General features: G+C 42.5%; 52 protein-coding genes and 3 riboswitches (2 of these 55 running past the window's edge). Of the genes, 20 read left to right on the top strand and 32 right to left on the bottom strand.

Annotated elements, in window-relative coordinates; all coding sequences use genetic code 11:
• From ppaX to hprK, 4 genes are all read right to left on the bottom strand, one after another.
• A protein-coding gene (gene ppaX / locus PBF_RS08505) for a pyrophosphatase PpaX (RefSeq protein ID WP_035329273.1) crosses the window boundary here: on the bottom strand, positions 1-328 show its 5' portion. 320 nt of this gene lie to the left of the window's left edge; 328 of the gene's 648 nt are visible here — the first part of the coding sequence; the start codon lies at positions 326-328; its stop codon lies off the left edge, out of view.
• Entirely contained in the window at positions 318-1,265 is a 948-nt protein-coding gene (locus PBF_RS08500) for a nucleoside recognition domain-containing protein (protein ID WP_035329272.1), read from the bottom strand. The genes ppaX and PBF_RS08500 overlap by 11 nt, the downstream gene beginning before the upstream one ends.
• Positions 1,266-1,284: 19 nt before the next feature.
• Positions 1,285-2,109, bottom strand: a complete 825-nt coding sequence (gene lgt / locus PBF_RS08495; protein WP_035329271.1) for a prolipoprotein diacylglyceryl transferase — start codon at positions 2,107-2,109, stop codon at positions 1,285-1,287.
• Between the two features lie 122 nt (positions 2,110-2,231).
• The gene (gene hprK / locus PBF_RS08490; protein WP_035329270.1) at positions 2,232-3,167 is read right to left on the bottom strand and encodes an HPr(Ser) kinase/phosphatase; all 936 of its coding nucleotides are present in this window, start codon (positions 3,165-3,167) and stop codon (positions 2,232-2,234) included.
• A 492-nt stretch (positions 3,168-3,659) separates the two neighbouring features.
• Between hprK and PBF_RS08485 the strand changes: the two genes are divergently transcribed.
• The 7 genes from PBF_RS08485 (at position 3,660) to PBF_RS08455 (ending at position 10,835) form a co-directional block, all read left to right on the top strand.
• Complete coding sequence (locus PBF_RS08485) at positions 3,660-5,039, top strand: PTS transporter subunit EIIC (RefSeq protein WP_035329269.1); 1,380 nt, start codon at positions 3,660-3,662, stop codon at positions 5,037-5,039.
• A 173-nt stretch (positions 5,040-5,212) separates the two neighbouring features.
• A complete protein-coding gene (locus PBF_RS08480; protein WP_035329382.1) occupies positions 5,213-6,283 on the top strand; it encodes a DUF871 domain-containing protein in 1,071 nt (356 codons plus the stop codon).
• On the top strand, positions 6,283-7,188 hold the full coding sequence (gene murQ, locus PBF_RS08475; RefSeq protein WP_035329268.1) for an N-acetylmuramic acid 6-phosphate etherase: 906 nt from the start codon (positions 6,283-6,285) through the stop codon (positions 7,186-7,188). Before PBF_RS08480 ends, murQ begins: the two co-directional genes overlap by 1 nt.
• A 188-nt stretch (positions 7,189-7,376) precedes the next feature.
• The gene (gene nagA, locus PBF_RS08470; protein ID WP_035329267.1) at positions 7,377-8,567 is read left to right on the top strand and encodes an N-acetylglucosamine-6-phosphate deacetylase; all 1,191 of its coding nucleotides are present in this window, start codon (positions 7,377-7,379) and stop codon (positions 8,565-8,567) included.
• Positions 8,564-9,298 carry a glucosamine-6-phosphate deaminase gene (nagB, locus tag PBF_RS08465; protein ID WP_035329266.1) on the top strand — a complete coding sequence of 245 codons (735 nt, stop codon included), beginning with the start codon at positions 8,564-8,566 and terminating at the stop codon, positions 9,296-9,298. Before nagA ends, nagB begins: the two co-directional genes overlap by 4 nt.
• 32 nt (positions 9,299-9,330) lie before the next feature.
• Positions 9,331-10,062: a GntR family transcriptional regulator gene (locus PBF_RS08460; RefSeq protein ID WP_035329265.1), complete on the top strand. Its 732-nt coding sequence runs from the start codon at positions 9,331-9,333 to the stop codon at positions 10,060-10,062.
• Positions 10,063-10,169: 107 nt separating this feature from the next.
• A complete protein-coding gene (locus tag PBF_RS08455) occupies positions 10,170-10,835 on the top strand; it encodes an N-acetylmuramoyl-L-alanine amidase (protein WP_035329264.1) in 666 nt (221 codons plus the stop codon).
• Between the two features lie 39 nt (positions 10,836-10,874).
• Here PBF_RS08455 and PBF_RS08450 read toward each other — a convergent pair whose 3' ends face one another.
• The 6 genes from PBF_RS08450 to PBF_RS08425 form a co-directional block, all read right to left on the bottom strand.
• Positions 10,875-11,234, bottom strand: coding sequence for a phage holin family protein (locus tag PBF_RS08450; RefSeq protein ID WP_035329263.1), 360 nt, complete (start codon positions 11,232-11,234; stop codon positions 10,875-10,877).
• A gap of 3 nt (positions 11,235-11,237) precedes the next feature.
• Positions 11,238-11,432 (bottom strand): PspC domain-containing protein, encoded by a 195-nt coding sequence (locus tag PBF_RS08445; RefSeq protein WP_035329262.1) that lies wholly within the window; start codon positions 11,430-11,432, stop codon positions 11,238-11,240.
• A gap of 146 nt (positions 11,433-11,578) precedes the next feature.
• Entirely contained in the window at positions 11,579-12,688 is a 1,110-nt protein-coding gene (locus tag PBF_RS08440; protein WP_035329261.1) for a DUF4097 family beta strand repeat-containing protein, read from the bottom strand.
• Positions 12,689-12,705: 17 nt separating this feature from the next.
• Positions 12,706-13,026 carry a DUF4870 domain-containing protein gene (locus tag PBF_RS08435; protein ID WP_035329381.1) on the bottom strand — a complete coding sequence of 107 codons (321 nt, stop codon included), beginning with the start codon at positions 13,024-13,026 and terminating at the stop codon, positions 12,706-12,708.
• A 545-nt stretch (positions 13,027-13,571) separates the two neighbouring features.
• A complete protein-coding gene (locus tag PBF_RS08430; protein WP_035329260.1) occupies positions 13,572-13,916 on the bottom strand; it encodes a hypothetical protein in 345 nt (114 codons plus the stop codon).
• Between the two features lie 135 nt (positions 13,917-14,051).
• Positions 14,052-14,765, bottom strand: coding sequence for a GDSL-type esterase/lipase family protein (locus PBF_RS08425; RefSeq protein WP_235192223.1), 714 nt, complete (start codon positions 14,763-14,765; stop codon positions 14,052-14,054).
• Between the two features lie 433 nt (positions 14,766-15,198).
• Between PBF_RS08425 and PBF_RS08420 the strand changes: the two genes are divergently transcribed.
• The gene (locus PBF_RS08420; protein WP_035329258.1) at positions 15,199-15,696 is read left to right on the top strand and encodes a hypothetical protein; all 498 of its coding nucleotides are present in this window, start codon (positions 15,199-15,201) and stop codon (positions 15,694-15,696) included.
• A gap of 51 nt (positions 15,697-15,747) precedes the next feature.
• On the opposite strand, the gene uvrA is transcribed toward PBF_RS08420, so the two are convergent.
• The 3 genes from uvrA to PBF_RS08405 all read right to left on the bottom strand — a co-directional run bounded on the left by uvrA (position 15,748) and on the right by PBF_RS08405 (position 21,241).
• Positions 15,748-18,624 (bottom strand): excinuclease ABC subunit UvrA, encoded by a 2,877-nt coding sequence (gene uvrA, locus PBF_RS08415; RefSeq protein WP_035329257.1) that lies wholly within the window; start codon positions 18,622-18,624, stop codon positions 15,748-15,750.
• A 7-nt stretch (positions 18,625-18,631) separates the two neighbouring features.
• On the bottom strand, positions 18,632-20,611 hold the full coding sequence (gene uvrB, locus PBF_RS08410) for an excinuclease ABC subunit UvrB (protein ID WP_035329256.1): 1,980 nt from the start codon (positions 20,609-20,611) through the stop codon (positions 18,632-18,634).
• Positions 20,612-21,004: 393 nt separating this feature from the next.
• Positions 21,005-21,241, bottom strand: coding sequence for a DUF2198 family protein (locus PBF_RS08405; RefSeq protein WP_035329255.1), 237 nt, complete (start codon positions 21,239-21,241; stop codon positions 21,005-21,007).
• A 149-nt stretch (positions 21,242-21,390) separates the two neighbouring features.
• On the opposite strand from PBF_RS08405, the gene PBF_RS08400 reads away from it, so the two are divergent.
• Positions 21,391-21,663 (top strand): alpha/beta-type small acid-soluble spore protein, encoded by a 273-nt coding sequence (locus PBF_RS08400; RefSeq protein ID WP_035329254.1) that lies wholly within the window; start codon positions 21,391-21,393, stop codon positions 21,661-21,663.
• Between the two features lie 114 nt (positions 21,664-21,777).
• Here the strand turns inward: PBF_RS08400 and PBF_RS08395 are convergent, their stop codons facing one another.
• Genes PBF_RS08395 through PBF_RS08380 form a run of 4 tightly spaced genes read right to left on the bottom strand, consistent with a single transcriptional unit; the run spans position 21,778 to position 25,531 of the window.
• A complete protein-coding gene (locus PBF_RS08395) occupies positions 21,778-22,986 on the bottom strand; it encodes a M20 family metallopeptidase (protein WP_035329253.1) in 1,209 nt (402 codons plus the stop codon).
• A 27-nt stretch (positions 22,987-23,013) separates the two neighbouring features.
• Positions 23,014-23,841: a MetQ/NlpA family ABC transporter substrate-binding protein gene (locus PBF_RS08390; RefSeq protein WP_035329252.1), complete on the bottom strand. Its 828-nt coding sequence runs from the start codon at positions 23,839-23,841 to the stop codon at positions 23,014-23,016.
• Between the two features lie 18 nt (positions 23,842-23,859).
• Entirely contained in the window at positions 23,860-24,510 is a 651-nt protein-coding gene (locus PBF_RS08385) for a methionine ABC transporter permease (protein WP_035329251.1), read from the bottom strand.
• Complete coding sequence (locus PBF_RS08380; protein ID WP_035329250.1) at positions 24,500-25,531, bottom strand: methionine ABC transporter ATP-binding protein; 1,032 nt, start codon at positions 25,529-25,531, stop codon at positions 24,500-24,502. The genes PBF_RS08385 and PBF_RS08380 overlap by 11 nt, the downstream gene beginning before the upstream one ends.
• 158 nt (positions 25,532-25,689) lie before the next feature.
• A riboswitch (SAM riboswitch) is annotated at positions 25,690-25,791 on the bottom strand.
• Positions 25,792-25,891: 100 nt separating this feature from the next.
• Positions 25,892-25,991: riboswitch (SAM riboswitch) on the bottom strand.
• A gap of 193 nt (positions 25,992-26,184) precedes the next feature.
• Between PBF_RS08380 and PBF_RS08375 the strand changes: the two genes are divergently transcribed.
• Entirely contained in the window at positions 26,185-27,600 is a 1,416-nt protein-coding gene (locus tag PBF_RS08375; protein ID WP_035329249.1) for a PAS domain-containing sensor histidine kinase, read from the top strand.
• A gap of 31 nt (positions 27,601-27,631) precedes the next feature.
• Here PBF_RS08375 and PBF_RS08370 read toward each other — a convergent pair whose 3' ends face one another.
• Positions 27,632-28,387, bottom strand: a complete 756-nt coding sequence (locus PBF_RS08370) for an NRDE family protein (RefSeq protein ID WP_035329380.1) — start codon at positions 28,385-28,387, stop codon at positions 27,632-27,634.
• A 100-nt stretch (positions 28,388-28,487) separates the two neighbouring features.
• Positions 28,488-29,591, bottom strand: a complete 1,104-nt coding sequence (locus PBF_RS08365) for an AI-2E family transporter (protein WP_035329379.1) — start codon at positions 29,589-29,591, stop codon at positions 28,488-28,490.
• A 197-nt stretch (positions 29,592-29,788) separates the two neighbouring features.
• Positions 29,789-29,879, top strand: a riboswitch (cyclic di-GMP riboswitch).
• Between the two features lie 101 nt (positions 29,880-29,980).
• On the opposite strand from PBF_RS08365, the gene PBF_RS08360 reads away from it, so the two are divergent.
• From PBF_RS08360 to PBF_RS08340, 5 genes are all read left to right on the top strand, one after another.
• On the top strand, positions 29,981-30,292 hold the full coding sequence (locus PBF_RS08360) for an STAS domain-containing protein (RefSeq protein ID WP_035329248.1): 312 nt from the start codon (positions 29,981-29,983) through the stop codon (positions 30,290-30,292).
• Positions 30,289-31,071, top strand: coding sequence for a PP2C family protein-serine/threonine phosphatase (locus PBF_RS08355; RefSeq protein WP_051488840.1), 783 nt, complete (start codon positions 30,289-30,291; stop codon positions 31,069-31,071). Before PBF_RS08360 ends, PBF_RS08355 begins: the two co-directional genes overlap by 4 nt.
• Positions 31,072-31,274: 203 nt before the next feature.
• Positions 31,275-31,805: a DUF5317 domain-containing protein gene (locus tag PBF_RS24915; protein WP_051488839.1), complete on the top strand. Its 531-nt coding sequence runs from the start codon at positions 31,275-31,277 to the stop codon at positions 31,803-31,805.
• Entirely contained in the window at positions 31,802-33,853 is a 2,052-nt protein-coding gene (locus PBF_RS08345; protein ID WP_035329247.1) for an HD domain-containing phosphohydrolase, read from the top strand. Before PBF_RS24915 ends, PBF_RS08345 begins: the two co-directional genes overlap by 4 nt.
• Positions 33,854-34,080: 227 nt before the next feature.
• Complete coding sequence (locus tag PBF_RS08340; protein WP_035329245.1) at positions 34,081-34,548, top strand: STAS domain-containing protein; 468 nt, start codon at positions 34,081-34,083, stop codon at positions 34,546-34,548.
• A gap of 47 nt (positions 34,549-34,595) precedes the next feature.
• On the opposite strand, the gene PBF_RS08335 is transcribed toward PBF_RS08340, so the two are convergent.
• Entirely contained in the window at positions 34,596-35,783 is a 1,188-nt protein-coding gene (locus tag PBF_RS08335; protein WP_035329244.1) for a sensor domain-containing diguanylate cyclase, read from the bottom strand.
• Between the two features lie 248 nt (positions 35,784-36,031).
• Between PBF_RS08335 and PBF_RS08330 the strand changes: the two genes are divergently transcribed.
• Entirely contained in the window at positions 36,032-38,560 is a 2,529-nt protein-coding gene (locus PBF_RS08330) for an EAL domain-containing protein (protein ID WP_035329243.1), read from the top strand.
• Between the two features lie 20 nt (positions 38,561-38,580).
• Entirely contained in the window at positions 38,581-38,949 is a 369-nt protein-coding gene (locus PBF_RS08325; RefSeq protein WP_035329241.1) for a PilZ domain-containing protein, read from the top strand.
• An 85-nt stretch (positions 38,950-39,034) separates the two neighbouring features.
• Here the strand turns inward: PBF_RS08325 and PBF_RS08320 are convergent, their stop codons facing one another.
• The 8 genes from PBF_RS08320 to PBF_RS24910 form a co-directional block, all read right to left on the bottom strand.
• A complete protein-coding gene (locus PBF_RS08320; RefSeq protein ID WP_035329239.1) occupies positions 39,035-39,757 on the bottom strand; it encodes a DUF4230 domain-containing protein in 723 nt (240 codons plus the stop codon).
• A gap of 226 nt (positions 39,758-39,983) precedes the next feature.
• On the bottom strand, positions 39,984-40,172 hold the full coding sequence (locus PBF_RS08315) for a hypothetical protein (protein WP_035329238.1): 189 nt from the start codon (positions 40,170-40,172) through the stop codon (positions 39,984-39,986).
• 126 nt (positions 40,173-40,298) lie between these two features.
• Complete coding sequence (locus PBF_RS08310; RefSeq protein ID WP_035329236.1) at positions 40,299-41,039, bottom strand: LytR/AlgR family response regulator transcription factor; 741 nt, start codon at positions 41,037-41,039, stop codon at positions 40,299-40,301.
• 165 nt (positions 41,040-41,204) lie between these two features.
• Positions 41,205-41,522: an STAS domain-containing protein gene (locus PBF_RS08305; protein ID WP_035329235.1), complete on the bottom strand. Its 318-nt coding sequence runs from the start codon at positions 41,520-41,522 to the stop codon at positions 41,205-41,207.
• A 21-nt stretch (positions 41,523-41,543) separates the two neighbouring features.
• Positions 41,544-43,622 carry a flagellar assembly protein A gene (locus PBF_RS08300; RefSeq protein WP_035329234.1) on the bottom strand — a complete coding sequence of 693 codons (2,079 nt, stop codon included), beginning with the start codon at positions 43,620-43,622 and terminating at the stop codon, positions 41,544-41,546.
• A gap of 71 nt (positions 43,623-43,693) precedes the next feature.
• Positions 43,694-44,323 carry an ATP-binding protein gene (locus tag PBF_RS08295; RefSeq protein WP_035329232.1) on the bottom strand — a complete coding sequence of 210 codons (630 nt, stop codon included), beginning with the start codon at positions 44,321-44,323 and terminating at the stop codon, positions 43,694-43,696.
• Positions 44,324-44,351: 28 nt separating this feature from the next.
• Positions 44,352-45,125, bottom strand: a complete 774-nt coding sequence (locus PBF_RS08290; protein WP_064503406.1) for an EAL domain-containing protein — start codon at positions 45,123-45,125, stop codon at positions 44,352-44,354.
• 244 nt (positions 45,126-45,369) lie between these two features.
• A complete protein-coding gene (locus PBF_RS24910; RefSeq protein WP_051488837.1) occupies positions 45,370-48,792 on the bottom strand; it encodes a PAS domain S-box protein in 3,423 nt (1,140 codons plus the stop codon).
• A gap of 210 nt (positions 48,793-49,002) precedes the next feature.
• Here PBF_RS24910 and PBF_RS25365 point away from each other — a divergent pair, with 210 nt between their 5' ends.
• Entirely contained in the window at positions 49,003-49,161 is a 159-nt protein-coding gene (locus PBF_RS25365; protein WP_081757246.1) for an aspartyl-phosphate phosphatase Spo0E family protein, read from the top strand.
• Between the two features lie 138 nt (positions 49,162-49,299).
• Here PBF_RS25365 and PBF_RS08280 read toward each other — a convergent pair whose 3' ends face one another.
• Both PBF_RS08280 and PBF_RS24905 read right to left on the bottom strand, forming a co-directional pair.
• A complete protein-coding gene (locus tag PBF_RS08280; RefSeq protein WP_035329230.1) occupies positions 49,300-50,037 on the bottom strand; it encodes a LytR/AlgR family response regulator transcription factor in 738 nt (245 codons plus the stop codon).
• Positions 50,038-50,051: 14 nt separating this feature from the next.
• Entirely contained in the window at positions 50,052-52,067 is a 2,016-nt protein-coding gene (locus PBF_RS24905) for an ATP-binding protein (protein ID WP_051488836.1), read from the bottom strand.
• Between the two features lie 307 nt (positions 52,068-52,374).
• Here PBF_RS24905 and PBF_RS08270 point away from each other — a divergent pair, with 307 nt between their 5' ends.
• Together PBF_RS08270 and PBF_RS26100 are read left to right on the top strand one after the other, a co-directional pair.
• The gene (locus tag PBF_RS08270) at positions 52,375-54,918 is read left to right on the top strand and encodes a sensor domain-containing protein (protein WP_035329228.1); all 2,544 of its coding nucleotides are present in this window, start codon (positions 52,375-52,377) and stop codon (positions 54,916-54,918) included.
• A 177-nt stretch (positions 54,919-55,095) separates the two neighbouring features.
• The gene (locus tag PBF_RS26100; protein WP_160169249.1) at positions 55,096-55,257 is read left to right on the top strand and encodes a hypothetical protein; all 162 of its coding nucleotides are present in this window, start codon (positions 55,096-55,098) and stop codon (positions 55,255-55,257) included.
• A gap of 65 nt (positions 55,258-55,322) precedes the next feature.
• Here PBF_RS26100 and PBF_RS24900 read toward each other — a convergent pair whose 3' ends face one another.
• Positions 55,323-56,435, bottom strand: a complete 1,113-nt coding sequence (locus tag PBF_RS24900) for a SpoIIE family protein phosphatase (protein WP_051488835.1) — start codon at positions 56,433-56,435, stop codon at positions 55,323-55,325.
• Between the two features lie 146 nt (positions 56,436-56,581).
• Positions 56,582-57,671, bottom strand: the 3' portion of a protein-coding gene (locus tag PBF_RS08260; RefSeq protein ID WP_035329227.1) for a PDZ domain-containing protein. 104 nt of this gene lie beyond the right edge of the window; 1,090 of the gene's 1,194 nt are visible here — the last part of the coding sequence; its start codon lies beyond the right edge, outside the window — the gene reads right to left on this strand; it ends in the stop codon at positions 56,582-56,584.

The following is a 57,671-nucleotide window of genomic DNA, read 5'->3' as shown; positions in this document are numbered from 1 at the left end:
TGGAAACTTTCGTGGTAACAATGCCCAGTTTGTATCCTGATTCTTTTAAAGTCCGAACCGTTTCAAATACGCCGGCAAATTCCTTCACAAGCACGTCGTGGTTCTTAATATTGTACTCCCGATAAACCGAGATCATCTCCTCCACTTTTTCCGGGTTGATGGACTCAAATGTTTCATGCAGGGTTGGCCCCATGAACGGGAGAACATCTTCCCGCTGATAGCGGTCGGGATAATATTTTCCAAGCGTATGCAAAAACGAGGAAATAATCAATTCGTTTGTGTCAATTAGTGTTCCATCTAGATCAAACAATAGTGTGTTAATGCTCATATGTTGCTTCCTTTCTTTTTGCCAGATCAGCACGGTTCCAAATCATCGCCACCGCCAGTGTCAGGATGATTGCCACACCCAGGCGGATCAGCAGAAGCGGCAGCACCGGAATGCCAAGCGGCACGAAAATCAGTGTATCTTCAACAACTGCGTGGCAGGCTACAAGGAAAATAAATGCGATCGTTACATCTTTTTTGCTGACGCCATCTTCCTCTACAGCCTGGATCATGACACCCGCCCCATAGGCTAGGCCAATCAGCAATCCGGCTGCAAGGGTTGTAGACGTATTTTCTTTCATTCCAAGCGCCCTGGTCACAGGCGCCATCCATCTTGAAAAGACAGCAAGCCATTGCTTATCTTTTAAGATCTGAATAATGATCATCAGCGGGATGACGATGATGGCAAGCTGGAGAATACCAAGCAAAGCAGTCTGCAGTCCATCCAGCAGGATGGGCAATGCCCCGGATACCTGCTCTTCTTTTGCCGGAATAAATCCGTACTTAGCCGTTTCGGATCCGCCCTGCCAAACAAGGTTGATAACAATAGCGCTTATCAGTGCCAATCCGAAACGGACGGTAAGAACGACCCAAAGCTTAACGCCAACCTTCAAAGCGACTCCTGTTTCAATCAGCATATTATGTGAAAACGACAGCATGACGGCAATAATAAATACTTCTTTTACCGTTAGATCGAGCGTTAAGATCGCTCCGATTCCGGCATACAAATTCAAGAAGTTCCCCAAAACAAGCGGTATGGCTGCATCTCCTGACAGCCCGATCAGATTCATAAGGGGCGTGATCAGCTTGATAACCCATGGAAGCACCGGTGTATGCTGCAGCAGTGCCACAATCAAAGTGACCGGGAATATGACTTTCCCTAGTGTCCATGTTGTCTTTAAGCCGGCCATCAGCCCCCTTTTTGATGATTCAACCAGCATTTCTACTCTCCCCTATTCTTTATTTCCCCTCGGCCTTATCCAAATAACGAGCTTTGGCAAGACCCTCTGCTCTTCTATAAAAAATCAGGACCAGTGCAGCAATAATAAGAACGATAGATATTGTCTGAGCAATCCTTAAATTTTCAGTAAGCATCAGGCTGTCGGTACGGAGGCCTTCTACGAAGAAACGGCCGATTGAATACCAGATGACATAGGTGAGGAAAAGCTCTCCGCGCCTTAAGTTTGCTCTTCTTAATAATATAAGAATGATAAATCCAATGATATTCCAGATGGATTCATATAAAAACGTCGGATGATAATAAGTTCCGTTAATATACATCTGGTTAATGATAAATTCAGGCAGATGCATATTCTCAAGGAATGCCCGGCTGACTTCCCGCCCGTGCGCCTCCTGATTCATGAAGTTTCCCCAGCGGCCGATGGCCTGCCCCAAAATGATGCTTGGCGCTGCAATATCAGCAAGCTTCCAGAACGAGATTTTCTTTTTCTTTGCAAAAACATAAGCAGTGATGACAGAACCAATCAAGGCTCCATGAATGGCAATTCCGCCATTCCATATTTTGATGATTTCACCCGGGTTCTGCGAGTAAAAATCCCATTGAAATATAACATAATAGATCCTGGCGGAGATAATCGCAATGGGAATGGCCCACAGCATTAAATCTGCAAAGATGTCTTTAGGGAGTCCCCTTCTTTCCCCTTCCCTCATCGCGATAATGAGAGCCAGTGCAATGCCGAGGCCGATAATCAGGCCATACCAGTGGACCTGAATCGGCCCAAGGGAAATGGCAATCGGATCTAACGGCTGAATATTGTTTTCCATGATCACTTCTCCTTTTGAAAAGCGCGGCGGCGCCCTTTATCTATTCTTTTTTGAAGCCTGATGAGGATTAACAGCTTTCAATCAAACGTTTGATTGAAAAATGGTTGACCTGTTTTCACCGATTAACGATCATCATGGTCTCCGTCTTCAATCACATCTGAGAGGCGGTTCGTGAACTGTTCCGCTGCATTCATTCCCATTCTCTTTAAGCGGAAGTTCATGGCAGCCACCTCAATGATGACAGCGAGATTTCGTCCGGGTCTAACCGGAATGGTCAGTTTCGTAATCTCCGTATCGATGATTTTCATTTTTTCTTCATCAAGGCCGAGGCGATCGTACTGTTTTTTCGGGTCCCACAGCTCCAAATTCATAACAACAGAGATTTTTTTATAGCTGCGGACAGCTCCAGCACCGAACAGCGTCATTACATTGATGATGCCGAGGCCGCGGATTTCAAGCAGATGTTCGATCAACTCCGGTGAATTTCCCACCAGATAATCTTCATCCTCCTGCCTGATCTCCACACAGTCATCCGCAACAAGGCGGTGTCCGCGTTTAACTAACTCGAGTGCCGTCTCGCTTTTACCTACTCCGCTCTTACCTGTTATCAGTACCCCTACCCCATAAATATCAACAAGGACGCCGTGAACAGCTGTCGTTGGAGCAAGCTTGCTCTCCAGAAAATTTGTCAGCAAGCTGGAGAAACGGGTCGTTTTTTGCTTGGATCGAAGCAGCGGAACCGATTCTCTCTCAGCTGCTTCAATCAGTTCTTCAGGTATATCAAGCCCTCTCGTCACGATTATGCCAGGTGTAATATCTGTACAGAGCCGTTCAAGCCGGATCTCCCGCTCAGAATTAGTCAGCGTTTCAACGAAAGACAGTTCCGTTTTTCCAATCAATTGAATGCGTTCAGCCGGATAATAATCAAAATAACCTGCCATCTCCAGGCCCGGACGCGAAATATCACTCGTTGTAATCGGCCGGTTAATGCCTTCCTCTCCGGCAATCAATTCAAGCCCAAATTTTTCTATAATATCTTTCGTGCGCACTTTTACCAAAATAGTTCCTCCTTTAATGCTGGCACTGCCGGATGATCTCTTTATATGTAACTCTTTAATTCATTAAGTTCATGAAGTTTCACTCTATCGCTGGTTAACGGACAGTAAAATTTCCTTAACAAATAATTAAAAAATACAGAAATACCTCTAAGTAAATTAACTGTCCGTAAAAGCCCGATTGGTTCAACTAACCGTCAGCCAAAAACAGGCTGCCGGAAGTTTCTCTTTATTTTAGCACTTTTTAACCCAGAACCAAATTTCTGAAATCGATTTTTTCAAAATTAACACTAGGCCCATATGCTTAATCCTGTTTAAAAAGGACAATTTTCAGGATTGTTATGCGTATAAATATGATGACATGCCCATATAAAATATATAAATGGTATAGACAACTAGACTTAACCTTGTTAATATGGGTATGTAAGCGAATTCATTTATTATTTTAGCTCTAATTACGTTTATTCCATTTAAAAAAAAGAGGGGGAAAAGCTCATGCGTAAAGAAGAACGCTTGGCGAAAGAGATTACGGAGCAGTTGGGCGGCACCGGCAATATTGCGGAACTGGCCTCCTGCATGACCCGTCTTCGTGTGAAGCCGGTCGATGAAAGCAAAGTCAATCTGAATGGCATCAAGGATATTGACGGCGTTATGGGTGTTGTGGAAGCAGAAACACTCCAAATCATACTGGGACCAGGAATCGTCACCAAAGTAGCTGACGAAGTTTCCAGAATGACAGGCAAAAATGTTTCTTCCGTTGATGATGAAGAAGAGATTGACACTTCATTGGAAGGACTGGCAGCCCGGACAAAAGCCGGACTAAATGAGAAAAATGCAACTCCATTCAAGTTATTTTTACGAAAAATAGCAAGTATCTTCATCCCGCTTATTCCGGCTATTGTTGCTTCCGGTTTGATTGCTGGGATCAATAATGTCATTATCAAATCAGGCGGAGATCCGGAATCCACGCTTGTGCAGATGCTTGACCTGATTGGCTGGGGGTTATTCGGTTACCTGGGCGTGTTTGTTGGTATTAACACGGCGAAGGAATTTGGTGGATCTCCTGCTCTTGGCGGTGCGGCCGGTATTCTATTAATCAACCCTGGCCTTGCCAATATCACTCTTTTTGGTGAAGCACTGGTCCCTGGCCGCGGAGGACTTATTGGAGTCATGCTCGCTGCTGCATTGGTGGCCTTTTTGGAGAAAAGAATCCGCAGAGTCGTTCCTTCTGCTATTGATATAATCGTAACACCTACACTTGCATTATTAATTACAGGTTTTGCAACTTTCTTCATCCTTCAGCCTGTTGGCGGATTCCTATCAGATATCATAACTAAAGGACTGCTTGGCATACTTGATGTCGGCGGCATCCTGGCGGGATTAGTACTTGCCGGAACATTCCTTCCTTTAGTTGTAACTGGTTTGCATCAAGGATTAACACCAGTTCACATGGAATTAATTAACTCAATCGGAGATGACCCGCTGCTGCCAATTCTTGCAATGGGCGGTGCCGGCCAGGTAGGTGCCGCATTCGCCATTTATTTCAAAACAAAGAATGCCCGTCTGAAAAGAGTCATTAAAGGCGGACTTCCGGTGGGAATGCTCGGAATCGGCGAACCGCTTATTTTCGGGGTTACCCTGCCGCTGGGACGTCCATTCCTGACAGCGTGTCTGGGTGCTGCTGTCGGCGGTGCTTTCCAGGCGTTCTTCAAAATTGCCACAGTAGCCATCGGGGTTTCCGGCATACCGCTTGCCTTCCTCGTTCACACCAATCAAATCATACTGTATCTGATTGGCCTATTAATTGCCTATGCATTCGGCTTCCTGTTCACATGGCTGTTCGGATTCAAAGAGGAAATGGCGAAAAATATATAAAAGCGGAAACGCCTTGTTCACCCCCGACACCTCGAGGTGGTAGGCTGCTTGCGCTAGACAGTTATCTATATTCAAGATTTTATATTATCTAATTTAGAGAAGGAGGAGCATTCCTCCTTCTTTACTTATGAGTGATTGTTTTTACAAAATTCAGATTTATAGAGGTGACCAGAATGCTTGGAATATCAGTTTACTTATCAGAAGAGCGCCAGCTTCAAACCGCGGAATGGATAGAAAAGGCAGCTTCTCACGGCCTCACATCCATTTTCACATCCCTCCATATTCCCGAAGATGACCACAGCACTTATAAACATTTGCTTCAGAAGCTTGGTGCCTTGGCAAAGCAGCATCATATGGAACTCCTCGCAGATGTTTCCCCCCTATCATTGGGCCATTTAGGATTGGGCTGGGATTCGATTGATACACTTCTCGAATGGGGGCTCACCGGAATTCGGGCTGATTACGGCTTCACCTCTGAACAGATTGTTGAACTCTCAAGAAAAATGAAACTTGGAATCAATGCCAGTACAATCTCGTCCGAAGAATTGCATGAGTGGATGGAACTGGGATTAAAAACCAATAATATTGAAGCCTGGCATAACTTTTATCCTCGGCCAGAAACCGGTTTAGATAAAGACTTTTTTATAGAGCGAAATAAGCTCCTAAAAGGAATGGGAATAACTACCATGGCGTTTGTGCCTGGTGACGGGGAGCTTCGCGGACCCATTTTTGCCGGTCTGCCTACTCTTGAAAAACACCGGGGCGCGTCAACTGCTGCCGCAGCGGCTGAACTGATGAACAGCTGCTGGACAGACAAGGTATTGATTGGTGACCATTCTGTAAAAGACGGGACTCTTGAACAGCTGGCGAAAATCGCGGAAGGAGCTGTTCCTCTCCGAATCGAGCTGACCGGCGGACAAATCTATGAGGATCTTTTTAACAAACTTCATACAAACCGGATGGATCCTGCCCGGGATGTTATCAGGTCGGTTGAATCAAGATCCTATGCCGGGCAGGGATCTAATAAATGGGAACCTGTGAACCAGCTGGAACGTAAAAAAGGCAGTGTCACAGTTGATAATATTCTATATGGCCGCTACGCAGGAGAGATGCAAATTACGTTAGCAGATCTCCAACGGGATGAACGCGTGAATGTAATCGCCAGAGTAATAGAAGAAGATATGCCCCTGCTGGATCAGATTAAGGCAGGAACTAAATTCCAATTAATAGTGAGGGATAAATAATGAATATTACAAAGCTGAATACAGAGCAGCGAAACCCAAAAACACTGGAAATCGATTTAATGACAACAGAAGAAATTATTACAATCATAAATCAGGAAGATACAATTGTTCCTAATGCCATCGCAAGAGAAATCCCCCACATTGTAAAAGTGGTGGATGAAATTACAGAGAGCTTTAAAAAAGGAGGCCGCTTAATTTACGTTGGAGCCGGCACCTCAGGACGCCTTGGCATTATCGATGCTTCAGAATGTCCGCCGACATATGGAACAGACCCTGAAATGGTTGTCGGCATTATCGCCGGGGGCAGGGAAGCAATGACCGAGGCGGTTGAAGGCGCAGAGGATGACAGTGAACAGGGACGGCAGGATGTCGCCGATATTCAATTATCGGACAAGGATGTGCTTGTCGGCATTGCGGCGAGCGGCCGTACGCCATACACGATCGGAGCTCTTCAATACGGAAATGAAGTCGGTGCTGTCACTGTTGCTGTTGCCTGCACCAAAGACTCCGAAATGGGAAAAATCTCTAAATATACGATAGCACCCATCACAGGCCCTGAGGTGGTTACAGGCTCTACAAGAATGAAAGCAGGCACTGCACAAAAGCTCGTCCTGAACATGTTAACAACAGCATCCATGATCAAACTCGGAAAAGTATACGGCAATCTGATGGTGGATGTGCAGATGACTAATGAGAAACTGTTTAAACGTGCAGAAAATATCGTCAAAATGGCTACAGGTGCATCTGATGAAGAAGCCCGGGCCGCTCTCAAAGAACAAAACCATAATACAAAGGCTGCCATTCTTCAAATTTTAACAGGATTAAAAGGTGAAGCAGCGTCCAGGCTTCTGAAAAAGCATAATGGCTATTTACGGGAAGCCATTGCGGAAGATTATACTAAATAATCATAGATATTGTATGAAATCCCCTTAAAATTCAAATGAATAGGATAGAAAGCGCCCGTCCGCCTTCTATCTCATTTTAGTTGTATAGACCAAAACAACAACAAGAGCTAATTATTTCAACTGGTATAGACATCTAAACACAAACCTTTTATAATAATAGTATCATTCAAACGGAGATGAACTAAAAAATGAGCCGTCTATTACTTAAAAACGCTAGAATTATTCTGGAAAACCGCATGATTGATCAAGGGTTTATTCTAATAGAAAATGACCGAATCTTAAAAACTGGAACTTTGGAGGAGCTTCCTGCCATCGGCCAGGATGCAGAAATCATAGAACTTTCCCCTGATCATATTATCAGTCCGGGGTTTATTGATGTTCACATTCACGGCGCTGGCGGTGCCGATACAATGGATGCAACATTTGAAGCACTTAACACGATGGCCAGTGTGCTGCCAGAAGAAGGGACCACCAGCTTCCTGGCCACAACCATCACACAGGAAAAAGAAAAAATAGAAGCTGCACTGATCAATGCGGCTCACTATCAAAAAGAACAAAATACTCCCGGCAAGGCGGAAGTAATCGGAATCCATCTGGAGGGCCCGTTTATAAACGAAGCAAGAGGCGGAGCCCAGCCGAAGGATCATATCCTTGAGCCTGATATTGACCTTTTTAAGCAATGGCAGGAAGCAGCAAATGGATCCATCAAGCTGATTACACTTGCACCTGAGAAAGCAAATGGCTACGAATTTATCCGCTATCTAAATGAAAATGGCGTTGTTCCTTCAATCGGCCATAGTGATGCCATTTTTACAGAAATGGAGAAAGCTGTTCAGGCTGGAGCCAAGCAGGTGACCCACCTTTTCAACGGAATGAGAGGCATGCATCACCGTGAACCTGGTGTTGCCGGTGCTGCGCTTTTATTTAAGGAATTGATCGTTGAAATGATCGCTGACGGAATCCATGTCCGCCCAGAGATGATCAAGCTTGCTCTGAACGCCAAAGGCGCGGATGGAATGATCCTGATAACGGATTCTATGAGAGCCAAATGCCTGAAAAATGGCCATTATGATCTTGGCGGACAGGATGTAAAGGTTGAAAATGGCCAGGCACTGCTTGCTGACGGCACATTGGCTGGAAGCATTTTAAAAATGAAAGACTCCATAAGAAATATGATTGACTTTACAGATATACAGCTGCATGAAGCTGTCCGGCTTGCGAGCAGCAACCCTGCCAGACAGCTCAATATTTTCGACCGGAAAGGCAGCATTTCAGAAGGCAAGGATGCAGACCTGGTTGTGCTCGATGAGAACCTTGAGGTTGCCATGACCTTCTGCAGAGGAGTCAAAGCCTTTGAACGCGAGGTGAAAGGGAATTGAAGATCATTCGAACAGCCGATTATTACGATATGAGCCGAAAAGCTGCCAGGCTGATGATTGATAAGGTCTGCCGGCAGCCTGATTTGACATTAGGGCTTGCAACCGGCAGTACACCAAAAGGAGTTTATGCCGAACTGATTAAGGATCATCAGGAAAATGGCACTTCTTATGAAAAAGTCACGACGATTAATTTGGATGAATATATCGGCCTGGCCCCAACTGATCCTAATAGCTACAGGCATTTCATGAATAGCGAACTATTTGATCATCTGGACATCCAGCTCGAAAACACGCATCTTCCCAACGGAGCCGCCGAAGATATGTCCAGGGAATGCGAACGGTATGAACAGCTGATCAAGGATCTGGTGGATATCGATCTGCAGGTGCTGGGAATCGGCCGCAACGGACATATCGGATTCAATGAACCTGGCACTGGCTTTAATAGCCGTACGCATGTCGTGGACCTTGCGGAAAGCACGCGCAAGGCTAACGCAAGATTTTTCAATTCTAGAGAAGACGTTCCAGCCCAAGCCATTACAATGGGGATCGCTTCGATTCTTGATAGCAGGGAAATCATCCTGCTCGCATCAGGACCAGCCAAGGCAGAAGCCATCAGACAATTGGTTAACGGAGAGCCTGATGAACAGTTTCCCGCGTCAGCCTTGAAGCTTCATCCAAATGTGACCATCATCGCCGATGAAGAAGCACTTAGCCTTGTCAGTCAGGATTGATGATCAGTACTAATAGTGATAGGAGAATTTCCATGATCGATAAGCAATCACCCATCCCGATATATCACCAATTGGAAGAGTATATTAAACAATTAATAGAAAACGGCAAGTTAAAGCCTGATGAAGCCATTCCTTCTGAGCGCGAGTATTCGGAGCAATATCAGATTAGCCGAATGACAGTCAGACAGGCATTAAATAACCTTGTCAACGATGGCTATCTATACAGGCAAAAAGGACGCGGAACTTTTGTCAACAAGCAGAAGGTCGAACAAAAGCTTCAGGGATTAACCAGTTTTACTGAAGATATGAAAGAGCGTGGCATGATGCCGAGCAGCCGCCTAATATCCTTTGAAATCATTCCTGCCGAGCCTCAGCTGGCGAGAAAGCTTGATATAAAAGAAAATACACCCGTATACGAAATCAAACGGGTGCGGATGGCAGACAACCTGCCAATGGCGCTGGAAACCACCTACTTGCCTGCTAATCTCGTTAAAGGACTTACGGAAGAAATCATCAACAAGTCACTTTATCAGCATATTGAAGAAAAACTATCCCTTACCATCAGGGAAGCCACCCAGCAGATTGAAGCCTCAATCGCGAAGGAAACGGAGGTAAATCACCTGCAGGTAGACTCTGGATCTCCTGTACTCCTTATTGTCCGCACTTCCTTTTTAGAGGATGGCACGCCTTTTGAGCTTGTAAAATCAGCATATCGCGCAGACCGCTACAAATTCGTTCATACGATGCAGCGCGCTGCAAAATAGGAGAAAGCCCCATAGGGTTTTCTCCTATTTTCATTTTACCATGTCCTTTTGGAGGGTTTGTCCATATTATATAGATGAAGATATTTTTATCAGAAAGGAGCGATCAGATGAAGATCATATTGGATGCCGGACATGGATATAGCACCCCCGGCAAACGTGGCCCTGATGGAATGAGAGAATATGAATTCAACCGTGCTGTAGCCCACTTGGCAAAAGAGCTGCTGGGAAAGTACCAAAACACAGAAGTTCACTTTGCCCACTCCGATGATCGGGATGTACCGCTTGCCGAAAGGACTGCGCTTGCAAATAAACAAAATGCGGACTGCTATGTGTCCATCCATGCCAATGCTTACGGAACAGGCGGTTGGAACAGTGCAGGCGGAATTGAAACATATGTCTACCCATCCAAACCTCGGGAGGCATTGGCACTGGCCCAAAAGATACAGCGAAACTTAATCAGTTCTACAGGCTTGCGGGACCGGGGAGTCAAAACAGCTGATTTCCATGTGCTGCGTGAGACAAAAATGACTGCAGTTCTTGCGGAATGCGGTTTTATGACCAATAAAGAGGAAGCTTCCCTTCTCCGGACCCCCATCTATCGAAAACGCTGTGCACAGGCTATTGTAAAAGCAATTGCCGAACAATATGGATTAAGAAAAAATGATAAAATCAAACAATATAAAGTTCAAGTCGCCTTTTCCGAAAAACAGCTTGCCGAGAAACTTGCAGGGAACCTAAAGAAGGGCGGCTTTAATGCCACGATTATTGAATAGGAAAAAGCCAGCATAACGCATGCTGGCTTCTTAACGCATTTACTTTTCCCTTGCCGGTTCCAGGATTGCTTTTTGAATGATCAGATTAACAATTGCCATAATCACAGAAACAAGAATCGCTGTGCCAAACCCGGCAATTTCAAAGGAATCACCCATAAAACCATCCGTTATCATAAGCGTGACAGCATTGATGACGAACAGAAACAAACCGAGCGTTAAAACAGTAACGGGAAGAGTTAAAATAATCAGGATGGGTTTCACGAGAATGTTCAGGATGGAAAGCATGAAGCTGGCACCAATGGCAGCCCCAAATCCCGACAAGTAAAACGAATCCTTAAAAAAACCTGCGATCGCTACAAACAGGACCGCATTTATCAAGATTCCCAGGATCCATCTCATCTCCTACAGCACCTCTTCATTCGGAAGCACAAACACAAGCAGAGCATAGATGAGTGTCATCGGGAAAACGCCAGTTGTAAATAATAAAACAATGAAAATCACCCTGAGTATGGTAGCGTCTATTCCGATCGATTTTGATAAGCCGCCCAATACTCCCGCTAATTTCCGGTTGCTGCGGGAGCGAATTAATTTGTTCATTAAAAATCCCTCCTATCAAGAAAAGCGGAAGGCGCCCGCTTATCGGCTTATGACCTCGAGCCGATGGCGCCTGGAGCTAGACAGTAATCTAACTTCAGAAATGATACATTCTATCAAGAAGCGGAAGGCGCCCTTTCCACCCCATTTTACCAGGCTGCTGACCGCTTGATTGTGATGGCACCTGTCTTTGAGTCAGCCCTCACCTTAAGTCCGCTGCCGCTTTCTTTTACAGATTTAAAACGCATCATTTTCTGAATCACTTCGCTCTTTTCTTCTATTACTTCAATACCCTCAATATCAGGATGGAAACTGCCAAGATTGGTGCGAAGCTCTCCGTTGACAGCAGCGAAATCCGGAACAAACAGATCGATGCTGCCCGTCGCTGCCTTCGCTTCGATCCATTCGCAGCGTTCATTTTCTGCCCTGCACGTTACATTTCCATTAAAAGATTGCAGTTCAGCTTTTTTGAAGTCTCCATCAGCCAGAATGGCGCCATTTAACGTTTCGGCTTCCACATGATCGATCCGGCTTTTTTGAATGGTAATCTGTCCGTTGGCTGTTTCAGCCTCCACATTTCGGCTGTTCAAATCACTAACCATTATTTTTCCATTAGCCGTTTTCGCTTTAAAGTTTTCCACTGATAAGTTTTGACTTTCAATCGGGCCATTAAACATGCGGATTTTCACATTTTCATATTCAGATCTTGGAATATAGATGACTGCTTCAAGCTTCATCCATTTTTGCTGAGTCGAAAACCTCAGCCTCTGCCCTTCAATGGCAAAAATGACATCCTTCAGAAAATTCCTTCGTGCTTCATCCTGATTATCCACACGATACACCTTGGCTTTGCACTCAACACGCACATCACTTTGCTCCCATGGAATTACCTTAACTGTTCCATTGGCAACATCAATGTCCAGATCTTTTAAGTATGCGTCTGCATGCTGAAAAATATGAGAGATTTCAACACTTTTCCCAAAATTAAAATCAAGATCCAGATCCTTCACTTTCTTAAATGCTGAATCTACAAAATCAATGATTTTTTCCTTTGCACTTTGGTGCTTAGAGCTATAGGGCTCACCCTTTTTAGCTTCTTCAAACTTAACCTCAGCAGATAGCTCCTTAATTAAGTCCTCCTGCTTCTGCTCCATCGTCTGATGTGTTTGTTCAAGCTGTTCCAGCAGAGTTAAAGCTTCATTAACAGTAAGCCTTCCATCCTCGACCATTTTCAAAATGCGTTTGCGTTCCTCTTTCATTATCTGGCCCTCCTCTATTAGTTCGATTCCTGTATCAGGACTTTTACCCCTTTAATAATATTCCAGATAAGTACAATTAATAGCAGTATGATTGTGATGCCGACCGCTGCAAGAAAAAATACCGGGATTTCCTGATCATTTACTGTGAATTGGGTCACAGCAGCAAAAACAATAAACGGAACAGGAACCAGCGGAATCAAATGTGATAAGAATGCACTCTTGGCATGCCGCTTCACTTCCGTGTCTTCTGAAGCGAAAAATACAATGAGCGGAAAAATAAATCCTGCGAACATAATGCTAAAATAGCTTAAGGCAGACAGAATCTTCCTTGTTTCCAATGTTCTCAGCTCCTTTATCTGTGTAATACGGAAATGGAGCGGTAAAAGTTTCACCTTCCTCTTCATTATAAAAAATCAACGGAGCATTTACCTCCATATTTTTAAAAATACATCTGCAGGCTGAGGGACTCCATGGCCTCAAGTCTCATAGCCTTTTCTATAAGAAAAGCGCAAGCGCCTTGCCCACGAATGAACGCAGACTAAGAACGCCACGTCCTGTGGCAACGTCTGCATGCCCCCCATCCTGCGGGCCTCAAGCACAAGACGAGCCTCACGGAAAGGCATCCATTGCCTTTTTGGGAGGATTGCCCGAAATGTGGAGGCGACTGCCCAGGGACGACAGGCATAAGACGGTTCCTGTAAGAAGGTGTTTTTCCCTCTGAAAGGAAACGGCTTATGACCCCGAGTCCCTAGGAGCCGCAACTAGACAAGCTTGTGACCTCGAGGGGGGTAGGCTGCTTGCGCTAGACAGTTATCGACGTTCAAAGTTTTATACTTTCTTATTTTATAAAAAAACCGCCTTTTATAAAAAGACGGTTTTATGGCTATTTATAAGCAGCTGCCAGGTCCGTGCGCGGCGCTTCCTTCTTTTTCACTTCGTCGATCTTATTGACAAACATCTGGAAAACCTTTCGTTTTTCATCCAAATCACGTATGTACTCTTTCAATTCGTTATACTTCTCTTCAAAAGGCTTATGATACATTTCACGGATATTATCAATAATCTCTTCGTTCACAGTAGATTGAATAACCTGCTTTGTAATTCCGTATTTGTAGGAATATACTTTCAGCTCTTTTTTTACATCCTCGTATTCATTATTAATCTGGTCCAAAACTTCAGAAATATCTTCTTTCCATTCTTCCAGTGACTTCGCTAAATAATCCTCCATAATGACCTCCCCTTCTGTTTCCAGCCAATAGTTTCCCTTATATAGGAGTATAACGCTGCTTGGTTACACCGATTTTGCTGGAACATTACATTGTGTTATCAATTAAAAGAAGGAGAGGCTAACAATAGCCAAGACCTAAAATGAGTAATTATTTATTATTTTATCAGCAATCAGCTCATAACCTTTTCCGTTCGGATGAAGGGAATCAGCGAAGTATTGTTTTTTGTTTTTTCCTTTGAACAATTCATTGGTGGAAATGTAGGTGATATGTTTATCTTCTGCTGCTTTTTTTCTGATGGATTTGTTCCAATGGTCAATATATTTTTCAATCCGGTCGCCGTCAGGATAAGGGTTGTATAGTCCAATCAGAATAACAGGTGCATCACTGTTGGCGGTCTCCAGTGTTTCCAGGATTCCATCCAGTTTATCTTCATATATGTCCTTAGCTTCAACAAGATTTTCGTGATGGAGCGGATACAGATCCCCGCCGTTGCTTTTCAGCAAATCGTTGGTACCAATATAGATAATAAACATATCTGCATTTTTAATATCCTCTGCTACATTCGGTTTGAGCATTTGCTGGAGAACATCAGAAGATTTATAGCCATACACCCCATGATTTGTTATGCGGTAATTCTTTTCCTGATATGTCTTATCCAGTTTTCTCTGCAGCCTGCCAATATACCCCTCTTCTGTTTCATCTCCATATCCATAAGTAAGAGAATCCCCAAAAGCAACAATCATTTGGCTGCTTTCCGCTTTTTTTTCATCTCCAAGGAATGTGATGGAAAGATAGATGCCGAGCCCTAGCAGGATAATGCCTGCTAAAAGGCAGATTTTATTTTTCATAGTGTATGTTCCTTTCTTGGTTGAGATAAGTGATGGCTGCAGACGCATGTTCTTTACCCCGCATCCCAGTTGTTTAATCTCATTTCCCAAAAAGAAGAAGCATTCAAAACTAAGTAGTTCAGTTTCCATGGAGAAAATTTAGCCTAACAGTAAAAATTAAACTAAATCACAAAGGTTTGTGCACCATTTGTTTTGTTATATTCCATGGTTATACGATATTTGAAACGAAGGTTTTTTTGTTCAATCTGTTGTTATGGATTAAGCCTCAAGACTTATATGAAAATTGAACTAGGGGCCCAAGTTACTATACAAGTGAAATGATAAACTTGAAATAAAGAATACGAATTAATTTAGTGAGTTTAAACATAGCATCTCACTATTCGGTTGTGAATTCAGTTTAATATATTTGAAAAATAGAAAGTGGGTTTATTAGTTGAAAAAAACAAAGCATCAGTTAACAGATTCAACAGCAACTAGAAAGTTGCAAATTACCATAGTTTTGTGTTCCATTATTTTTACCATTGGTACAGCTATCCACAATTTTGTTATTATTAATCCGACCTTAATTGAAACAATGATGCAAATGGCAGGTGTAGCTGATCCTGCTGGTGAAGCAATAGGATTTACATTTGGCTTTAGAATTGTTGGGTGTATATACATTATAGGTAATGCGTTAGGTATATTGGCTTTATATAGCCGTTCAAGGATTTTATGGTGGGTCATATTAGCGGTAAATATCACTCAAGCTGCTGGACCTATTATGATACCTTCATCGATGTGGACAGCAGTTACTGGCGTTCACGGTGTATTAGGGATATTACCAAGTGCAATTACAGATGGTGGAGCGATTATCTTATCTTTAGTAATGATTATTTCTATGTTCAAATTTCGGACAATATGGGCAAAGAGACCATCATATGTGAAGAATTAAAATAGAAAGATTAAAAACCGCTTGGAAAAAATCCCAAGCGGTTTTGTTTAATTAAGCGTTTGTCACGCCCTCTTTTTCTTCAATTTGCTGTTTCATTCTCTGGCGGTCCCTTTCCAAAATCGGTTTAAGATATTTACCTGTATAGGATTCCGGAACTTCGGCAATTTTTTCCGGTGTACCTGATGCTAAGATGGTACCGCCCTTATCTCCGCCTTCAGGCCCAAGGTCAACAATATAGTCGGCTGCCTTGATGACATCGAGATTATGCTCAATAACCAGTACGGTATCTCCATTCTCAACCAGGCGCTGGAGGACCACCAACAGTCTTGAGATATCGTCCACATGAAGACCTGTTGTCGGTTCATCAAGAATATACAGGGAGCGGCCTGTCGAACGGCGGTGCAGTTCAGAAGCAAGCTTGACTCGCTGGGCCTCACCGCCGGACAATGTTGTCGCAGGCTGCCCCAACGTGATGTAGCCAAGGCCCACATCATAAATCGTCTGCAGCTTGCGGCGGATTTTAGGAATATTTTCGAAAAACTCCAGTGCATCTTCCACTGTCATATCGAGAATCTCCGAAATATTCTTCCCTTTATATTTCACTTCAAGAGTTTCCCTGTTATAGCGCTTGCCATGACAGACTTCACATGGCACATACACATCAGGCAGGAAGTGCATTTCAATCTTGATGATCCCGTCTCCGCGGCATGCTTCACATCGTCCGCCTTTTACATTGAAGCTGAAGCGCCCCTTTTTATAGCCCCGCACTTTTGCTTCATTGGTTGAAGCAAAAACATCGCGAATATCATCAAACACTCCGGTATATGTTGCCGGGTTGGAACGAGGCGTCCGCCCAATTGGAGATTGATCGATATCAATGACCTTATCAAGGTGATTAATACCCTTAATTTCTTTATGCTCACCCGGCTTCGCTTTGGCTCTATGAAGCTTCTGGGCAAGCCCTTTATGAAGAATTTCATTGATTAGTGTACTTTTCCCTGAACCGGATACACCCGTAACAGAAATAAAAGTGCCGAGCGGGAACTTAACGCTCACATTTTTAAGATTGTTTTCTTTAGCCCCTTTAATTTCGATAAAGCGCCCGTCGTTCTTGCGGCGCTCAATTGGAAGGGGAATGAATTTCTTGCCTGACAGATATTGCCCTGTAAGGGAGTTTGGATCGTCCATTACCTCCTGAGGCGTACCCGCTGAGACAATTTGTCCGCCATGAACTCCTGCTCCCGGGCCCACATCAATTAAATAGTCTGCTGCCACCATAGTATCTTCATCGTGTTCAACCACGATCAGGGTGTTGCCGATATCGCGCATATTTTTCAGCGTACCAATCAAACGGTCATTATCACGCTGATGAAGGCCAATCGAAGGCTCGTCCAGAATGTAGAGTACACCTGTCAGCCGCGAACCGATTTGAGTGGCCAGGCGAATACGCTGGGCTTCACCGCCGGATAAAGTTCCAGCTGCCCTGCTTAAAGTCAGGTAATCAAGCCCGACATTTATGAGGAAGCCCAGCCTTTCCTTAATCTCACGGAAAATGAGATTGGCAATCTTCATTTCTTTTTCAGACAATGTCAGATTCTCAAAGAAGCTGAATGCTTCCTCAATCGAATATTCTGTTACATGGCCGATATGCTTTCCGGATACAAGCACCGCAAGAGTTTCCGGCTTCAGACGGTAACCTTTACAGGAAGGACATGGATGCTGGGCCATGTATTTTTCCATTTGCTCCCGGATATAATCAGAGCTTGTTTCTTTATAGCGGCGCTCCACATTGCGGATCACACCTTCAAAATGGATATAATTCTCCCTTACCTGGCCAAAATCGTTTTCATATCGGAAATAAATGCTGTCCTTGGCGGATCCGTATAAAACTTTATCAAGCAGGTGTTCAGGAATATCCTTTACCGGCACGTCCATATCAATCCCATAATGATTGCAGACTGCCTCCAGCAGCTGAGGATAATATTGCGAGCTGGTCGATTCCCATGGGGCAATGGCATTCTGCTTTAAGGAAAGATCCTTATTGGGTATTACCAGATCAACATCTACCTCCAGCTTTGAGCCCAATCCGTCACATTCCGTACAGGCACCAAACGGACTATTAAAAGAGAACATTCTTGGTTCAAGTTCGCCGATTGAAAATCCGCATAGAGGGCAGGCGTGGTTCTCGCTGAACAGCAGTTCTTCTTCCCCGATTACATCCACCAGCACCTTGCCATTGCCAAGATTCAAAGCAGTTTCCAATGAATCTGCCAGCCTTGGTGCTACGCCTTCTTTTACGACAATCCTGTCGATTACCACTTCAATAGAATGCTTTTTGTTTTTTTCCAGCTCAATCTCATCACCGAGATCCATCATTTCCCCGTCGACACGGACACGGACAAACCCCTGCTTTTTGACATCCTCAAACACTTTTACATGTGTCCCTTTTCGGCCGGATACAAGCGGAGCCATAACCTGGAGCTTTGTTCTTTCAGGGTATTCCATAATCCGGTCAACCATTTGTTCAATGGTCTGTGAGGAGATTTCAATATTGTGATTCGGACAGGTAGGACGCCCCACCCGTGCAAATAATAATCGCAGGTAATCATAAATTTCTGTCACTGTCCCCACTGTGGAACGAGGGTTTCTGCTTGTCGTCTTTTGGTCAATTGAAATTGCAGGAGACAGGCCTTCGATCGCATCCACGTCAGGTTTATCCATCTGGCCGAGGAATTGCCGTGCGTAAGCGGATAATGATTCCACATAGCGGCGCTGCCCCTCTGCATAAATGGTATCAAAGGCCAAAGAGGACTTTCCTGAACCTGAAAGTCCGGTCAGGACGACAAGCTTATCTCTCGGAATGGTGACATCTATATTTTTCAGATTATGGGCTCTGGCACCCTTTACAATCAGTTTATCCATCGCCATTTTTACGTCATCCTTCCGCTTTCAGCTCTAATATTAAATCACGAAGCTCTGCAGCCCTTTCGAAATTGAGGGACTTGGCCGCTTCCTTCATTTCTTTTTCCATATCGCCGATCAGCTTCTCGCGCTCTTTCTTGTTCAGCTTGCCGAGCTTTGCTGACGGCTGGTATTCTTCCTGCTCTTCTGCCGCATGGGTTGCACGGATCGAATCGCGTATATCCTTCTGGATAGTCATTGGTGTGATGCCATGCTTTTCATTGTACTCTTCCTGTATGGAACGGCGGCGCTTGGTTTCACTGATGGCTTTTTCCATGCTGTCCGTAATCCGGTCTGCATACATAATGACATGGCCATTCGCATTACGCGCTGCACGTCCAATCGTCTGGATGAGTGAGCGCTCCGAACGGAGAAAACCTTCCTTATCAGCATCAAGTATGGTAACAAGAGATACTTCAGGTATATCAAGCCCCTCCCGCAGAAGGTTGATCCCCACCAGTACATCGTACTTTCCAAGACGCAGCTCACGGATAATTTCAATCCGCTCCAGCGTTTTTACCTCTGAGTGCAGATACTGCACTTTAATGCCGATTTCCTTTAAATAGTCCGTTAGATCCTCAGACATTTTTTTCGTTAAAGTGGTAACAAGCACACGTTCATTTTTCTCAACACGTTCCTGGATTTCGCCAATGAGATCATCAATTTGACCTTCGATTGGACGGACATCAATAGTAGGATCAAGCAAACCGGTTGGACGGATAATTTGCTCAATCATTTCCGGCGTATGCTCAAGCTCATAAGGACCCGGTGTTGCCGAAACAAAGACAGCCTGCTTCACATGCTTTTCGAATTCAGTGAACGTAAGCGGCCTGTTATCCATCGCTGAAGGCAAACGGAAACCATGGTCCACAAGCACAGATTTTCTTGCCTGGTCACCATTGAACATGCCGCGGATTTGCGGCAGAGTTACGTGCGATTCATCAATCACAATCAGGAAGTCTTCCGGAAAGTAATCCAGAAGGGTATACGGTGTTGAACCTGGTGGCCTTAGCGTAAGATGACGGGAGTAGTTTTCAATGCCCGAACAAAAACCCATCTCCCTCATCATTTCAAGGTCATAGCGGGTCCGCTGCTCGAGGCGCTGGGCTTCAAGAAGCTTATCGTTTTCTCTTAATTCAGCAAGGCGCACTTCCAGTTCTTTTTCAATGTTCTGGATGGCGATCCGCATTTTTTCTTCACGCGTTACGAAGTGGGATGCCGGGAAAATCGCAACATGCTCACGTTCACCCATAATTTCTCCGGTGAGAGCATCCACTTCGCGGATCCGGTCTATCTCATCCCCGAAAAATTCTACACGGATACAATGCTCATCCCGTGATGCCGGGAAAATCTCGACAACATCTCCGCGTACTCGGAAGGTACCGCGCTGGAAGTCAATATCATTGCGCTCATACTGAATATCAACGAGCCTGTGAAGAAGCTGGTTCCTCTCAATCTCCATTCCTGTTCTGAGGGACAGCACCATTTCCCGGTATTCTTCAGGAGAACCCAAACCATATATGCAGGAGACACTGGCAATAATAATGACATCATTCCGCTCAAACAGGGAGGAAGTCGCCGAGTGGCGAAGCTTATCAATTTCATCATTGATGCTTGCATCTTTTTCAATAAAAGTATCTGTAGAAGGCACATACGCTTCAGGCTGATAGTAGTCATAGTAGCTGACAAAATACTCAACCGCATTGTTTGGAAAAAAGTCCTTGAATTCACTGTATAGCTGGCCTGCGAGTGTTTTATTATGTGCAATAACAAGTGTTGGCTTGTTTACTTCTTTTATGACATTCGAAACCGTGAAGGTCTTACCCGTTCCTGTTGCACCCAGAAGTGTCTGGTGCTTCTTGCCGGAATTAATGCCCTCCACAATTTTTTTGATAGCCCCGGGCTGGTCGCCCTGTGGGGAATATTTTGAGACTAATTCAAATTGATCCTTCACCCTAAAAGCCTCCCGTTCAAATTACTTTTACCTATATATTAATCACAAACCAGCATTGAAATAATTTAAGATCCGGGATGACCGCTGATCTGTCAGTTTTTTACTCAAAACTCATATCATCATTCTACCACAAAGAGCCCAAAACAAACCAATAATATGCGAACGGATATTCGTTTTTTGTTTTTGATGAGCAATTATTGCTTGGGAAATATGCCGAATAATTGAGGAGATTGTCGAAGAAAGGTTAATCAAACGTTTGATTGATTGCCTTGAGTTTAATCAAACGTTTGATTGAATTCCATTTCAAGCTGATATGACGTATGCCTAAATGCAGCTTTTAACTCATTAATTAAAAAACCTGTCGATAGGTTTGTTCGACAGGCTCTGCAAAATTTATTCCGCACTTGGCTTTATTTTCGGCTTCAATTTTTGGGCATACCAAAACCCGGCAGTCAGCGAAAGTGCGTCTATAACGATTAAGGCAAATGAATTGGTGTAGCCTTTATATACTGAAGCAGCAATAAGTCCAACCGTCAACACCAGCCCGATTACACGATTATAGCTGACTCTCGTAAAAAACAATACCAGCAGTCCAGGAAGCAGAAGAGCTGACAAGTATTTTAATGCCATCTAAAACACCTTCTTTTGATTTTTCACAAAAATTCAAGGTTTCTACCATTAGAATAGCTTTTCACCGGAGGATGTACAAGTTTTTTCAGTGTTAATCCAAACGTTCTTTCACATAATAAGAAAAAGAACTTCTTATGGAGGAATGCATCATGGCCAGAAAAAGACGCCCGCTAGTACCTGAATCAAGAGGTGCATTGGACCAGCTGAAAAATCAGGTAATGGCAAACCAGGGATATCATGTTGACAGAGAAAATCCTGACGCTGTGAAATATGAAATTGCTGAGGAGGCAGGTGTGCCTTTGAAGCAAGGCTATAATGGCCGGCTTACATCCAAACAGGCAGGAACTGTTGGCGGTAAGATTGGCGGCAGCATGGTGAAGGAACTTATCCGGATGGCACAGGAACGGATGAAGGAAAAGTAGACAAATGTGAACTTTGGGAAAAGAATGGTGAAATTGGGGAAACGAACACTTAATTTGAGGAAAACACTCACAAAAATAAGCAAAAGCTATCCCGCAAAAGGATAGCTTTTGTTCTTATTCAGCCGTTTTTCGCTCTAGAAATTCCTGTTTAATGGATTTAAGCAGCTCCGGGTCTGTAACCAGCTGGAAGGCAGTGAGTGCAAGCCCTTTTGCTCCAGTTATCAGTGCTTCGTCTCCTTTTGCAGATGCGGCTGCTTCCCGGAATGGAACTGTATGGGCAACAAGATCATCCGCACCAATTTTAATATAAGGGTGAATGGTTGGCACCACCTGGCTGATGTTGCCGGCATCCGTCGAGCCGATTCCATCCCGGTCCCCTTCCACTACGGTTTCTCCCAAGTCTTCAATCACTTCTTTAAACACCTGGTCATATGTCTTGTTTAACAGCAGGTTATCTACTTCGTTTTGAAAAGCAATCACATTCAGCTTGGCTCCTGTTGCCAGTGCTGCGCCTTCTGCGACAGCTTTAACCTTCCGTGTTACCTCATTTAAACTTGTTCTGGTTGAAGCACGGATGAAGAATCTGGCTTTTGCGTACTCAGGGATAATATTTGGAGCATCCCCGCCATGAGTAATAATTCCATGGATACGCACATCATCCTTCAATTGCTGACGGAGAGCATTTATTCCGTTGAACAGCTGAATGACTGCATCGAGAGCATTAATTCCTTCCTCCGGTGAAGCTGCTGCATGGGCAGGCTTTCCGATAAATTCGAAGTCAAGCGGATCTACGGCCAGTGATGAACTGGTCAGGCGGGTATGGTTTGATGGATGAACCATAAGGGCGGCATCAATGCCCTCAAGCAATCCATGCTTCACAAAGCTTCCTTTTGCACTCCCATTTGGCCCGCCTTCTTCCGCCGGGGTCCCCAATACTACTGCTTCTCCTCCGGTCTCATCAATGACCTTGCTCAATGCAATGGCTGCTGCCACACTTGTTGTGCCTATGATATTATGGCCGCATCCATGGCCCAGCCCGGGAAGGGCATCGTATTCTGCAAGGAATGCAATGGACGGCCCCGGTTTATCGGATTTTTTCCGGGCCAGGAAAGCTGTTTCATGCCCGGCTACTGCGCGCTCTACTTCAAATCCTTCCTTCTCAAGGATGCCTGATAGTAAGCCCGAGGCAAAAAACTCCTCATTTCCTATTTCCGGGTTTGCATGGATCTGGTGGCTTGCAGAAAGGTAAAGTTCCTTGTTATCATCAACATTCTTCTTGATTGCTTCTTTCAGTTGGGATAGTGCTTTTACTGGTGCCGCCATCATTGTTCCTCCTTTAGAAATTAATTTTTACCAGCCAATATCACTTAATGGAATGAAAGTCGGGATCATGCTTCCGTCATATTCTTTCGTGATGAAATCAGCTACATCATCTTCCTGGTAAAGTTCCGCTATTCGCTTAAGCGTTTTGTTATCTTTGTCTTCTGTTCTGACAGCAATGATATTTACGTACGGAGTAGCAGTTTCGCTTTCAATAAAAACTGAATCCTTAGTTGGGTTAAAGCCTGCATCTACCGCAATTCCGTTATTGATGACAGAAGCAGAGACATCCGGAAGTGCACGTGGCGTCTGCGCTGATACCATTTCTACAAATTCAAGGTTCTTCTTGTTTTCAACGATTTTATTCAAGTCCAGATTTCCGTCATAGTCCTCGGATAATTTAATCAGGCCGGCTTCCTCCAGTAAAAGAAGGGCTCTTCCGCCATTTGAAGCATCATTTGGAATGGCGATTTTGCCGCCTTCCGGAATGTCTTCCACTGATTTTACTTTTTCAGAATATAGGCCCATTGGTGCTAAGACAGTTGTCGCAATCGGTGAAAGATCCATATTGTGCTCTTTAATAAAAGTGTCAAAATAAGCGACTGTCTGGAATGCATTTACATCAAGATCACCTTCTGCAAGGGCAACGTTTGGCTGTACATAGTCAGAGAATGTTACAACCTCTATTTCAATGCCTTCCTTTTCAGCTTTTTCTGCAATAAAGTCCCAAATGCGTGTATCTGATCCGCTGACGCCCAATTTAACCTTCTTAGTTTCTTCTCCGCCAGTTGTACTTGAGCATGCCGCAGTGAACACAGCCAATGCTAAAATAATGAATGATAAAAATAGTTTTTTCATGATGTGTTTCCTCCTAAGTTATCTTCTTCTGATTTTTTTGGATAAGATATTTCCGAATGACTGCAGGCCTTGAACCATGACCACTAAGATCGCAACGGTAATCAGCATGACAGTTGTATCAAATCGCTGATAGCCATATGTAATGGCAAGGTCACCAAGGCCGCCTCCTCCTACTGCCCCGGCCATGGCTGATGCTCCGACCAATCCGATTGTCGCAATGGTAAAGCCTAATACCAGCGAGCTGAGCGCTTCCGGAATCAGGAACTTAAGAATGATCTGTCCCGGTGTCGCTCCCATTGCTTCTGCCGCTTCAATGACTCCCGGATCAACCTCAAGCAATGAATTTTCTATTAATCTCGCAATGTACGGTCCTGCATAAAAGACGAGCGGCACTACGGCTGCAGCAGTTCCAATCGATGTCCCGACAATCATCCTGGTGATTGGGATGATGGCTACCATTAAAATGATGAATGGGACTGATCTGAAAATATTAATAATGCTGTTTATGATGTTAAAAACAACGGTGTTTTCCAGCAGATGCCCTTTCCTTGTCACAACAAGCAATATGCCAAGCGGCAGTCCGATAAGAGCTGAAAACAGCAATGAGAATGCCACCATTTGGACCGTTTCGATTAAGGCTTCGATGATTTTTTCCTGGTTAACTAGCACGTGTTGTCACTTCCTTTATAGAAACTTTTTCCTGGCTGATGTACTGAATAGCACGTCTGATTTCACTGTCCGGACCCTGGAACTCGACAATCAGGTTGCCAAAGGGTGTTCCCTGAAGTTCAGTAATATTTCCAAACAGGACGTTGAAGTCGATATTAAACTTTTTGGCAACCTGCGAGAGCAGGGGCTGTCCGGCAGAGTTTCCGACAAAGTTGATTCTGAATACCTTTTGAAGTCCCTGCTGTTTTTTAATCACTTGCTTAATGGAGTCAGGTATTTGATCATTCATAACCGTGCTGACAAAGTTTTTAGCTGTTGGGGTTTTGGGTGAAGAAAAGACATTGAAGACCGTTCCCTCTTCAATAATTTTTCCTGCCTCAATGACAGCGACACGGTCACAGATCTCCCTGATGACAGACATTTCATGAGTAATAATCAGAATGGTAATGTTGTATTCTTTATTTATTTTTTTCAGCAGCTGCAGGATCGAGCTGGTTGTCTGCGGATCCAGTGCTGAAGTTGCTTCATCACATAATAGAATGGACGGCTGTGTCGCCAGCGCCCTGGCAATTCCGATCCGCTGCTTTTGCCCGCCTGACAGCTGATCGGGATAGCTGTTCGCCTTGTCGGCAAGCCCAACAAATTCCAATAGTTCATGGACACGCTTTTTTATTTCATCCTTAGGAACCTTAGCCAGTGTGAGCGGCATCGCCACATTGGCAAACACGGTTTTCGAGTTTAAAAGGTTAAAATGCTGAAAGACCATCCCGATGTTTCTCTTCACTTCGCGAATTTCTCTTACAGACAAAGCCGTCAGATCGTGTCCGCTGACAATGACCTTTCCTGAAGTCGGCTTCTCCAGCCAATTGACACACCGGATCAAAGAACTCTTACCCGCACCACTGAAGCCGATCACACCGAAAATCTCACCCTTATTAATCTTTAAATCTATTCCATCCAGAGCAGCTACCTGCTGACCTCCGCTTTCATAGACCTTCTTTAAATTCTGAAACTCTATCATGCAGCATCTCTCCTTTTGTGGTGACAGGTACCTATACCACTTTGGGGAACTGGTACAGGTGCCTGTCACCTTTTATTATCTATTATTCCTATGCGAAAACTAAGGATTATCTCCTGAAATTTACCCCTTCCGTCAGAAGAGGTTTTTTTGAAGTCCTCTCCTTATCTTCCAGGCTTTTCGCCTGCTGGATTTGGCACAGTGCAGTTTGCCTGCTGCCGAAGCTTCATTGGGCCAGGTCCCTCTGCTTCTCTCGATAAGAATTATTCATATGTTTATGAATAGAATCCTGATGCGTTTTTCCTCGTAAAACAAAAACCCTCTTCTAAAGAAAGAAGAGGGCAGCATTTATCAATGGTCCTCTCCTTATCTTTCAAGCAATGCTTGCTGGATTTGGCACGGTACACTTTTGTCCGCTGCCGAGGTGTCATAGGGCCAGTCCCTCAACCTCTCTTGATAAGAAGATTTTTATTATGCGGTTGTAATATGTTTATTACTTTACCACCATAAAGAAAAGGATGTCAATATAATTTTTAAAAAATATTTTCATTTGGCTTTCCTTTTAAAAAATGATAGTTAAATCCTATGTGTCTAAGACCCTAACTCATGTATAATAATGGAAAAGTGCCATTTTTCAAAAAAAGGAGGGACAGAAAATGATCATGACCGAGAATCCGGCAGATTTATTCGCGGACAAAGTCGAAGCGAGAAATCTGCAGCTGGCCATTCAGCATTCCAGCGATTTGATTGCAAGAGTGACAAAAGAAGGCATTGCTTTATATGTCTCCCCTTCCTGCTTGCCGATGCTGGGTTATTCACCACAGGATTTTTACCGGAGCAGCCTTTATACATACTGCCATCCAAATGACCGCAATCTTTTAAGAGAGGCATTGGCCGGGCTCGAACAGCTTCCGCATAAACGCGAGACCTTTCGTTTCAGGCATAAGGAGGGGCATTATCTGTGGCTTGAAGCCAATTTTTCAGTCATTAATGACGATAAAGAAATGATGTGCATCATCCGGGATATGACACAGAGAATCATCATGGAAGAGGAGATTCTTGAAACACAGGAGAAGTACCGCTTTCTGGTTGAGTACTCCAAGGATACGATCGGTATGGTGACACAAAAGGGGATTTGGACCTATATCAATAATGAAGGAAAGAAACTCTTCGGGTTCACGAGCATCAAAGAGATGATCGGCACCTCCCTCCATGACTACACTCCTCCTTCAGAACATTCCACCCTCGATGATTTTCTGCAAACAAAGCTAAGCGTGAATTTTGAGTTTAATTTGATCCGGACTGACGGACAAATAAGAAAAGCCGAAGTCCAGCTGATCCCAACCACATTTAAGAACAGAAAGGTCTACCAAATCATTATCAAAGATGTAACCGGACAAAAGAAGACTGAGGAAAAGCTGCAGAATGCTGAAAAACTTTCCGTTGTCGGTCAGCTTGCGGCTGGCATTGCCCATGAAATCCGCAACCCGCTTACAGCCATAAAAGGCTTTACACAGCTATTATACGAAGAACATAAAGACAATTTCGCAGAGGTCATTCTAAATGAGCTGGAGAGGATTGAAGGCATCGTCAATGACCTGCTCGTTCTCGCCAAACCTCAAATAACCGAAATGGAAGAAACCTGCCTGACGAACGTAGTTAAAAGTGTGATTACTCTTTTAAACAGCCAGGCAGTTATGGAAAATATCCTGATCGAATTAACTCAGTCACCCGGCGAGTTCTTTGTGAAATGTGAAAAGGATAAAATTAAACAGGTGCTGATTAACATCATTAAGAACTCAATTGAAGCCATGCCGATGGGCGGCAAGATAAACGTGAATATCCGCCAGGAGGACCATTCTGTCTTCATCACTGTTGAGGATGAAGGCATCGGCATACCGGAAGATCGCCTCGCCAAACTGGGAGAGCCGTTTTACAGCACAAAAGAAAAAGGCACAGGTCTAGGCATCATGATCTGCAAAAAAATCATTAAGAACCACGGCGGAAACCTATACATCCACAGCAGGGAAAATGAAGGTACAACGGTGCGGATTACTTTGCCGCTTGCCTGAATAAAAGAAGCCAGATGCCTGAACTGGCTTCTTATTTTCGAAGAATAAACTCCTGATCCTGACTGTCATCCCCATTATGAACCCTTTCCCTGTAAAAAATCTCACCCTCTGACATCAGCAGCACCGTCGAGCTTCTGGTTCCGTAGCCATCGCTTTTGATAAATAAAGGTGACAAAAGCCGTTCCCATTCAAGAGAAACTCCTGTTTTCGGAAGCAAACCATCCGGAGCAGGCTCTGCATTCCGGAGAAGTGTGAACAGGTCTTCCGTTAAGTTCCCGGCTGGATTTTTAATTATTTTAGTTAAGCCAGTCTTTCCCTTTTCCACCTTCGGCCATTCGGTATTCAGCACATGGTTGCTCACCCCGTAAACCCCCGGCTGCAGCTGCTCTATTCTATCCTCCACGTTCGAATAATAAAAGAGCTCGTCCAAATTTCCCGCCAGCAGATTGTAGCCGGTATAGCTGCTGCGATGTTCAGATGCCCAATTCATAAAGTCAGCAGGCGAAGCAGTGCCCTTTAAAAACTCTGCCGTCAGATCCCCTCTTGACTTCTTGCCTTCTGTCACTTCAGTCGGATCGCGGTAATTTGTCAGAGCTGCAAATCGTCCATTCTTAGTAACACCCATCCATGTCCCCATCTTCCTTAAATCCCGGCCAGCAAGAATGTGGGGGTCGTCCTCCCAAAAATGCGCGGGGGCAGTCGGACGCTCATAAAATTCGTCCCGATTGGCCGCCACTATCAGCTTGAATTTCGGATGGACTTTGTATGCGAATAGGATTAGACACATTGGGATCACCGCTTTCGTTTTTACAATTATTTTAACTTTACATAAGGAAAAATAATACCAATTAGAAAAAGCCCCTCTCTGCAAAGGAGCTTTCCCATCTTTACGTAACCGTCTCCTCTAGACGGGCTGCTTTCCTTGCCCTTAAAAACCTTACTGTATTTAAAACAATTGTTTTGGTTACAGCATAGGTAGGAATCGCCAGAATCATGCCAAGGATGCCGGCAAGATTGCCTGCAACCAGCAATAGGATGATAATGGTGGCCGGATGTGTGTTTAATGTTTTTCCGAGAATCAGCGGAGACAGCACATTCCCTTCAATCTGCTGGGCAATCACAATGACTACGACAACCAGAAAGGCTTTTGTCGGTGAGTCAAAAAGAGCGACAATAACAGCAGGTGCACCGCCAAGAAACGGGCCGACATAAGGAATAATATTGGTGATGGCCACAATCAGTGCCATAACCAGCGCATAAGGCAGGTCGATGATTAAATAGCCGATAAATGAAAGTGTCCCCACGAATAATGCTACTGTAATCTGTCCCTGAATATAGGAAGAAAGTGTCTCTCCTGTTTCCTTAAGCGTTTTAACCCCTTCTTCTCTATAAGAAGCAGGAAGAAATTTCGAAACAGCTGCAGGAAACTTATCTCCATCTTTAAACATGTAGAATAAGAGGAATGGCACCGTTACAATTGTAATCGCAATATTCGTGACCAGGCTGACAATACCTGCTACTCCCTGTGTCAAACGGCTAGGGAGAGTATTGGCATAATCCATAATGCGGGCTTCAATTTCTTGTATCGATATGTAGTCCTGGGCCAAAAACCACTTAAACTCTTCAGTGTTTGACATTGAATTAACAAAGTCTCTTGTCGTTTTCGCGTATCCCGGAAGATCGTTGAATAATTCAGTCACCTGTCTGCTGATAAGCGGAGCAATGTTGCCAATGACGAGCATTACTAATCCGATTACAGCTGCATAGATGATTAAAATCGCTGCCGTTCTTGGCACTTTATAGCGCTGCAGCAATCTGACCAGCGGGTTCAATAGGAAATACAGAAATCCCGATATAATGATTGGAAAAAACAAAGTGGATACAAATATGCCGACCGGTTCAAACAGGAAAGAAATTTTCGTTGATACGTAAATGATTGTTAAGATTATCAGTAATTGCAAAGTCCAGTACTGCAGTTTTTTCTTTGCCACAATGTCACCTTTTTCTTTGAATTGTTTATGTAAGAATACCATATTAATGTTGTTTTCTGCCATGAAGACATTACCTTCTATTACGTGCTTTAATTGAAAAAGTTTCGGTTAATTTAAGATTATATTATAAAAAAATATTGATACTTTTTTCCTAGTATGGTATTAATTAATTATTAAAAAATTAAAACACTTTATCTTACCGATAAAGGCAAACCTATCTAAAGGTAGGGACGCAAAGCCACGGGTCTAAAGCATTTTATTAAATGCCATGGCAGCCGGGTTGCCGAAGAAAGACGGAGCAAAGACTAATCCGCCTTTATTCGAGGCGGATTTTTTTACTATAAAAATAGGTACTTTTACCCAAAAACTACTTTGAGAGGTGATAATAAATGTCTATCAAAATGTCCGATGAACAAATCGGTGTGAATCATACAACGGTTTTTGTAGAGGGAGAGCTGGACATTTTCACCATCGAAACGTTGATTGAAAAGATTGATCGACTCTCCGTGACACGTTGCAATGTGAATTTAGACGGGGTTACATTTATAGACTCTTCCGGTATCGGGCTCTTAATACGCAAAGTAATGGACTGGAAGGAAGAAGGCCGCATTTTAACAATTTCTGATATGCAGCCTGTCGTTTATGAGGTGATGGAAGAAATGGGCGCATTTATTATTTTAGAGGAAGTCTATAGCCAATGATGAAAAATGCCGATGCCAACGCCGCAGAAACTATTGTGATCCCGACAAACCGATTAAGCGCTGAGTTAAAAGAAGCTGCCAATGTGCAGAAAGTCCTTCTTCAGCACGAGGCACCGTCCTGCTTCCTGCTCGACTGCAAAGGCCAGTCAATCCCGGCCCATTACTTAGGCGGAGATTATTACGGCTTTATCTATGAGGAAGAAAAGCAGAAATACTGGGTGTTCACCGGTGATGTGATGGGGAAAGGAATACCTGCATTTGCCAAGATGGCCATGCTGAGGACAGCCATTCGCACATTAGCGCCACAATGCAAAGGGCCTGCCGATTTGCTGGAAAAAGTAAATGCAACTCTATATGAAGATTTAAAGCTTTTAAAATCCTTCGCTACCCTATTTTGCGGAATGTATAACCTGACTGACAATACATTCACATATGCTTCAGCGGGTCACCCAAATGCCATTCTCAAGCGCGAAGGCAAGGCAAGTGAATTCCTTAAGGCAAATGGAATCGCAATTGGATTTCTTCCAAACCGGACTTACAGCGAGAAGATACTGGATCTAAAGCCAAATGATTACATTTGTGTCTTTACGGATGGAGTATTAGAAGCAATGAATGAAGATAAAAAGCAGTTCGGCAAGGAAAAAATTATTGAAATTGTGAATGAACATTCCGATTACCCGACACTGATTCAAACCATTACCGAACAAGTACTGACATACTCTAATTTTGAACAGCGGGACGATGTCACCATGGTTACCATGAAACGAATTTCCCATTAAGAAATCAGCTTGAAAGGAGGTGAAAAAAATGAAAGAGAAAATGAAGTATATCCTTACTGTTGGTGCGTTACTTGCTGTAGCTTTAGGGCCAATTGTTGCAAAGCCATGGTGGTGGTAATCAAAATACGAAGACTTGGTGATAATTTTAGCTTTTATATCAGCAAGTCTTCAGTTTTATTATCCTTTAAAGGAGGTCCTTGAAATTGATATATTTCTTATTGTCAGCATTTGTTATTACTCTATTGATGAAAAAAAATCCCCTATCATTTTTTAGAAATATAGAATTTCAATGGCCTCTTTTAATTATTGCATGCTTTGGAATTCAAATTGCATTAGCATTTATTACGATTAAGACGGAAGAAAAATTAGAGATGATTCTGATCCTGACTTTCTCAGGAATTATCGCCGGTTTATGGAAAAACAGATCTATTCCAGGAATAAAGTGGATATTTACCGGTGCAATTTTAAATTTGTTTGCCCTTTTATTAAATGGAGGATTGATGCCAGTTTCAAAAACCTCTATGGAGTTAACTGGACAAGCTGATGTCTCTTTCGATCAGGACTCCCGCCACCAATTAATGGATGAAATCACAATAACATCCATATTAGGTGATTGGATTCCTCTAATAAAGTACGTTTTAAGTCCTGGAGACTTATTAGTCGGAATAGGGATAGTTCTCTTAATAACTTTAAATTCATCGCATTTGATTAATACCAAGGATGAAACAGCATGAAAGTCTTAAATTGGTTTACCATCAGCTTAATAATAACAGCTCTGGCATCTCTAATTTATTCAATTCTTGATTTTAATTTAATTCATACTGATGTCTTTTTAATTACATGTGTCATTGTAATGATTTTGGAAGTACTTCCACTTCGTTTACCGAGTGGAGATGGATATTCAGCCGGAGGAATAGGGTGGTTATTTTTATTACTGTATGAAGGTTTTTCAGCTGCAGTTTTAGCAATTTTTTTAGCTGTCTTAGCCTACTACTTAAAAAATATGAGGAAGCGCCGAATTCCGCTTATGCGCCTTTTAGTTACACTTGGCATGTATATAGCGTCCATAGTCCCAGCCTATATCTTACTTGAAGCGCTCCATCCAACCAGTATTTTTGCAACAGTGATAATTGCAGCAATCTCCTTGGAAGTAACCAACTTTATTTACCTGGAAGGCATTGAAGCAACAGTACTTGGCAAAAAGATGTTTAAAAATTTGAAACAAAAAGTTTCCGAGCTGGTTATTCCCATTTTCGTGAGTATTATTGTCTTATCAAAATTACTTTATCATCGCAGTGAAGCCGAACTAATTTCCCTTATGCTTTACACCTTATTCTTCTTGCTTGTTGTCATCCTGTTTTCTAACGAGTTTATGAAACAGCTGGCACTGCGGAAAGAATCATCCAAAGCCTTCATCCAAGTACTGGAAGGACGAATTAAATCCAGTTTGACCGGTCATGGCAATAGGGTAGCGGAGATATGCGAAATCCTGCTTGATGATTTCAGCTATCCCAAGAGAAAAAGACATGATCTGGTGCAGGCTGCCATTATCCATGATATCGGAAAAGCATTGCTTCCTTCCTATATTTTCAGAAAAAGAGGGGATTTAACTTTATCTGAGGAAAGAGAATATAAAAAACATCCTGAGAAGGCCATGGAAATTGTAAAAACAATGTTTCCCAATGAATCTTTTTCAGACTGGATTCTTCATCATCATGAACGCTGGGATGGGAAAGGTTTTCCGAAAAGGCTGCAGGGTGAAGAAATTCCGCTTGGCGCCAGAATTCTCGCCATCGGAAATGAATTGGATCATATCATTTCACGTCATCAGGATAAAGAGACCATTTTAAAGCTGCTTAGAGAAAAAGCTGGAACGGTGCTTGATCCAAAACTGGTTGATAAGATTGACTTATTCCACATCGAACAGATGCTTTATACAGTCTCGAATCCCAATATCCAAAACGAATTAACTGAAGATTCAGACATGATATCCACCCAATATTCAGAAGTTGACACATACTCCCATATTGGCGAATCCTTTTTTGTCACTGTTAAAAGCGGGGTCATTTATAATGCTAAAGGAAAGCCTTCCAATGAATTTATTTTGGAACTGGCAGAAACATCAATGGAAAGACAAAAGCCTGTAAATGAAACTTACATGGATGCAAATGAACATTTCAATGTACATGCTATACCTTTTTCAGGTGATGAAGCTGCCATTTTTGTGCATAATATCACTCCATACATGCAATACAGAAAACGGCTTGAGCATAATATTTTAGAATCCTATGTTATGGTTATCAACACCATCTCTCAAGGTAAAGTCAAGCTGCTTACAACCAAAGCGGCTCTCGAATGCCAGCTCGGGGAACAAATTGGCGAAATGGCTATTCGCAAGTCCGCGGATGTACCGAAAACAAGGGCATTTGCTAAAGAAATTCTTGAACAATTTCCAGTAGACATTTCAACTATGAAAGTATTGGTAGCAATTTCAGAAGCAGCCTCAAACATCATAAAACATGCAACAGCCGGTACTTTCTCGGTATATAAAAAAGAAGGCACCCTGCAGTTTCTTCTCTCTGATAAAGGTTCAGGGATTCCGCTGCATGAACTGCCCAAAGCTATATTAATTTCAGGCTATTCCAGCAAACGCTCATTAGGACGGGGATATAATTTAATCGCAAACTATTCTAATGGCCTGCAAATCTATTCCTGTTCAGAAGGAACCTCCCTTTTAATCGAATATCCGCTCTTAGCGATGGAGGCAAGCATCTCACAATAGCCGCGAGATTAAAACAATGGCTGTTAAACAGATGTTTGCCTCTTATTTTTTCCATTTCCCTTTCTCATGAAAACATCCCATTAAACCCGCTGAATATTAAATAATAGAATAATCTAAGATTTATCTCTTGAATTTGAGAGTTTTATAGGTATATAATACTATACGCATGTTACTAATAGGACTTTAATACTATATATAATAATTTCAAGAGAGATTGAGGTGACACAATGCTAATTTCGCTTACCAGGTTATTTGAAACAAAACGGAGAGAAATGATAGAAAAGGTAAATATAGACGAGCTATCATCAAAGGATGCTTTAAAACTGAGTGAAGAGCTGGATATATTTATTAATCTATTGCAAAAAAGGTTCCCTAACCAGGACTTCAATGTTACGTGTATTGATGACGGCACAGAAATTAAATTATCCCTAAAAGGACATTTAGATTATTTATCTTCGGAACAGCTTGATATTTTTCTCTCCTCCTTTAGGGAAAGGTTTACAGGCTTCAAACGTCTGCAAATCGATTTATCCCATTTGTCTTTTATTGATTCTGCTGGTGCCAATGGTCTTTATAAGCTCATTATCGGCTCAAGGGATCTGGGAATAAAACCGGATATTATTAAAGCCAAAGGAACCGTATATGAAATTCTTCAGATCCTCGGATTCTTTAAATTGATAAAACATATCGCGTAACAAAAAAGGATAGAATTCCCCAAGGCTGAGGAATCCTATCCTTTCTTTTATCCAAAATTAAACAGGGAACTTTGCAGAGCATTCTTCCACTTTTCTAAGAACCCCACTTTATTGGATGTTATATCATTTAGATCTGATGTATATACTTTGCAGCTGTTTTTCCCATTATTCTTTGCATAATACATGGCTTTATCTGCATTTTCAAGCAGTGTTTCTTTGCTCTCGCCATCGTCTGGATACAAGCTGACCCCTATACTGACTGATATTTGAGCTTCCTGGCCATTTATGAGATAAGGAAGCGCTGCCGTTTTAATAATTCTTTCTGCAATTCTCTCAATCTCATCTTTGGATATACCTTCAAAAACCACTACAAATTCATCTCCGCCAATTCTGCTGATCATGTCTTCTTCCCTGACGCTTTCACCCAGTCTTAAAGCTACTTCTTTCAAGAGCTGATCCCCTGCATCATGTCCCATCGTATCATTGACTTTTTTGAACCAATCTAAATCAATAAACATGATCCCAAAAGGATGGCCGTGCCTTTTTGAACGTGCAAGGGCTTTTCCGATATGACGGTCAAGCGCTTTGCGATTCGGCAAATCTGTAAGATCATCGTTAAAAGCCATTTGCTTCAGACTTAGCTCCAGCTGCTTCCTCTCCGTGATATCGATGATGTGTCCAGTTATTTTTGAAACAGTTCCATCATTATCCATTATAGGAGCCGATCTCTGGATAACCCACTTTACCATGTCATCCTTCTGAATAACCCGATATTCGATATCACCGGGCTGCCCTTCCTGCAGCATTTTTTCAAACTCGTCCAGCCGGGTCATGTCATTAGGATGGACATATTGCCTCAAGCGGCTGGGATGTTTCTCTTCATGCCCAAACATTTCTTCAAGCCCCTTCGAAAAATAAACCTGATCCTTTTTCAAATCAATTGAAAAGATGGCTCCATCAAGGGAATACAGCAGATTCTCATAGTCCTGTATCTTACTGTTCAAAGCCTCTTTGCTTTTTTCTGCATCGATTCTCGACTTTTCAAGGTCGCTGTTAAGCTGCCTTAAGCGGTCATTCTTCCTGCACAGTGTCCAAATAAGGACTATTGACACTGCCAGAAGCATCGTCCATATCCATTGCGCCTGTTTTTCTCCTATAATCGTCAAATTCAGTACTGCAAATGCTGTTGCCGATGCTGTATAAGCTGCAGCTTGAAAGGCAGTGCTTATTTTCATTTTTTATTCACCTTTATCACCCGAGTATTAATATTTATTTTCAGCCTTCTTTAATATATCGAATGGACTATCTGGCGTCCATAATTTTTATTCATGAAAAAACATTGTAAATGCACCTAAAGCATTTTAATAGATAATCAGGACTTTTCACCCAGTTTTTTTGACATTTCACGACAATGTTATTGAACTTTCGAACTATACATTCTATGATAAGAAAAAATCTGCCAAATTTTGAAAGGAGAATTCCTTTGGATTTCCTTTTAACTTATCGAATTGAAATTCTGCTTACTGCACTTGTTTTTGCTTTACTTGGATTCTGCATGGCGTTTAACCGAAAGAGCAGAGTTTCTTCCATGAAGCAAACGACGTATGGCTCACTATTTGAACAGAACCTGGACGGCATTCTGCTCATTAATAGAGCTGCTGAGCTGCTTAAAGCAAATAATGCTTTCTCAACCATTACAGGTTACACGATTGAAGAATTAAAGAATATGAAATTAACAGATTATATCCGCACTAAGGATTTAAACCAGGTGAAAATGCATTTCAGCAAAACATTAAAGGGGCAGAATCAGGAATTCCCCATCCGCTTTCTTCATAAGAACAGACATGAAATATCACTTCAGATCCGGACGGTCCCCTTTATGATCGAAAATCGTGTGGAGGGAGTCTATGTTCTGGTTAAGGATATTACCGCTAAAATAAACATGCAAAATGAGTTATATGAAACAGTTGAACAATTAGAAGCTTTATTTAACAGTTCCCACGATGCAATTGACATTGTCAATATTGACAGAACAGTCAAATATGTCAATCCTGCTTTTGAAAAGATGTTCGGGTGGAAAAAGGAAGAAATCATAGGCGAGCTCCTCCCTATCATTCCTCAAAATACACTGGAGGAAAGTGAAAGAATGAGAGAACGTCTATTAAAAGGAGAATATATTAACGACTATGAAGCGGTTTTTCAGCGAAAAGACGGCACACTAATAGATATCTGTGTTAATTTGTTCCCACTTCTTAATACCAATAATGAGATTTATGGCATTGCCGCAATTACTCGTGACATCAGCGAACAAAAACGGATAAAAAAATCGCTTACTGAAAAAGAAGAAAAATACAGGCTGATTACAGAATATTCTACTGATTTAATCCGTCTCGTAAACGAAGAAAAGATCATTATCTATGCATCTCCTTCTCATGCCAATATGCTTGGCTTCAATCCGGCAGAAATGCTGGGAAAGGAGCTTTCCCATTTCATTGCTTCTGAAGATTTACACATATTCCATCGCCGATTTAAGAATGGGATTGAGGAAAAGAAAAAGGATAGCATTGAGTTTCGAATGAAGAAAAAGGATGGAAGCACCGTTTGGGTTCAGACCAAAACAGTCCCTGTTTTCAATGAAGAAGGGGTATTTCAGCATTTCATTTCATCATCACGCGATATTTCCGCTCAAAAGGGATACGAGGAAGAACTTAAACAAATGGCCTTTTACGATATATTGACCGGAATCCCCAACCGCAGGCTTTTTTACGACCGGTTATCCCATTCTATTCGCTCAGCTGGCCGCAATAACCACCACTTTGCTCTTTTACTGCTGGACTGCGACCGTTTTAAATGGGTGAATGATACATTCGGACATGATACCGGCGATGAGCTTCTGAAGAAATTTGTCAGGAGAGCAGAATCCTGTATCCGTCAGTCAGATACAATCGCAAGGCTTGGCGGAGATGAATTTGCGATTATTCTCGATCGCTTTGATACCGGGCAGGATGTTGGAAGAATTGCAAACAGACTGATCAAGTCTCTGCAGAAGCCATGGATCATAAAAGGAAGGGAATTTACTACCACCTCCTCCATTGGGATTTCCATCTACCCGAATGACGGCGGAACCATGGAGCAATTAATAACAAAAGCCGACCAGGCATTATACCAGTCCAAAGAAAAAGGACGGAATCAATATCATTTTTATACCAGCGAGCTGGCCTCCGAGATTGAAAGGACCATCCAGCTGGAGGATGAATTAAAGAAAGCGATTGACAGCGATTATTTCCATCTGGTCTATCAGCCGCAGGTTAATATTGCCGAAAATAAAATGGCGGGCGCAGAAGTGCTGCTGCGGTTCACTCATCCAGTATTAGGCTCCATTTCTCCGGTGGAGTTCATTCCGCTCTGCGAGAAGATTGGCATTATTGATGAGGTCACTTATTGGGTTATGCGCGCGGCTTTCAAACAGCAGAAAGACTGGGAAGCACAAGGCTATTCCGTTCCGCTTGCCATCAATATTTCACCTGCCACCCTTGAGAAAAAAAGCTTCCTGAATATTGCAAGAGATATTTTGAGGGAATTCGGCACAGATCCGCACATGATTGAATTTGAGCTGACCGAGGATACGCTTCTCCATGATATGGAAAGCATTTCATTCATTTTGGAAGAACTACAGGAATTGGGCATCAGGGTCTCCCTTGATGACTTTGGGACAGGCTATTCTTCCTTGAAATATATGAAAGAGCTCCCTATCCATAAAATTAAAATTGACAGATCCTTTATGATTGGTTTGCCGAATGGCGAAAGAGAAAGAGCAATATTTGAAGGCATCTTCCTTTTAACCAAGCGGCTGGGAGCTGAAGTTTTATGCGAAGGTGTAGAGACGCAGAAGCAGCTGTTATTTCTGCAGAAACAAGGCTGCAGGCTTGTGCAGGGCTATTATTACAGCAAACCGCTCAAGAAAGAGGAATTTAACGAAATGCTCCGCAAAAAGAAACTGAAGAATGCTTAAATAGGAGAGGATTTTGGATTATGCGCTTTAAAAGAGAGGAAAGCTTCCGTTTTTCATTCGGCAAACCTATACTTGCCTTTTTCACGATTGATGAAATAAATGGAAATGCTGTAGAAACTTCTGAAGGTACAGCCAAGCTGGTTGATGTCAGCCCGAACGGACTAAAACTATGCACTTCATTGGACATCCCTTTTTCTCAGCAAAAACCGTCTAAAGTTTCCATCCGTTTTCTTCTGATTGAAATTGAATATAAAGTACATGGAGAAATAGTCTGGAAGGACAACCATGGCGAAAACTATTTCTATGGCATTCACTTCTCCATTGACGAAAACATGCAGGAGAAATTAATCACTGACATAAAAAAATGTGCAAGAGAAACATCTGTTTGATTGAAGAAAATCAGCGCCTGGTGAAGCGCTGATTTTTTTTAGATTACTGACTTAACAGCTGCAAAAGTTTATGCCTGAGTACCTCTTATTTAAATACAATTTTCGTACTGTATCCAAGTGTACTGAAATATTCTTTCAGGATTTTCTCTGCATTTTTTTCTGCTCTTTCCAGGAGGTTCATTTGGATGGCCTCTTCTTTTATTTTTTCCTGTGCTTCAGCTGCATAAGCAAACCCATCATCCCACTGCGGTTCTCCCCGCAGAAGCCCCTCATCTGAGATAGCCACCACCTGATCTAATTGGATGGCCGGCTCCTGCAGGAGGTCTGCACGAGGAAGAATGATTTCCAGCTTTTTCTCTTCTTCATTGACCTTTATATTTTCACGGGACATGCTATCCAGTTTCACTCCGGCAATGACTGTGGCTGGCACAATCATCAGCAGCTCCCGTTTAGTGCCAGGGACATTCAAGCTGATCTCCTTGCCAAAAAGCTTATTGTCCTCATGCTCAATGACCACTTTTACATGAGCTTCTGCAGATGCAAGCATGGCCAAATCCCTCACTTGATCGACAAATAGAATGCTTTCCTTTTTGGCATTGCTATTATATTGAGACACAAATAAATAACCTGCCAAAATAAGGCCCATAATAGCAAGAATAAGCAGCCTTCCCTTCCAGATTTTCAGCAGATTCAGAGGAAGTGCCGGCTTTTGCATATTCAAGGCAGGTGCAGTACCGGCAGCACTCTCCTCCTTCGCTCTTCGCAACTCTCTTAACACGATATCCGATTGTGCAGCTCGCTTCTTCATTAGCACACTTCCTTTCAAATAGAATAATTGCATGGAAGCTTAGTTCTATTTTACTATATTTTAAGAGTTGTGAGATACTTAACGATACCATTTACATAGAAAAACCCTGCTTGAATAAGCAGGGCTTCCTTATTTATGTAAGAGATATCTGTTTTGAGTTGGAATCATCTAGGTTATGCACAAAGAGTTGAGGAAAAAAGAAGAATGCAGCAGTGACAAAGAGGGATTAGATAGTTTCGCATAATAAAGGAGCATCTTGTAAGGAATGGTCAGAAGTCTGATCAGCTGCCAATATTCCTTGATGGTCAAATTCTTTCGCCACAATCCATTTAATAAATTGGATTTCATCGATTGTCAGTTCTCTTTTAAGCATCGACTGATAAACATAAATTAACTCCATATAACGATTCGCCATGTTCACTATTTCTCCTCCGAATTATTTCCTTCCTATTTTTCTCAGAAATATAATTTCTCCACTCCTTATCGTTATCCCTTTAAAATTTTGGAAATATTTCAAATAATTTTATAGAATCCAGAGGGCTTATTTGATAAGTCCTCTGGATTCTATAATCTCCTGCACTTCATTTATCTTCAGTTTAGAAATATGTGCTGTTTTCTGGGAGTTGGAGAAGTGAGCCAGAAATGTTTCCCCTGAAGGCTCTATTTTATTGATTCTCGTTAAGTTAACCAAAAAGGAGCGATGTGTTTTATAAAAATAATCCGGAAGTTTTTCTTCAAGGTCCTGCAGTGATTCTGATGTTTCATACCGGTCATTTTTAGTATGCAAGATGGTTTTTCGCCCTTCCTTCTCAATATATAGAAGGTCTTCAATGGTTAAGTATAAATATGTATTATTCGATTTAATTGAAAGCTTATGCTGCTGTCTGTTCCTTGCTGACAGGGACCTTTCCAATTGCAGGGCTTTTTTTGCCTTATCCAGGGCTACGAAAAGCCTCGTCCTCTCAATAGGCTTGACAATATAGTCTGCAGCCGAAATATTAAAGGCTTCTACAGCAAACTCTTCATACCCGGTTGTAAACACCACCTGTAAAGAGGGGATGGCCTCCCTGCAGAGTTTTACAGCCTCCAGACCGCTTAAGCCGGGCATATTAATATCCACTAAAACAATATCAGGTTTTAATTCCAGTACCAGCTGATAAAATTTTTCCCCGTTCCCTGCTTCTCCTGCAACTTCATATTCATTAAACAGACGAATCGTATGGTGCAAAAGAAGACGGGAAGATGCATCATCATCGGCAATGACGATTTTAAGTTTTTCCATGCTCAACCCTCACTTAATAAAGCGCAAGCCGCCACCTTCCCTGCGCGGAAAGCCGGGATTGCGCCAGACAGTTATCCGAACTGCTGCCAGGTGCTTCATTTGCTTAAGAAATGAAGCACCTGGCAGTTAAAAGATCAGTACGGTTCATCTTTCACTATCATACCATTAAATGAGCACTTCTTCTCCTAGTATTTCCCTTAATTGGATCATATCAAAAACTTCCTGAACCAGGGGCTGTACTTCTATGATCGTAATTTGTGAATGTTCATTATTTTTTCTCAGTGTGTCAATGAGATTAATCAAGACACCGATTCCCGTTGAATCGACAAAGGGAACCTCCCCCAGATGAATAGTGACACGCTCAAATTTGGTTAGAATCGGTTTAATTTCTTTCTCAACGATTTCTGACACTTCAATATCCAAGTCTCCATAAAGCATGATGGATGCTTGATGATCACTAGATTCTATTTGGTATGAAAACATATTAATTCTCCTTGTCCCAATTTAGAAGATCAATCGTCCTGTTTCATCCAGCCGAGCGGCAATATGTTTATACTCACTCTGGAAACTATGCTTCACTTTCCCGATTTGAATAACCGTTCCCTCTTTTACATGATCGATTGATATCTTTTGATTGGCCGGTACAATAATTTTGGTTACTGCCCCCCCATCAGATCCCGTTTCTCTGATGGAAGCACCTTTGCGGGCATAAACCTCCCCGCCGCGCAGAACGCCTGCTATTTTTATAGCCCCGCCTGCATGAATCTTCGAATTATAGCATCCCTGCCCAAGAACCGACACATTCCCGCCGGAATAGATTGTGCTGTTAATGGCATACATGAGGGAAACCATGCATTCATCCTCTTTTAAGTTTTGATGTCTATCAATCAATTCGATCATCCGGTCTGCTAATTCCTCCAGACGATTCATAGAATGATATTCATTTGCAATGCTGGACATAAGGCATAGCCTCAGCTGCTCTGCCATCGTCATCCACTCAAGATCCAGCACATGCTTACCCTGTCTGCCAATCTCTAAAAATTGTTTTAATGGCGTAAGGATGGAACGGAACTTTTGTTCAAGCAATAGCTTGATGATGGGAAGCAATCCTTTGCTCTGAAAGTCTGTCATTTTAAATGCGGGCAATGTCATTAAATGATTAATGGATGAGATCAGCCTGGTAAACTGATCATGGATTAATATTAATTGATGAACCATCTCAGAAACAAAAACATTGTGTTTTCCGGCAGAAATAGTACTTCCAATTGAATTTCTCTGAAGGATGATGGAGCTCTTTGAAGAGATGGTTGCTTTATTGGCGTTATGGAAAATGTTGATATGGCCATCGGCTTCCACAACCATGCTTTCTTCCACACTTCCTAAAATATCCACATCCCCTTTAAACCTTATATTGCCGGAGGATATGTTGACATCTGAAAAATGTACCAGCTTCGGAACAATCGAAATTCTGGCAATCAGCCCTTTTCGCTCGACCATGGGCCGTCCTGTTTCCGTCGCCACTACCTTTTGTCCATCTTCAATGAGGGCAGTCCCTTTTCCGGTCTGGACTATTAATGGATACGTTTGTTCCGGCGGTATAGGCTCATTGGAGACATTATAGCCCGGCACTCCCGGCTCGGGAGGATGGATAATGGCAATCACCTGCCCTTTATTAACGGTTGGGATGACATGATTTTCCCGATAGTCAATTGTTCCATCCGCCCGCTTTTGAGGACCGGCTTTTTTATTTGGGTCAACAATCAATTCTAGCCTTCCGTTCTTCCCGTCCTTTGGCTTAATGCCGGATGCAATGGTGAAATTCCCGGGCTCTTCTGTATTAATGGCGTTCATAATTTCTGTATGATTGAAGCCATGGACAATCTTCAGAACTTCCATTGCTTCAAGTACCATTTTATATTCCAGTTCATTACGCACTTCTGTTATTTCTTTAGCTTCTGCGACTAGATGAACATCAGGTTCTTTATCAATAATTTGGTAATATTTTCTCATGCCCGGCTGAACCTGTAAAGTCACATGAAGCTTTTGGCTATCCATTGTAATATTCCAGGTTGTTTTTGTGATTTCCTCTGCTGTTTTGATTTCAAAGTGGTCGGCTCCTGTAACAAGAGCTGTTTCGGTCAGCAGTTCGCCATTTTTGTAAACTTCCACACCTTTTCCGGGTGTAATGGTCGGATACTGTAATACAGATGGCTTTCCGGAAATCACTCCGTCTTTGATCCAAACCTTTCCTTCAAGCGGATCTTTGGCCTCTTTCTCTGGCGGAATAGGCAGGATTTCGCCAATAGTCTTATCAGGAACGGTCTTCTCCGGCTCTAACTGCTTAATAGCCGCCTCCAGACTCTCATGAATAAGTTCTTCCTGATTCTTCTCTTCTATATGGGAGGTTTGCTTCATTTTTGTGATTTTTACAATAGCAGGTTTCATTCCCAGCTTTAAGAATCCTTTTGTTTCCTGCTGGATTACTTCAATCGAAACTTGATCCCTGTCTGTTCTCAGCAGCTTAAGACCCATTTCAATTGCTTCTATTACATCTCGTCCTTTAGAAAGTACGGATTGACTCATATTGCATCTGCCTCTCCCAGATATAATCTATTACTTTCAAGCGAAGAGTCCCGTTTGAACTCTTTTCGATTTTAATAGACAGCAACACCCTTGCTTTTATAAAATTTCACGATAATCGCTGAACCTTCCTCAGTATTGCAAAGCATCACCTGATCAGCCAGCTTTAAAATAATCGTAAAGCCCATTCCCAGAGATGCTTTCGTGGAATAGCCCGCAGCGAGTGTTTTATCTTTTAAATCATTTAAATTAAATCCTGGTCCTTCGTCCTCTACACAGCACGTAAAGCAATCACCCGAGTCGTACAGTTTAATTTTTCCTTTGTCTGCGTGCATGATTACATTTGTGGCCAATTCTGAAATGACCAGAATCCAATGCATAGTCCGGGCCGATTCTAAATGCAGACCATCCAAAATTTTTTTAATTTCCCCTCGTGCTTTTGGAATATCTCCGGTTGTATTTAACCCTGAACTGTATAATAGTGAACCTTCCGTATAAAGTTCCAGTTCCTGCCTATGAATGAGAAGCAGCTTTGACTTTGTGGCACGGTACACTTCGCCCCGGCAGATCATCCATTCCCTGCCTTCCATTCTGTCAGTTGTTACACCATTAAAACTATCAGGATAGCCTTGCTGTTTGGCTGGATAGTGAAAGAGATCATTGCCGCTTCCTTTTATTAAGTTGTATTCCTGGAAGTCGCTCATGACCTTCCACCTCCTGCCATAAATTAGTTTAAACAGATTGATAGCGCATGGGGTTCAGTGATTCCCGGAACTTTCCGAACAAATTGTCAGGTGTAATCTTCTGCGGTTTTCCAAGCAGATAGCCCTGAACAACAGGCACATTAATAAGCTTTGCCTGAGCTAAATCGGTATCCTTTTCAATTCCTTCAAGAATAAGACCCATCTTGTGTTTTGAATAAGAAATGAAAAGGGAAATCAGCTCCTGTTTCTCCTTCGACTTTGATAAGCCTTCCGAAAAATATCGGTCAAGTTTAATATAATTCGGTTCAAATTCAATAATTTTCTGCAGAGTTGCTGCACCCTTTCCAACATCATCGAGGGCTATATGAAACCCATAGTCTTTTAAAAGGGCCAGCCTCTCTTTTAATTCCGGAATTTCCCACGCGTGGCTTTCATCCTGTGTTTCATTTAATTCAAATACGATCTTGTCAGGCACAACAGAGTAACTGTTCATAATTGTCCTAATGAAGCCGGGAAATCGGTAATCCAGCAGAGTGGATGGGAAAATATTAATAAACAGGAGTTCATGGGTAAGGGAGGCCAGGGGGAAATTGCTGATGGCACTTTCGATGGCCATGGAATCCAATTCATATAGGCGGTTCTCCCTTCTGGCTAAATAGAAGGCAGATTCGATATCACGGCCGGCAGATTGCTCCGTAAATCTCAGCAGAGCTTCGTATCCGAATATACTCCAATTATTCAAATTCCACATCGGCTGATAGATATGTTCAATCGCATCCAATTTCGCTGCCTGTATTGCCATTCCCTCGTCCTCCTTTTTCTGTAAATCTATTAATATAAATGTAACTTTTGTCCTAGATACTGTCCAATCCGCAAATAGCATGACAGGTGCCTATGGGGACATATCAGGTTCCAGAACAGACAGAATAAGACATTTACAGGACATTTTGCGACATCTGCCAATATGACTGAAAATTTAGTCGATGCATAAAAAAAACAGACTCATAGAACCCCAGCCGGGAATGGTTCTATGAATCTGCTGCGTTTTATATATAATTCATAATGGTTTTAAGGAGATCAGGAATATCAATCGGCTTAGTGATATACTCGTCGAATCCGGCATCAAGAGCTTTATCGATATCGTTCTGCATCGCGTTGGCACTTACCGCTGCAACCGGAATATGCCTGGTGATCCCCTTCAATTTCAGGCTTTTCAGGACTTCAAATCCATCGAGGTCCGGAAGCTGAATATCGAGCAGAATCAAATCAACTTCATGCTTTAGAGCCATTTGAATTCCATCGGTCCCCGTTTTTGCTACAAGCAGCTTTATTTTTGGAATTGGCTTTATTATCTGCTGCATTAATTCTATGTTAGATGGATTATCCTCGATATACAAAATCACCTTTTCCAAGTATGGCGCCACTGCCCGTAAATCATTTTCGGCCTCTGCGTTGTCAAGTGAGGCAGCAGTGCCTGAGTACGGAACACTCACCCAGAAATCACTGCCTTTCCCCAGTACGCTGCTAACCCCTGCTTCTCCTCCCATAAGAGTGATCAATTGCTTAACAAGCGCCAGCCCGATACCTGCCCCTTCCGTATTGGCATGAGGAATTCTAAAAAACGGCTCAAATATCCGGCTCAGTTTTTCTTCCGGTATTCCCACTCCATTATCTATCACATGTATAGTCAGGTAACCTTTTTGACATTCGCTTGTAATAGTGATGTTCCCGCCATCATGATTGTATTTCATACCATTATCAAGCAGATTCAAGATAATTTGCCTGAATCTTATCTCATCGACATGGATGTGCTTATCGGCGCATTCATTCAGCTTCAAATCTATTGAAATATTCCCTTTCTTTGCTGTCGGACTCACCAGATTCACACATTCTTCAAGGACATCCTTCACATTTACAGGTCTAAAGGAGACTGTCAGCCTGCCTGTCTCAATTCTTGATAAATCAAGAACTTCGTTAATCAGGTCCAATAAATGGCGGCCGCCCTTCAAAATCTCTTTCACATATATCTGCTCCTGCTCCCCGAGCTGGGACTGAATCTCCAGCAGCTGAGAGAAGCCAAGAATTCCATTCAGAGGTGTCCGCAGCTCGTGACTCATATGGGATAGGAAGGTTGATTTTGCATGATTGGCCCTAATCGCTTCTTCTTTTGCTTTAATCGCTTCCTCCTTCGCCAGAACGGTCTCTTGGATCATCTTTCTTCTTTCCGTAATATCTTCAAATGTCCATAGGTGTCCTTTTAACTCCTCATCCATATAGAAAGGGACATACTTTCTTCTGAGTATTCTTCCATCAACGGTTTCCAGTTCCTCTTCTACAGGCACTCTCAGGGAAATGATCTCTAATATCCGCTGATCTGCACCTTTTGGATCCGGAAATAAAGCAAGATGGAATTGCTCCGCTCTCATGCCCGGCAAATCCGAAATCGGTTCCCTGATCTTAAACATTTCTCTGAAATATTCATTGGCAAGCACAATTTTACGACTTTTATCCACCACTAAGATCCCTGTAGGCATGCTGTTAAAAATGGTTTTTCTGAGCGCATTGGATTCCCGCAGCTTAAATTCCTGTTCCTTTTGCAGCGTGATATCTGACATCGTAAGCAGGACTTTGACAGTATCGCCTTTTTCAAGCGGTTCAATCTTCTTTGTGGAAGCGGAAACCCAGGTTGTTGTATTACCTTTTTTGATCCCGAGGGTCTGCTGGCAGATGGCTTCTCCGGTTCTTAACGTATGTGCAACCGGATACGTTTCCATATTAAGCGGGATGCCATCCTCATCGATAAAATGGATATTATTGATTGGTAATGTCTGCTTATGGAGTGTTTCTTTATCCATGTCGAAGAATTCGTACACATTGTTATTCAACACGGTGATCTTATCCTTTTCGTCATATAGCAGTATTCCTTCGGTCATTACACTTAATATATTCCGATACCACTGCTCATTCCGCTTTTGGATTTGCTCAAGCCTTTTCCTGTCCGAGATATCAGCAGCAGATCCGATCACCTCAATGACTTTTCCATCTTTGTATATCGGCGTTAAGCTTGCCAGATAGTGTACCCCATTCACCTCTACATCATATTGGGTAACTTCTCCATTCCATGCTTTTTCGTAGGCTAGGTTCTTTTCAATTGCAACATCCTCCGGATAAAAGTCAAACAGTGTTTTTCCGACGATATCATGAGGACTAAATCCAAGCTTTCTCAGAAGCTTACCGTCGCATAAAGTATGAATGAATCTGTCACCATGCTTGATAAATTTAAAAATCATGCCTTCCTGTTTTTCAACTGTATTAATAAGTTCTTTCTGTATTTTTTTAACTCTTTCTTTGTATGCCACAAGCTCGGATATATCCTTCCCGACAGTAAAATACCCCAGGATCCGCCGTTCTGCTGTAATAGGTACAATCGAAAGGGAAACCGGAATGGATGATTGTACAGAAAGAATTATTTCCACATCCAGATCATAAGGGACGTCAGAACCGAAGTTTTCGATAATAGACGTGATTCTTTGTCTATCTTTTTCTTCAACAATGGAGGCAAACGAGTGCCCATTGAGTTCATCACCCTGAATATTCATCATTCGTCTGCCGCTTGGATTCACATAAGTGATTTCTCCTTTGAGATTCAAGGTAAAAACAAAATGAGGGCTATTCTCTACAAGAGATTTATAATGGCCTTCAGATAATTTATGACGTTTCTCTGCATAGTTACGATCCAGCAAAACAACCAGAAGAATGATAAAAATGAGAACGACTGTCATTAAACCAATCCATAAGGCCAGATGAACTGAGGAAAGGTCACCGGGAAATGATTGGACTATCACAGAGTGGGGATGATTTTCCCGGACTTCCCCATGAAGAGTCATACCAGATACTGCAGTATAATGCATCCCGGCAATAGCTGCAGCATAGAAGAACACACCAGATGCCTTATGGATGGGATGCTTGCTGTAACGGGATTTACGGTATTGAAGAACAGTGAAAAATGAGCCAATTATGGCTACCAAGATGGACAGGACAATCCTATATGGATTATAGGAAACTTCATGCTCCATCTTCAGGGCATTCATAGCAAAAAAATGCGTCGCCACAATGGATAAAGCAAGGTAAACTGCGCCGGCGTACAGAAGCAGCTTATTACTCTCTGACACTGACATTAAATAAAATGCAAGAAAGCTGATGCAAACAGCGAGCAAAAGAGAATATCCCGTTATTTTAATATCAAATGTCAGTGGCGTGTGAGGATCATACCCGAGCATCCCGATGAAATGCATCGTCCAGATTCCAACCCCTGATATGATGGAACCCAAAATCAGGCCCAGAAGTCTTCTGATGCCGGCAGCTGAACGGACTCTCGTCATAATCATAATAGAGGTATACGCGGAAAGCAGGGCTACCAAGAGAGATAATATAACAATTCCTTCAAAATAAGAAGCTGTAACAATCATGTTCTAATCTCCTTTAATGTAGTAATACTTCTGCATTACAGACATCATTTTCTGCACATTAAAGCCTCCAAAAGGCATATCAGACTAGTATTCTTCCATATCGCTATGCAGCTGTTTAAAATATGTAATATTTTGTTATTATGTAGGAAATAATAATTATAGGCAATTGGACTTATTGATTATATTAGACTAAAAGGAGAGATCCGACAAATGACACATTTAATGCTTATGATTGAAAACAGCCGAAAAAAAATGATTGAGTTAGCTGCCACATACGGCATGACTTCCAGTGAAACTGTCCAATGCAGCCAGGAGTTAGATGCTCTATTAAATTTATTAATGAGTGAAGAAAGTAAAAATATTAATTGATCCTATAGGGGTTTATATCAAGTTCGGCGGGCTATTTCTTCATCATGCCGGGAATACAGGTGCTTTTGCCGGGAAAATGAGAAAAAGGCCGGCCAAAACATGATCGGCGGCCGCCTTTATGGTGTAAAAACTATCATTTTATAAAGAGGCAATTTTATCCCGCACTTCATTAATTTTAAGCTTCGAAATGCTGGCATGCTTATCAAAGTGATGAAAATAAGCAATATAGGTTTCGTGATGCGGAATGATATGCGAAACCTTTTTTAAATTGATAATATAAGAACGATGGGCCGAATAGAAAGAGTCATCCAGTTTCTCATAAATTTTACTGATGTTTTCAGCTGTTTCATAAACCTCTTCAGCTGTAAAAACAAAACACTTCTTTCCTGATTTCTCAATGAAATAGATTTCTTCGAGAGGAATATAGCGAATACACTGCTGATCACGGAGCACAAGGTTTTTAATGGGCTTTCTGATCACATCGGCCTCCCGGCCACCCTGCTCATATTGGATTATATTGACTGCCTTCTCTAAAGCCTTGTATAATCGTTCTTTTTCAACAGGCTTAACAATATAATCAACCGCTGCCATACGGAAAGCTGAAATGGCGAATTCGTCATAACCGGTAATAAAAATAAACTTAAGATTGGGGTAAAAGGAAAGACATTCCTTAACCGCCTCAAGGCCATTTTTCTTTGGCATATTAATATCTGCCAGGATAAGGTCCGGCTTCTTCACAATGATTTCATCAATCAATTCTTCTCCATTTCGGCAAATACCGGCAATTTCAAAGCCTTCTTTATTTCGAATAAAAAATTGAATAATTTCAATTGCATCTTCGTTATCATCCACAAGAACAATTCGGATAGGCTCCATTTCACTCCCGCTTTCTAGAGATACTCTCCGATTTTTTTCAGCAGCAATTTAATGTCAATCGGCTTTGTCAGGTAGTCAGATACCCCGCATTCCCGTGCCCTGTTAATTGTCTCGCGGCTGGAATCAGCGCTAATGGCGATGATGGGAATATCGCAGGTAACAGCATCATTTTTCAGTTTTTCCACAACCTTCAGCCCGTGGAAATCAGGCATGTGAATATCCAGAAGAATAAGGTCCGGGAAGCGGTCGGCTGCTATTCCCACTCCTTCCTTTCCATCGGCTGAAGAAATTAAACGAACGTTCTCCTGTTTTTCAAAAATGGTTTCCAGCAGCGCTAAATCATTGCGGTTATCATCAATATATAAGACTTTGCCGCTTAGGCTGCATAAATCGATTAACTGGCTTTCTGTGATGGTGTACTCCTCAATTGGGAGAATGGATTCTCTGCTGATTGGCAAGGTAAACCAGAAACAGCTTCCGGAACCCGGCTCACTATTGATTCCGATAGTTCCTCCCATCTGCATAATCAGCTGTTTCACCAGCGTCAGGCCAATACCTGTTCCTTCTATATTCTTTTCCTGATTAAAAATCCGGTAAAAAGGCTCAAAAATATGTTCATGCAGGTCTTCAGGAATCCCAAATCCGCTGTCAGCGACAGAAATTTTCAGCTTATTGTCCTCAATGTCAGCTGAAATGATTATTTTACCGCCAGCCTCACTATATTTAACCGCATTTTCCAGGAGATTTAGCAGAATCTGGTTTATACGCGTAGGATCCGCCTTGACATGGATATGGGAACAGGATTGCGTTTGATCGTAAATGCGGATATTTTTCGCTCTTGCCTGCGGTAAAATCATTTTCAGCGTATTATGGATAAAGCTTTCTACCCGCAGTGACTCTTTATTTAATATCGGCTTTCCGGCTTCAATTTTTACAAGATCGAGCAGATCATTAATAAGGTTTAATAAATGCCTGCTGGAATTTAAAATCTTCCCGACTTTCTCACTCTGCCTGAATGACACCGGCTCGCCGCAATCATCACTAAGAATTTGTGCAAAGCCGATAATCGAATTGAGCGGTGTCCTCAGTTCATGACTCATCATGGAAAGAAAGTCTGATTTAGCCGAGCTTGCTCTTTCCGCTTCTTCCTTTTTTTTCGTTAATTCGAGAATGAGCAGTGTCCGATCCAGTGTAATGGCCACCTGGTTGCACAGGGTCTGCAGCAAATCAAGCTCATCCTCTGTAAAATTGGTTCTGGAGCGTGAACCAAAGGAAAGGGTGCCAATCAATTTCCCATAGGAGATAAGCGGATGGCATGCATAGGCTTTTATTCCCTGCCCTTTAATAAAACTTACCTTTGGATCGGGGGAAAAATCAATATTCTCAGCGATAATTCTTTCCCTGTCACGGGCTACAGTTCCGCAAACCGCTTCACCTAAGTCAAGAAAATGCATATCCTGAGCATCTTCCCTGGATATTCCCTGATAATTCATCAGCTCAAGACATCCCTTTGAATCGTTGATCATGTAATTAAAATACACATCCAGATCCAGATATTCAGACAGCTCACGGAATAAAGCATCAAGCAGTTCCCCCGGCTCCCTTTTGGACAGGATGTGGTTGGCTGCTTCGCTTAACAGCATTAATTTTTTATTTTGATTTTCAATAGAAGATTCCACCAGTTTCCTGGATGTATTGTCACGCAATAGAATGGTCGTTCCAGTATCCGCAGGATATAAATGAATACTCAGCCATTTTACGGAGGGCTGCTTCATTTCCATCTCAAAATGCAGAGTCTCGTGCTGTACAGAGGCTTTACTGATTTTATTCTGCATAAATAGAGCACTGTCTTGATCCAGCAAATCACCCAGCGTATGCCCGCTGGTCATTTCTTCGCCGGCAATATTTAATAGTTTCTTTGCCTGTTCATTCATATATAGTATTCCATGATCACTGCCGAGGCCGATTAATCCGTCAGATATTCTTTCTAATAGAAAGGCGTCAGCATGTGCACCAGAGAGAGATAACATATTCGATCACCTGTAAAAGTAGTATTAATAACCATTTGATAGTGTAAACGTTTGCTTCTATAATATTACACTAAACGGCAGGATTTTTTAATAGCTGATAATTGTAAATTATTGGTTACTATTATTTTAAAGGGCAGTAAAAGTGATTGATTGTTTTTCCCAGGAACCTATCCGCATGAAAACCGCCAAAATACAGCCTTTCGGGACACTTCATTCCCCCTGAAGGACATTTCAAGACTTAGATATTGTTTAATGATGGGTAATTAGTAGAATGAAGAAAATACTATCGGTTAGGAGAGGATCCCAAATGAGCCTGCCCGGAATTCAGCCGCTGCTTCTAATTCTAGCATTATCTCTAGTTTTTGCCGTATTGGAATTACTGATTTATATAAAGTGGACATTTCGAAGAGGAAGGATAAAAAGTCCTAAATACAAGTCTTTATTCAAATACAACCCGGACGCTATTTTTACATTGGACACCTATGGAAGAATCCTCAAAGCAAACCCTGCTGCGGAATCGCTTACAGGATTCAGGAAGTTTGAGCTGCTGGGGAGGCCATTTTCCATCATTCTTCACAGCAAAAGCAAGGACCTTCACTTTAAAGAGTTTCATGAAGCCATTAATGGCCGGGCTGCCACATATGATGTATCTTCCTTGCAAAAGGATGGCCGGGAACTGCTACTTCATCTTAAAGCGGTTCCTCTTGTGTTAGAAAATAAAATCATTGGGGTTTATATGATAGCCCATAATAAAACAAAGCAGGCAGCAATAGAGGCCTCCCTTCATGAAACAAATCAAAGGCTGGAGTCTTTCTTAAACAGCACCACAGATGCCGTTAATATCACCGACTTAAACAGCAACGTGCTGTATATGAACAGTTCTTTTGAAAAGATGTATGGCTGGAAGAAGGAAGAACTTTTGGGGAAACAGCTGCCGATTATTCCCGAGGATTTAAAGGATGAGGAGAATAAACAAAAAAGGGCCCTGCGAAGAGGGATGAGCTTCAGCAGCCTGGAAGCTCAATACATCCGAAAGGACGGCTCTTTAATTGATGTAAATGTTACATTGTCCCCTTTACGGGATTCCGAACAGAAAGTGGTGGCTTTTGCAGCGATTACACGGGATGAAACACTAAGAAAGAAGGCGGAGCAGAACTTAATTGAACAGGAATCAAAATACAGGCTGATTGCTGAGAATTCCACAGACCTGATCCGCATTATCAGCGCTGACGGCATTGTGCAATATGCATCCCCTTCCCACAGAACTCTTCTTGGATACGATCCGGAAGAACTGGAAGGCAAGCCTTTTGATATTAACATTCACCCCGAAGATCTGGAAACAGTCAGGAATGGATTTGCCCAAAGCTGCCGGAATCCCGACCATTTAAAGCTGGAATACCGGAAGATGAATAAAAATGGAGAATATATTTGCGTAGAAGCCTATAGCTCGCCTGTACTGGATAAGGATCAAAATCTGCTGCATTACACCGTTGTGGCACGGGATATTTCAGAACGAAAAGAACACGAAAAACGATTAAGACAGTATGCATTTTACGACTCATTAACAGGTGCTGCAAACCGGCGCTACTTCCAGGAACTGCTGAACAGCGCGGTTGAAACATCAAGAAAAGACCATACTCAGATTGCGCTCCTTTATCTGGACTGCGACCGATTTAAGTGGGTCAACGATTCAATGGGACATGATATCGGGGATGAATTGCTGAAGCTGTTTGTGAAAAGAATACAAAGCAATCTGCGCTCTTCAGATATAGTAGGACGGGTTGGCGGGGATGAATTTGTCGTCATTCTATCAGATATAACCTCCAAGGAAGAGGTGGCATTCATAGCAGAGAGACTTCAAAAATCTCTTCAAAAACCATGGTGCATCCATGAACACGAATTTACCACTACCTCTTCTATTGGGATCAGCTTATTCCCTTTAATGGCTGCAGACAGTAAAGAATTAATCTCACAGGCCGATCAGGCTCTATTTAAATCAAAAGAAGCCGGACGAAACACGTATCACTTTTTCTCATCCGAAATTGAGCGAAATTATTCAAGACTTATTAAACTGGAGGATGGGCTGAGACAAGCCATTGACAAGTATCACTTTCAGCTGGTCTATCAGCCTCAGGTTGAGACTTCAACTGGAATGACAGCAGGCTTCGAAGTTCTCCTGCGTTATCATCATCCCGAACTTGGTGCAATCCCGCCATCAGAATTCATACCGATATGTGAACGGATCGGCATAATGGATGAGCTGACCTGCTGGATCATCCTCCAAACCGGCAAACAGTATCGGGAATGGCTGAAAAAGGGATATGGACCTGTTCATTTTTCAGTTAATATGTCACCTGTTTCTTTTTGCAGTGATGACTTTTTAAATACCTATTCGACCGCCATCAGGGACAGCGGCCTTCCTCCGCACTGCCTTGAGTTTGAGGTAACCGAACAGGCAATTATGGAGGACTTGACTGTTGCAGCTGTGAAAATGGCTGAAATGAAAAAATGGGGCGTCAAGCTGTCCCTGGATGACTTCGGATCCGGTTATTCATCTCTCAGCTATTTTAGAGAACTCCCAATTGATAAAATAAAAATCGACCGCCTGTTCATTCAAGATCTCGAAATCACCAACAGCAGAAAAGACAAGGCAATCATCACGTCCATTCTTTCTCTTGCAAAGGATTTAGAGATTGAGGTGATTTGTGAAGGAGTTGAGAATAAAGCCCAGGTGCAATTCCTGCTGGAATCCGGCTGCCGTATGGCACAAGGATATTATTTTGGCAAGCCTATGCCGGCAGAGAGCATCGAACAAAAAGGGTTCCTTTCCCCTTCCATTCTTTTTGCATAATATTTCTTCTTACTGGCAAGTTCCTTCTATAAGGATCTTGCCATCCTTTTCATTTTTAAATAGGTACAAATAACTATATAATAATAATGACTTTATGACTATAAATCAGGTTTACACTTTTGAATTCAGGGTAAAAATAACCATACAATTAGAAAAGGATCCCAGAGGTGAACTGAAATGAGTACAATTGATATTTTTAAAAAGGAAATGGAGCAATTGATGCAGGATTTTGAACGTTGTAAAGATACGGCAGTTAAAAAGCAGATTCTCCATGATATTCGTTTATTAGATCGTGCCATTCAGGATTTGAACAAGAGTACAGAGAGATATTGTTCATAAAAAGTTTAAAACCCGCCATAAAAAGTGGCAGGTTCTTTACCAATTATTTTCAGAACATTCAAACCCTACTTGAATTGAATTGCCACAATAGAGATATCATCCACTTGATCAAACTTCATTTGAAGATCTTCAGCTAAACTCCTCTCATTCAACTCCTTAAACTTTTCTGTCCATACTGTCTTTAGAAAGCTTTCACACTCATTTAGGGACATCTTCAGGGAGTCTGCCAGTCCATCTGTATAAAGAATAAGCTGCTGGCCGCCTTTAAATGTTACAGTTCCACAATTCACCTGTGGATCCTCCCTTAACCCTATCGGAATGGTTCTTTTGTTAAGAGCCGCTGCCTCCTCACCGCCAAGAAGCAACCCACTGGGATTGCCTGCATTAAAATAATGTATCGATCTTTCCCTCAAGTCAATTAATGCATAAATCCCTGTACAATAATGCACTATTGATTCATCATCCACTCCAAATAAGTGTTTGAAATGTTTATTTAACTCCTGATACACATCACTTGGCTGCACAGCTCTTGTAATGATGCCCTGCAGCAGAGAGCGAATCCCCATGCTTACAAGACCGGACGATACCCCGTGACCCATTATATCCAGAAGAATCACTCCAAATTGATGCTCATCGATCTGATACCAGGCATACATATCGCCGGAAAGCTGTCTTGACGGCAGATACAAACCGGCGATCTCCAAATCACCGGTTTGCAGAGGAGGGTGCAGCACGCTTTGCTGCAAAGACTTTGCAAGTTCCAGCTCCTTTTCCTGCTCCAGTTCCAACAGCTTTCGCTCTGTAATGTTCAAATGAGTAATAACGGCACCTTCAATTTCGCCTGTTTCATTTTCAGTCTTTAAAGGTGTTGCTGTCAGGATAAACCAGCGTTTTTCTTCCGGGGAATGGCACGGATATTCCTCTGTATAACTGTCTGCTGCCCCAGTAAGCACCTTTTGAATACCAGCTATCGTCTGAGTCTGCGATACCTGGAAATAATTCATCCCGATTCCGCACCGGTTTGGATTCCCCTTATTATCTATGCAAAAACGGTCCCAGGCCTGATTTGTTGCCTGAACAGTACCATGAGGATCAATTATCGCGACTTGATGAAGCATCGAATCAATTACAGCTTGCTCAAACATTCTTTTTGATGGTAACGGGCCGTTATTGGACATATTTAACTCTTCCCCTGTTTGCAGATTTTTTAATTATTTTTAGGAAAATTTTATCATGCCTGTCTTTTCTACCGCCAGCGTTTTTTATAATAGAGAAAAACCAGCACCCTCTATAAGGTACTGGTTTAAAGCTTTAAATTTTCTTTCTAAACTGCTTCACTATCCCACTTCTTATCATCCTGCACAAACAGCAGCCCCAGTTCATGATGGTCACCTTCATAAAGGGCACGCTGAACGAAACGAACCTGCCCGTTCACATCAAAGACCTCGAGCTTGCAGTGAGCTCCGTTCTTTTGCAGGGCTTCATAGAAACCTTTCTCATCATGGATTTTTACGCCATTGACTTTTGTAACAACCTCTCCCACTCCAAGAGACATTTTATGAGCTGGTGAATCAGGAACTACTCCGAGTACCATGATTCCCTGATTGCGCTTGGAAAAGTAAAACGGCGCCTGATCCTCTGCCATTCTCTGACGGAGCGAGATGAATTCACGCCCGATGATCGCAAGTGCAGCTGCTCCCACAGCAGCAAGCGGATACCAGTAGCCTGCAGAGGAAATCAGCAAAAGAAGTATGCCAAACACGCTGATTCTTTGTCCAAGCAGTGCTGTTGCCTCTTTAGGAAGCGTGCCTTGGATTCGCTGATGAAATCCGATCGAAAACGGGACAAGAATGAGCGAATATGTTTCTCCTCCAATTGGCAGCATTGGCCACCACTCAAACGGCAGCTGCAGGGCTTCACCCGGAATCAATAGAAACACTGGCACCATCCAGATTCTTTTGGACTCGTGTATGCCTATAGTTTGGCCCCGTTTACTCTTTACGAGTCTGGGAGATGTACCTTTCCGGCCGTTTCTTATAATCAGGAAGCCTTCCGTGATTACAAGAAGGGCAAGGAGAACAGCGATGGATGGGAAAATGGAAGAATCAAGAGCTGCTTCCGATCGGGTGAATGACGGCAATGGCCATTGCTGTTCAAAAGCAAACATAGTGGCGAAAAAGGCAAAGCCCAGCGTATAAACAGGAGCCATCCATCTCACTTTCGCTGTAAAGCTCCAAAGGAATGTAAGAGCAGCGGTAAACACAATCGTCTCCAATGGCAGGACAAGTCCCGCGCCAACCATCACCACGCTCACTGCAAGACCAGCCAGAATCCCCAGCGGAAGAAGCTGCCTCAGCTCAAAATAGGCATTTTCAGCGCGGACCGAAAAGTCCTTTCGCTCACGCTTTACACGG

It is taken from the genome of Cytobacillus firmus DS1, from assembly GCF_000565285.1.
Lineage (GTDB): Bacteria > Bacillota > Bacilli > Bacillales > Cytobacillaceae > Cytobacillus > Cytobacillus firmus_A.
This window is presented reverse-complemented; position numbering and strand designations above follow the sequence as displayed.

Bases quoted from the DNA above. Each gene is read 5' to 3' on its own strand.
- PBF_RS08500 (WP_035329272.1), bottom strand. From the start codon at position 1,265: ATGCTGGTTGAATCATCAAAAAGGGGGCTGATGGCCGGCTTAAAGACA.
- lgt (WP_035329271.1), bottom strand. From the start codon at position 2,109: ATGGAAAACAATATTCAGCCGTTAGATCCGATTGCCATTTCCCTTGGG.
- PBF_RS08485 (WP_035329269.1), top strand. From the start codon at position 3,660: ATGCGTAAAGAAGAACGCTTGGCGAAAGAGATTACGGAGCAGTTGGGC.
- PBF_RS08480 (WP_035329382.1), top strand. From the start codon at position 5,213: ATGCTTGGAATATCAGTTTACTTATCAGAAGAGCGCCAGCTTCAAACC.
- murQ (WP_035329268.1), top strand. From the start codon at position 6,283: ATGAATATTACAAAGCTGAATACAGAGCAGCGAAACCCAAAAACACTG.
- nagA (WP_035329267.1), top strand. From the start codon at position 7,377: ATGAGCCGTCTATTACTTAAAAACGCTAGAATTATTCTGGAAAACCGC.
- PBF_RS08460 (WP_035329265.1), top strand. From the start codon at position 9,331: ATGATCGATAAGCAATCACCCATCCCGATATATCACCAATTGGAAGAG.
- PBF_RS08455 (WP_035329264.1), top strand. From the start codon at position 10,170: ATGAAGATCATATTGGATGCCGGACATGGATATAGCACCCCCGGCAAA.
- PBF_RS08450 (WP_035329263.1), bottom strand. From the start codon at position 11,234: ATGAGATGGATCCTGGGAATCTTGATAAATGCGGTCCTGTTTGTAGCG.
- PBF_RS08445 (WP_035329262.1), bottom strand. From the start codon at position 11,432: ATGAACAAATTAATTCGCTCCCGCAGCAACCGGAAATTAGCGGGAGTA.
- PBF_RS08440 (WP_035329261.1), bottom strand. From the start codon at position 12,688: ATGAAAGAGGAACGCAAACGCATTTTGAAAATGGTCGAGGATGGAAGG.
- PBF_RS08430 (WP_035329260.1), bottom strand. From the start codon at position 13,916: ATGGAGGATTATTTAGCGAAGTCACTGGAAGAATGGAAAGAAGATATT.
- PBF_RS08425 (WP_235192223.1), bottom strand. From the start codon at position 14,765: ATGAAAAATAAAATCTGCCTTTTAGCAGGCATTATCCTGCTAGGGCTC.
- uvrA (WP_035329257.1), bottom strand. From the start codon at position 18,624: ATGGCGATGGATAAACTGATTGTAAAGGGTGCCAGAGCCCATAATCTG.
- PBF_RS08405 (WP_035329255.1), bottom strand. From the start codon at position 21,241: ATGGCATTAAAATACTTGTCAGCTCTTCTGCTTCCTGGACTGCTGGTA.
- PBF_RS08400 (WP_035329254.1), top strand. From the start codon at position 21,391: ATGGCCAGAAAAAGACGCCCGCTAGTACCTGAATCAAGAGGTGCATTG.
- PBF_RS08395 (WP_035329253.1), bottom strand. From the start codon at position 22,986: ATGGCGGCACCAGTAAAAGCACTATCCCAACTGAAAGAAGCAATCAAG.
- PBF_RS08390 (WP_035329252.1), bottom strand. From the start codon at position 23,841: ATGAAAAAACTATTTTTATCATTCATTATTTTAGCATTGGCTGTGTTC.
- PBF_RS08380 (WP_035329250.1), bottom strand. From the start codon at position 25,531: ATGATAGAGTTTCAGAATTTAAAGAAGGTCTATGAAAGCGGAGGTCAG.
- PBF_RS08375 (WP_035329249.1), top strand. From the start codon at position 26,185: ATGATCATGACCGAGAATCCGGCAGATTTATTCGCGGACAAAGTCGAA.
- PBF_RS08370 (WP_035329380.1), bottom strand. From the start codon at position 28,387: ATGTGTCTAATCCTATTCGCATACAAAGTCCATCCGAAATTCAAGCTG.
- PBF_RS08360 (WP_035329248.1), top strand. From the start codon at position 29,981: ATGTCTATCAAAATGTCCGATGAACAAATCGGTGTGAATCATACAACG.
- PBF_RS08355 (WP_051488840.1), top strand. From the start codon at position 30,289: ATGATGAAAAATGCCGATGCCAACGCCGCAGAAACTATTGTGATCCCG.
- PBF_RS08345 (WP_035329247.1), top strand. From the start codon at position 31,802: ATGAAAGTCTTAAATTGGTTTACCATCAGCTTAATAATAACAGCTCTG.
- PBF_RS08340 (WP_035329245.1), top strand. From the start codon at position 34,081: ATGCTAATTTCGCTTACCAGGTTATTTGAAACAAAACGGAGAGAAATG.
- PBF_RS08335 (WP_035329244.1), bottom strand. From the start codon at position 35,783: ATGAAAATAAGCACTGCCTTTCAAGCTGCAGCTTATACAGCATCGGCA.
- PBF_RS08325 (WP_035329241.1), top strand. From the start codon at position 38,581: ATGCGCTTTAAAAGAGAGGAAAGCTTCCGTTTTTCATTCGGCAAACCT.
- PBF_RS08320 (WP_035329239.1), bottom strand. From the start codon at position 39,757: ATGAAGAAGCGAGCTGCACAATCGGATATCGTGTTAAGAGAGTTGCGA.
- PBF_RS08315 (WP_035329238.1), bottom strand. From the start codon at position 40,172: ATGGCGAATCGTTATATGGAGTTAATTTATGTTTATCAGTCGATGCTT.
- PBF_RS08310 (WP_035329236.1), bottom strand. From the start codon at position 41,039: ATGGAAAAACTTAAAATCGTCATTGCCGATGATGATGCATCTTCCCGT.
- PBF_RS08305 (WP_035329235.1), bottom strand. From the start codon at position 41,522: ATGTTTTCATACCAAATAGAATCTAGTGATCATCAAGCATCCATCATG.
- PBF_RS08300 (WP_035329234.1), bottom strand. From the start codon at position 43,622: ATGAGTCAATCCGTACTTTCTAAAGGACGAGATGTAATAGAAGCAATT.
- PBF_RS08295 (WP_035329232.1), bottom strand. From the start codon at position 44,323: ATGAGCGACTTCCAGGAATACAACTTAATAAAAGGAAGCGGCAATGAT.
- PBF_RS08290 (WP_064503406.1), bottom strand. From the start codon at position 45,125: ATGGCAATACAGGCAGCGAAATTGGATGCGATTGAACATATCTATCAG.
- PBF_RS24910 (WP_051488837.1), bottom strand. From the start codon at position 48,792: ATGATTGTTACAGCTTCTTATTTTGAAGGAATTGTTATATTATCTCTC.
- PBF_RS25365 (WP_081757246.1), top strand. From the start codon at position 49,003: ATGACACATTTAATGCTTATGATTGAAAACAGCCGAAAAAAAATGATT.
- PBF_RS08280 (WP_035329230.1), bottom strand. From the start codon at position 50,037: ATGGAGCCTATCCGAATTGTTCTTGTGGATGATAACGAAGATGCAATT.
- PBF_RS24905 (WP_051488836.1), bottom strand. From the start codon at position 52,067: ATGTTATCTCTCTCTGGTGCACATGCTGACGCCTTTCTATTAGAAAGA.
- PBF_RS08270 (WP_035329228.1), top strand. From the start codon at position 52,375: ATGAGCCTGCCCGGAATTCAGCCGCTGCTTCTAATTCTAGCATTATCT.
- PBF_RS26100 (WP_160169249.1), top strand. From the start codon at position 55,096: ATGAGTACAATTGATATTTTTAAAAAGGAAATGGAGCAATTGATGCAG.
- PBF_RS24900 (WP_051488835.1), bottom strand. From the start codon at position 56,435: ATGTCCAATAACGGCCCGTTACCATCAAAAAGAATGTTTGAGCAAGCT.